This window comes from Sphingomonas sp. (assembly GCF_026460985.1).
Classification (GTDB): domain Bacteria; phylum Pseudomonadota; class Alphaproteobacteria; order Sphingomonadales; family Sphingomonadaceae; genus Sphingomonas.
The window spans coordinates 54,983-108,804 of record NZ_JAPKNM010000019.1 but is presented as its reverse complement, the minus strand read 5'-3'; the positions used below and the strand labels follow the sequence as shown (position 1 = coordinate 108,804).

General features: G+C 67.8%; 57 protein-coding genes and 1 tRNA gene (1 of these 58 cut by a window edge). 34 read left to right on the top strand and 24 right to left on the bottom strand.

All coding sequences use genetic code 11. From position 1 onward, the window contains the following. Positions 1 to 167 precede the first annotated feature (167 nt). Complete coding sequence (locus MT490_RS04305; protein WP_297384587.1) at positions 168 to 914, bottom strand: methyltransferase; 747 nt, start codon at positions 912 to 914, stop codon at positions 168 to 170. 95 nt (positions 915 to 1,009) lie between these two features. Between MT490_RS04305 and uvrC the strand changes: the two genes are divergently transcribed. From uvrC to MT490_RS04270, 7 genes are all read left to right on the top strand, one after another. After that, the gene (uvrC, locus tag MT490_RS04300) at positions 1,010 to 2,932 is read left to right on the top strand and encodes an excinuclease ABC subunit UvrC (RefSeq protein ID WP_297384585.1); all 1,923 of its coding nucleotides are present in this window, start codon (positions 1,010 to 1,012) and stop codon (positions 2,930 to 2,932) included. 134 nt (positions 2,933 to 3,066) lie between these two features. Then, on the top strand, positions 3,067 to 5,841 hold the full coding sequence (locus MT490_RS04295) for a DUF3857 domain-containing protein (protein WP_297384583.1): 2,775 nt from the start codon (positions 3,067 to 3,069) through the stop codon (positions 5,839 to 5,841). Positions 5,842 to 5,885: 44 nt separating this feature from the next. Further along, positions 5,886 to 6,842, top strand: a complete 957-nt coding sequence (locus MT490_RS04290; protein ID WP_297384581.1) for a polysaccharide deacetylase — start codon at positions 5,886 to 5,888, stop codon at positions 6,840 to 6,842. 5 nt (positions 6,843 to 6,847) lie between these two features. Then, the gene (locus MT490_RS04285; protein ID WP_297384599.1) at positions 6,848 to 7,777 is read left to right on the top strand and encodes a GNAT family N-acetyltransferase; all 930 of its coding nucleotides are present in this window, start codon (positions 6,848 to 6,850) and stop codon (positions 7,775 to 7,777) included. A gap of 164 nt (positions 7,778 to 7,941) precedes the next feature. Further along, positions 7,942 to 8,673 carry a DNA repair protein RecO gene (recO, locus tag MT490_RS04280; RefSeq protein ID WP_297384580.1) on the top strand — a complete coding sequence of 244 codons (732 nt, stop codon included), beginning with the start codon at positions 7,942 to 7,944 and terminating at the stop codon, positions 8,671 to 8,673. A gap of 73 nt (positions 8,674 to 8,746) precedes the next feature. Beyond that, positions 8,747 to 9,799: a 3-isopropylmalate dehydrogenase gene (leuB, locus tag MT490_RS04275; protein WP_297384578.1), complete on the top strand. Its 1,053-nt coding sequence runs from the start codon at positions 8,747 to 8,749 to the stop codon at positions 9,797 to 9,799. After that, positions 9,796 to 10,899 carry a glycosyltransferase family 2 protein gene (locus MT490_RS04270; protein ID WP_297384577.1) on the top strand — a complete coding sequence of 368 codons (1,104 nt, stop codon included), beginning with the start codon at positions 9,796 to 9,798 and terminating at the stop codon, positions 10,897 to 10,899. Before leuB ends, MT490_RS04270 begins: the two co-directional genes overlap by 4 nt. A gap of 150 nt (positions 10,900 to 11,049) precedes the next feature. Here MT490_RS04270 and MT490_RS04265 read toward each other — a convergent pair whose 3' ends face one another. Next, a complete protein-coding gene (locus tag MT490_RS04265) occupies positions 11,050 to 12,348 on the bottom strand; it encodes a phospholipid carrier-dependent glycosyltransferase (protein ID WP_297384575.1) in 1,299 nt (432 codons plus the stop codon). Positions 12,349 to 12,432: 84 nt separating this feature from the next. Here MT490_RS04265 and MT490_RS04260 point away from each other — a divergent pair, with 84 nt between their 5' ends. The 5 genes from MT490_RS04260 to MT490_RS04240 all read left to right on the top strand — a co-directional run bounded on the left by MT490_RS04260 (position 12,433) and on the right by MT490_RS04240 (position 15,717). Continuing rightward, entirely contained in the window at positions 12,433 to 13,638 is a 1,206-nt protein-coding gene (locus tag MT490_RS04260) for an aminotransferase class I/II-fold pyridoxal phosphate-dependent enzyme (protein WP_297384574.1), read from the top strand. Next, entirely contained in the window at positions 13,638 to 14,036 is a 399-nt protein-coding gene (apaG, locus tag MT490_RS04255) for a Co2+/Mg2+ efflux protein ApaG (RefSeq protein WP_297384595.1), read from the top strand. Before MT490_RS04260 ends, apaG begins: the two co-directional genes overlap by 1 nt. A gap of 115 nt (positions 14,037 to 14,151) precedes the next feature. Beyond that, positions 14,152 to 14,943, top strand: a complete 792-nt coding sequence (locus tag MT490_RS04250; protein ID WP_297384572.1) for a LysR family transcriptional regulator — start codon at positions 14,152 to 14,154, stop codon at positions 14,941 to 14,943. Continuing rightward, the gene (locus MT490_RS04245; RefSeq protein ID WP_297384570.1) at positions 14,940 to 15,476 is read left to right on the top strand and encodes a GNAT family protein; all 537 of its coding nucleotides are present in this window, start codon (positions 14,940 to 14,942) and stop codon (positions 15,474 to 15,476) included. Before MT490_RS04250 ends, MT490_RS04245 begins: the two co-directional genes overlap by 4 nt. Then, entirely contained in the window at positions 15,463 to 15,717 is a 255-nt protein-coding gene (locus MT490_RS04240; protein ID WP_297384569.1) for a hypothetical protein, read from the top strand. Before MT490_RS04245 ends, MT490_RS04240 begins: the two co-directional genes overlap by 14 nt. Before the next feature lie 248 nt (positions 15,718 to 15,965). Here MT490_RS04240 and MT490_RS04235 read toward each other — a convergent pair whose 3' ends face one another. The 5 genes from MT490_RS04235 to MT490_RS04215 all read right to left on the bottom strand — a co-directional run bounded on the left by MT490_RS04235 (position 15,966) and on the right by MT490_RS04215 (position 20,785). Continuing rightward, the gene (locus MT490_RS04235) at positions 15,966 to 17,288 is read right to left on the bottom strand and encodes a serine hydrolase (RefSeq protein ID WP_297384568.1); all 1,323 of its coding nucleotides are present in this window, start codon (positions 17,286 to 17,288) and stop codon (positions 15,966 to 15,968) included. 32 nt (positions 17,289 to 17,320) lie between these two features. Continuing rightward, positions 17,321 to 17,893 (bottom strand): hypothetical protein, encoded by a 573-nt coding sequence (locus tag MT490_RS04230; protein WP_297384566.1) that lies wholly within the window; start codon positions 17,891 to 17,893, stop codon positions 17,321 to 17,323. Next, complete coding sequence (locus tag MT490_RS04225) at positions 17,890 to 18,408, bottom strand: sigma-70 family RNA polymerase sigma factor (RefSeq protein ID WP_297384564.1); 519 nt, start codon at positions 18,406 to 18,408, stop codon at positions 17,890 to 17,892. Before MT490_RS04225 ends, MT490_RS04230 begins: the two co-directional genes overlap by 4 nt. A gap of 220 nt (positions 18,409 to 18,628) precedes the next feature. Further along, on the bottom strand, positions 18,629 to 20,608 hold the full coding sequence (parE, locus tag MT490_RS04220; RefSeq protein WP_297384563.1) for a DNA topoisomerase IV subunit B: 1,980 nt from the start codon (positions 20,606 to 20,608) through the stop codon (positions 18,629 to 18,631). 15 nt (positions 20,609 to 20,623) lie between these two features. Further along, the gene (locus MT490_RS04215) at positions 20,624 to 20,785 is read right to left on the bottom strand and encodes a hypothetical protein (RefSeq protein ID WP_297384560.1); all 162 of its coding nucleotides are present in this window, start codon (positions 20,783 to 20,785) and stop codon (positions 20,624 to 20,626) included. Between the two features lie 335 nt (positions 20,786 to 21,120). Between MT490_RS04215 and MT490_RS04210 the strand changes: the two genes are divergently transcribed. Further along, positions 21,121 to 21,552: a CBS domain-containing protein gene (locus MT490_RS04210; RefSeq protein WP_297384559.1), complete on the top strand. Its 432-nt coding sequence runs from the start codon at positions 21,121 to 21,123 to the stop codon at positions 21,550 to 21,552. Between the two features lie 197 nt (positions 21,553 to 21,749). On the opposite strand, the gene MT490_RS04205 is transcribed toward MT490_RS04210, so the two are convergent. Beyond that, a complete protein-coding gene (locus tag MT490_RS04205; RefSeq protein ID WP_297384556.1) occupies positions 21,750 to 22,403 on the bottom strand; it encodes a GcrA family cell cycle regulator in 654 nt (217 codons plus the stop codon). Positions 22,404 to 22,455: 52 nt separating this feature from the next. Between MT490_RS04205 and MT490_RS04200 the strand changes: the two genes are divergently transcribed. The 7 genes from MT490_RS04200 (at position 22,456) to queE (ending at position 28,732) form a co-directional block, all read left to right on the top strand. Then, positions 22,456 to 23,298 carry an ABC transporter permease gene (locus tag MT490_RS04200; RefSeq protein ID WP_297384554.1) on the top strand — a complete coding sequence of 281 codons (843 nt, stop codon included), beginning with the start codon at positions 22,456 to 22,458 and terminating at the stop codon, positions 23,296 to 23,298. Between the two features lie 153 nt (positions 23,299 to 23,451). After that, positions 23,452 to 24,648, top strand: a complete 1,197-nt coding sequence (locus MT490_RS04195; RefSeq protein ID WP_297384552.1) for an aspartate aminotransferase family protein — start codon at positions 23,452 to 23,454, stop codon at positions 24,646 to 24,648. A 143-nt stretch (positions 24,649 to 24,791) separates the two neighbouring features. Continuing rightward, positions 24,792 to 25,709: an ornithine carbamoyltransferase gene (gene argF, locus MT490_RS04190; RefSeq protein WP_297384550.1), complete on the top strand. Its 918-nt coding sequence runs from the start codon at positions 24,792 to 24,794 to the stop codon at positions 25,707 to 25,709. Between the two features lie 153 nt (positions 25,710 to 25,862). After that, positions 25,863 to 26,786, top strand: coding sequence for an Hsp33 family molecular chaperone HslO (locus MT490_RS04185; RefSeq protein WP_297384548.1), 924 nt, complete (start codon positions 25,863 to 25,865; stop codon positions 26,784 to 26,786). 90 nt (positions 26,787 to 26,876) lie between these two features. Then, on the top strand, positions 26,877 to 27,278 hold the full coding sequence (locus MT490_RS04180) for a hypothetical protein (RefSeq protein ID WP_297384546.1): 402 nt from the start codon (positions 26,877 to 26,879) through the stop codon (positions 27,276 to 27,278). A 141-nt stretch (positions 27,279 to 27,419) separates the two neighbouring features. Next, positions 27,420 to 28,103, top strand: coding sequence for a 7-cyano-7-deazaguanine synthase QueC (queC, locus tag MT490_RS04175; protein WP_297384544.1), 684 nt, complete (start codon positions 27,420 to 27,422; stop codon positions 28,101 to 28,103). Beyond that, on the top strand, positions 28,100 to 28,732 hold the full coding sequence (gene queE / locus MT490_RS04170; protein WP_297384542.1) for a 7-carboxy-7-deazaguanine synthase: 633 nt from the start codon (positions 28,100 to 28,102) through the stop codon (positions 28,730 to 28,732). Before queC ends, queE begins: the two co-directional genes overlap by 4 nt. Positions 28,733 to 28,911: 179 nt before the next feature. On the opposite strand, the gene MT490_RS04165 is transcribed toward queE, so the two are convergent. The 3 genes from MT490_RS04165 to lipB all read right to left on the bottom strand — a co-directional run bounded on the left by MT490_RS04165 (position 28,912) and on the right by lipB (position 30,745). Beyond that, positions 28,912 to 29,652, bottom strand: a complete 741-nt coding sequence (locus MT490_RS04165; protein ID WP_363321724.1) for a hypothetical protein — start codon at positions 29,650 to 29,652, stop codon at positions 28,912 to 28,914. A gap of 91 nt (positions 29,653 to 29,743) precedes the next feature. After that, a complete protein-coding gene (locus MT490_RS04160) occupies positions 29,744 to 29,992 on the bottom strand; it encodes a hypothetical protein (RefSeq protein ID WP_297384540.1) in 249 nt (82 codons plus the stop codon). Positions 29,993 to 30,100: 108 nt separating this feature from the next. Beyond that, positions 30,101 to 30,745, bottom strand: coding sequence for a lipoyl(octanoyl) transferase LipB (lipB, locus tag MT490_RS04155; RefSeq protein WP_297384538.1), 645 nt, complete (start codon positions 30,743 to 30,745; stop codon positions 30,101 to 30,103). Between the two features lie 101 nt (positions 30,746 to 30,846). Between lipB and MT490_RS04150 the strand changes: the two genes are divergently transcribed. Both MT490_RS04150 and MT490_RS04145 read left to right on the top strand, forming a co-directional pair. After that, positions 30,847 to 31,677: a hypothetical protein gene (locus tag MT490_RS04150; protein ID WP_297384536.1), complete on the top strand. Its 831-nt coding sequence runs from the start codon at positions 30,847 to 30,849 to the stop codon at positions 31,675 to 31,677. Beyond that, positions 31,674 to 32,408: a hypothetical protein gene (locus MT490_RS04145; protein WP_297384534.1), complete on the top strand. Its 735-nt coding sequence runs from the start codon at positions 31,674 to 31,676 to the stop codon at positions 32,406 to 32,408. The genes MT490_RS04150 and MT490_RS04145 overlap by 4 nt, the downstream gene beginning before the upstream one ends. Here the strand turns inward: MT490_RS04145 and MT490_RS04140 are convergent. From MT490_RS04140 to MT490_RS04130, 3 genes are all read right to left on the bottom strand, one after another. Continuing rightward, positions 32,375 to 32,971 carry a GNAT family N-acetyltransferase gene (locus MT490_RS04140; protein WP_297384532.1) on the bottom strand — a complete coding sequence of 199 codons (597 nt, stop codon included), beginning with the start codon at positions 32,969 to 32,971 and terminating at the stop codon, positions 32,375 to 32,377. The two genes, MT490_RS04145 and MT490_RS04140, sit on opposite strands and share 34 nt — an antisense overlap. Before the next feature lie 130 nt (positions 32,972 to 33,101). Further along, on the bottom strand, positions 33,102 to 33,944 hold the full coding sequence (hemF, locus tag MT490_RS04135; RefSeq protein WP_297384530.1) for an oxygen-dependent coproporphyrinogen oxidase: 843 nt from the start codon (positions 33,942 to 33,944) through the stop codon (positions 33,102 to 33,104). Positions 33,945 to 34,000: 56 nt separating this feature from the next. Next, complete coding sequence (locus MT490_RS04130) at positions 34,001 to 34,450, bottom strand: tRNA (cytidine(34)-2'-O)-methyltransferase (RefSeq protein ID WP_297384592.1); 450 nt, start codon at positions 34,448 to 34,450, stop codon at positions 34,001 to 34,003. A 309-nt stretch (positions 34,451 to 34,759) separates the two neighbouring features. Here MT490_RS04130 and petA point away from each other — a divergent pair, with 309 nt between their 5' ends. The 5 genes from petA (at position 34,760) to MT490_RS04105 (ending at position 38,585) form a co-directional block, all read left to right on the top strand. After that, entirely contained in the window at positions 34,760 to 35,344 is a 585-nt protein-coding gene (gene petA, locus MT490_RS04125; protein ID WP_297384528.1) for a ubiquinol-cytochrome c reductase iron-sulfur subunit, read from the top strand. A gap of 12 nt (positions 35,345 to 35,356) precedes the next feature. Next, complete coding sequence (locus tag MT490_RS04120; protein ID WP_297384526.1) at positions 35,357 to 36,646, top strand: cytochrome b/b6; 1,290 nt, start codon at positions 35,357 to 35,359, stop codon at positions 36,644 to 36,646. 15 nt (positions 36,647 to 36,661) lie between these two features. Next, positions 36,662 to 37,498, top strand: a complete 837-nt coding sequence (locus tag MT490_RS04115) for a cytochrome c1 (protein ID WP_297384524.1) — start codon at positions 36,662 to 36,664, stop codon at positions 37,496 to 37,498. An 86-nt stretch (positions 37,499 to 37,584) separates the two neighbouring features. After that, on the top strand, positions 37,585 to 38,124 hold the full coding sequence (locus MT490_RS04110) for an adenine phosphoribosyltransferase (RefSeq protein ID WP_297384522.1): 540 nt from the start codon (positions 37,585 to 37,587) through the stop codon (positions 38,122 to 38,124). Positions 38,125 to 38,210: 86 nt separating this feature from the next. Next, positions 38,211 to 38,585, top strand: a complete 375-nt coding sequence (locus MT490_RS04105) for a hypothetical protein (RefSeq protein WP_297384520.1) — start codon at positions 38,211 to 38,213, stop codon at positions 38,583 to 38,585. On the opposite strand, the gene MT490_RS04100 is transcribed toward MT490_RS04105, so the two are convergent. Together MT490_RS04100 and MT490_RS04095 are read right to left on the bottom strand one after the other, a co-directional pair. After that, complete coding sequence (locus MT490_RS04100) at positions 38,582 to 39,034, bottom strand: MaoC family dehydratase (protein ID WP_297384518.1); 453 nt, start codon at positions 39,032 to 39,034, stop codon at positions 38,582 to 38,584. The two genes, MT490_RS04105 and MT490_RS04100, sit on opposite strands and share 4 nt — an antisense overlap. Positions 39,035 to 39,072: 38 nt before the next feature. Further along, positions 39,073 to 40,332, bottom strand: coding sequence for an ectonucleotide pyrophosphatase/phosphodiesterase (locus MT490_RS04095; RefSeq protein WP_297384517.1), 1,260 nt, complete (start codon positions 40,330 to 40,332; stop codon positions 39,073 to 39,075). A 106-nt stretch (positions 40,333 to 40,438) separates the two neighbouring features. Here MT490_RS04095 and MT490_RS04090 point away from each other — a divergent pair, with 106 nt between their 5' ends. After that, positions 40,439 to 41,527 carry a glycoside hydrolase family 88 protein gene (locus MT490_RS04090; RefSeq protein WP_297384515.1) on the top strand — a complete coding sequence of 363 codons (1,089 nt, stop codon included), beginning with the start codon at positions 40,439 to 40,441 and terminating at the stop codon, positions 41,525 to 41,527. 3 nt (positions 41,528 to 41,530) lie between these two features. On the opposite strand, the gene MT490_RS04085 is transcribed toward MT490_RS04090, so the two are convergent. The 3 genes from MT490_RS04085 to MT490_RS04075 form a co-directional block, all read right to left on the bottom strand. Beyond that, positions 41,531 to 42,955, bottom strand: a complete 1,425-nt coding sequence (locus MT490_RS04085) for an aldehyde dehydrogenase family protein (RefSeq protein ID WP_297384513.1) — start codon at positions 42,953 to 42,955, stop codon at positions 41,531 to 41,533. Between the two features lie 84 nt (positions 42,956 to 43,039). Further along, on the bottom strand, positions 43,040 to 44,335 hold the full coding sequence (locus MT490_RS04080) for a M20/M25/M40 family metallo-hydrolase (RefSeq protein ID WP_297384510.1): 1,296 nt from the start codon (positions 44,333 to 44,335) through the stop codon (positions 43,040 to 43,042). Between the two features lie 38 nt (positions 44,336 to 44,373). Further along, positions 44,374 to 44,772: a helix-turn-helix domain-containing protein gene (locus MT490_RS04075; RefSeq protein ID WP_297384508.1), complete on the bottom strand. Its 399-nt coding sequence runs from the start codon at positions 44,770 to 44,772 to the stop codon at positions 44,374 to 44,376. Between the two features lie 106 nt (positions 44,773 to 44,878). Here MT490_RS04075 and MT490_RS04070 point away from each other — a divergent pair, with 106 nt between their 5' ends. Further along, on the top strand, positions 44,879 to 45,745 hold the full coding sequence (locus MT490_RS04070; protein WP_297384506.1) for an NAD(P)H-binding protein: 867 nt from the start codon (positions 44,879 to 44,881) through the stop codon (positions 45,743 to 45,745). 75 nt (positions 45,746 to 45,820) lie between these two features. On the opposite strand, the gene glnA is transcribed toward MT490_RS04070, so the two are convergent. Together glnA and MT490_RS04060 are read right to left on the bottom strand one after the other, a co-directional pair. Then, on the bottom strand, positions 45,821 to 47,233 hold the full coding sequence (gene glnA / locus MT490_RS04065) for a type I glutamate--ammonia ligase (protein WP_297384503.1): 1,413 nt from the start codon (positions 47,231 to 47,233) through the stop codon (positions 45,821 to 45,823). 92 nt (positions 47,234 to 47,325) lie between these two features. Next, complete coding sequence (locus MT490_RS04060) at positions 47,326 to 47,664, bottom strand: P-II family nitrogen regulator (RefSeq protein WP_297384501.1); 339 nt, start codon at positions 47,662 to 47,664, stop codon at positions 47,326 to 47,328. A gap of 253 nt (positions 47,665 to 47,917) precedes the next feature. Here MT490_RS04060 and MT490_RS04055 point away from each other — a divergent pair, with 253 nt between their 5' ends. Together MT490_RS04055 and MT490_RS04050 are read left to right on the top strand one after the other, a co-directional pair. Continuing rightward, a complete protein-coding gene (locus MT490_RS04055) occupies positions 47,918 to 48,151 on the top strand; it encodes a hypothetical protein (RefSeq protein WP_297384500.1) in 234 nt (77 codons plus the stop codon). Positions 48,152 to 48,358: 207 nt separating this feature from the next. Continuing rightward, complete coding sequence (locus MT490_RS04050) at positions 48,359 to 49,306, top strand: hypothetical protein (RefSeq protein ID WP_297384498.1); 948 nt, start codon at positions 48,359 to 48,361, stop codon at positions 49,304 to 49,306. A 160-nt stretch (positions 49,307 to 49,466) separates the two neighbouring features. Here the strand turns inward: MT490_RS04050 and map are convergent, their stop codons facing one another. Continuing rightward, positions 49,467 to 50,291, bottom strand: coding sequence for a type I methionyl aminopeptidase (gene map, locus MT490_RS04045; RefSeq protein ID WP_297384496.1), 825 nt, complete (start codon positions 50,289 to 50,291; stop codon positions 49,467 to 49,469). 53 nt (positions 50,292 to 50,344) lie between these two features. Here map and MT490_RS04040 point away from each other — a divergent pair, with 53 nt between their 5' ends. Next, on the top strand, positions 50,345 to 51,100 hold the full coding sequence (locus MT490_RS04040; protein WP_297384494.1) for a molybdopterin-binding protein: 756 nt from the start codon (positions 50,345 to 50,347) through the stop codon (positions 51,098 to 51,100). A 52-nt stretch (positions 51,101 to 51,152) separates the two neighbouring features. Here the strand turns inward: MT490_RS04040 and MT490_RS04035 are convergent, their stop codons facing one another. After that, the gene (locus tag MT490_RS04035; protein ID WP_297384492.1) at positions 51,153 to 52,538 is read right to left on the bottom strand and encodes a M20/M25/M40 family metallo-hydrolase; all 1,386 of its coding nucleotides are present in this window, start codon (positions 52,536 to 52,538) and stop codon (positions 51,153 to 51,155) included. A 24-nt stretch (positions 52,539 to 52,562) separates the two neighbouring features. Beyond that, positions 52,563 to 52,636 (bottom strand) — tRNA-Gly (locus MT490_RS04030). A 110-nt stretch (positions 52,637 to 52,746) separates the two neighbouring features. Here MT490_RS04030 and MT490_RS04025 point away from each other — a divergent pair. Next, positions 52,747 to 53,592, top strand: a complete 846-nt coding sequence (locus MT490_RS04025; RefSeq protein ID WP_297384490.1) for a diacylglycerol kinase family protein — start codon at positions 52,747 to 52,749, stop codon at positions 53,590 to 53,592. Beyond that, on the top strand, positions 53,589 to 53,822 hold the 5' portion of the coding sequence (locus tag MT490_RS04020; protein WP_297384488.1) for a metallophosphoesterase. 513 nt of this gene lie beyond the right edge of the window; 234 of the gene's 747 nt are visible here — the first part of the coding sequence; it begins with the start codon at positions 53,589 to 53,591; its stop codon lies off the right edge, out of view. The genes MT490_RS04025 and MT490_RS04020 overlap by 4 nt, the downstream gene beginning before the upstream one ends.

Here is a 53,822-nt window from a genome sequence, read left to right as displayed (position 1 = left end):
GAGGGGTAGAGCGGAGCGCAGCTCCGCGCGGCTGCTGCGCAGCCGCACCCCCTCACCCAGCTCCGACTAAGACCTTGCTTCGCAAGGCCTAAGTCTGCGCAACCCTCTCCCCCTTGCAGGGGGCGAGGGAGAATAGAAGCTGAATGTCGATACGTCCTAGACCCTCATCAGCGCGGCTTGCGGAAGCGGTAGACGAACTGGTCGGTCTTGCCCTGGATCGACGGATCGAACACGATCGCGGTGTGCGGATCGGCGGGGTTGGCGAGCAGCGGCAGGCTCCCGTCGAACTTGAAGCCGGCGCTCTCGATCTCCGCGCGGGCGGCGGCAGGATCGATGCGGTGGAGCTTGTCGGGCACCGCGAAGCCGGGATCCGTCGCGGCGACGTGGTCGACCACCAGCAGCACGCCGCCGGGCTTGAGATCGTCGTAGAGGCGCTTGGCCATCGACGCGGCGAAGCCGGGGGGCGACTGCTTCAGGTGGAGATCGTGCCAGTTCTGCACGGTGACGATCGCGTCGAGCGGTTCGGCGAATTTCACGGTGCCGAGCGAATCGCTGAGCGGCGTGACATTGGCATAGCCGGCCACGGCGGCCTTCTGCTCGTCGGCATAGGCTGCGCGGAAGGCGATGAACTCGGCGGGCTGATAGGCGTAGACGCGCCCCTTGTCGCCGACGGTCTTGGCGAGGATGCGCGTGAAATAGCCGCCGCCCATGATGAAGTCGGCGACCTTGTCGCCCGGCTTGATGCCGGCAAAGGCGAGCAGTTCGCCGGGATGGCGCGCGGCGTCGCGCTCCTTGTCGGCGGCGGGACGGCCGGGATCGGCGAGCGCGGCCTGGATGGAGGCGGGGACGGTCTGCGCCGAAGCGGCGAGGGGCGCGGCGAGCGCGAGCAGCGCGGTGGCGACGAGCAGTTTCATGGCGACTCTCCCACGGTGTTTGAGCCTACTATGACACGTTAATGTGACCGTTCAAGTTGCCCGGAGTCGCGGGCGCGCCTAAATCGAGGCCGCGCATGTCCGACCCCAATTCCCCCAACCGGTTCAACGAGGAAAAGGCCACCTATGCCGTGCGCGGCGAAGGGGCTCCCGATCTCGACGCGGGTGTCGCGGCGATCCGCAACGTGCTCAAGACGCTGCCCGCGCGCCCCGGCGTGTACCGGATGCAGGATGCGCGCGGCGACGTGCTCTATGTCGGCAAGGCCCGCGCGCTCAAGAATCGGGTGACCAACTATACCCAGGTCATGCGGCTGTCGAAGCGGCTCCAGCGGATGGTGGCGCAGACGCGGTCGATGACGATCGTCACCACCAACAACGAGGCCGAGGCGCTGCTGCTCGAGGCGCAGCTGATCAAGCGCTACCGGCCGCCCTACAACGTGCTGCTGCGCGACGATAAGAGCTTCCCCTTCATCCTGCTGCGCCAGGATCATGAATTCGCGCGCGTCCAGCTCCATCGCGGGGCGCGGCGCTACAAGGGCGATTATTTCGGGCCGTTCGCGGGGGCGGGGCAGGTGCGCAAGACGCTCAACGCCTTGCAGAAACTGTTCCTGCTGCGCAGCTGCACCGACGGCTTTTTTGCCACTCGGGATCGCCCGTGCCTGCTCTACCAGATCCGCCGCTGCTCGGCGCCGTGCGTGGGGCGGATCGACGAAGCGGGCTATGCCGAACTGGTCGGCGACGCGCGCGACTTCCTCCAGGGCAAGTCGACCAAGGTGCAGGCCAAGCTCGGCGAGCAGATGCAGGCGGCGGCGGCCAATCTCGATTTCGAGCTGGCGGCGATCCTGCGCGACCGGCTGAAGGCGCTCACCTTCATCCAGGGCAGCCAGGCGATCAACGCCGAGGGGGTGGGCGACGCCGACATCTTCGCGCTGGCGTGCAAGCAGGGGGTGATGGGCATCCAGGCCTTCTTCATCCGCGGCGGGCAGAATTGGGGGCATCGCAGCTTCTTCCCCGCGCACACCGCCGAGGTGCCCGAGGACGAAGTGCTCAGCCAGTTCCTGATGCAGTTCTACGAGGAAGTGCCGCCGCCCAAGACGATCTTCGTCGACCGCAATCTCGAGGAGGCAAAATTGCTCTCGGAGGCGCTGGCCGAGCGTGCGGGGCACAAGGTAGCGCTGGGCGTGCCGCAGCGCGGGCCGCGCCGCCGGCTGCTCGAACAGGCGCAGCGCAACGCAGTGGAGGCGCTCGACCGGCGGATGGCGGAGAGCACGACCCAGGCACGGCTGCTCGCCGAGGTCGCCGACATCTTCGAATTGCCCGAGCCGCCCGAGCGGATCGAGATCTACGACAACAGCCATATCCAGGGCACCAATGCGCTGGGCGCGATGGTCGTCGCGGGGCCCGAGGGGTTCCGCAAGAACCAGTATCGGAAATTCAACATCAAGCGCGCCGAGACCGTACCGGGCGACGATTTCGCGATGATGCGCGAAGTGTTCGGTCGCCGCTTCGCGCGTGCGCAGGACGAGGATCCCGATCGCCAGGGCGGCACCTGGCCCGATCTGGTGCTGATCGACGGCGGGCGCGGGCAGCTCAACGCGGCCAGGGGCGTGCTCGAGGACCTGGGCATCGAGGACGTCTGCCTGGTCGGCGTGGCCAAGGGCCCGCACCATGGCCGCGACGGGCGCGAGGTCTTCCACCTGATGGACGGGCGCGAGCTGACCTTGCCGGTCAATTCGCCGGTGCTCTTCTACCTCCAGCGGTTGCGTGACGAAGTGCACCGCTTCGCGATCGGCGCACATCGCGAGAAGCGCGCCAAGGCGATCGGCGCTAGCCCGCTCGACGAAGTCCCCGGCATCGGCCCGGCGCGCAAGAAGGCGCTGCTGATGCACTTCGGCACCGCGCGGGCGGTGCGCGGGGCGAGCCTGGAGGACCTGCGCAAGGCGCCGGGCGTGTCGGCGGCGGTGGCGCAGCAGGTCTACGACTTCTATCATTCGCGCTGAGGGCGGCCTCGGCGCTTTCTGCACTGGATTTGCACCGAAATCTCGCCTGAACCACTCTTGAGTGGCTCGGGAAACGCGTTAGGGTCGTCCGCAATCAAGCGGGGGCTTTCATGTTGCGGGAAATGAGTGTTGCGGTGGCGTTGGCGTGCGTCCCGGCTTTGGCATGGGCCGGCGACAAGCCGCTTTACCAGCCGGCGCCCGCCTGGGTGAAGCCCGCGCCGCCGATCGACGTCTCGAAGCTCGGCGACGCGGATCCCATCCTGCTGGTGATGGACCAGCAGCAGCGCTTCGAGAAGGGGCAGGTCTGGGTCTATGCCGACATGGCGATGCGCATCGCCTCGCCCCAGGTCCTGACGCAGGCCGGCACGATCCCGCTGCCCTGGGATCCCGCCAAGGGCGACCTGACGATCCACCGCATCGAGATCATCCGCGGCGCCGAGCGTATCGACGCGCTGGCCGGCGGCAAGGGCCTGAACGTCCTCCAGCGCGAGCAGCAGCTCGAACGGGCGACGTTGAACGGGATGCTCACCGCCACCTTGCCCGTCGAAGGGCTGCGCGTGGGCGACGTGCTGCGCGTCAGCTTCTCGGTGACGCGCAAGGATCCGGCGCTGCACGGCCATGTGCAATCGGCGGCAGGGCTGCTGCCCGCGCCGATGCGGCTGCAGTTCGGCCGGGCGCGGCTGCTCTGGCCCAAGGGGATGGACCTGCGCTGGCGCGCCTATAGCAAGCTCCCCGACGTCCGGCCGGTGACGACTCCGGACGGCTATAACGAACTGCTGATCGAGATGCCGATCGCCAAGCCGGCCGAGCTGCCGGGCGATGCCCCGCTGCGCTTCCGTCCGGTGACGATGCTCGACGCGACCGACTATGCCGACTGGGCCGATCTGTCGCGCGACATGGCGGCGCATTATCGCACCGAGGGCAGCATCGCGCCCGACGGGCCGATCGCGGCCGAAGTCGCGCGGATCGCGGCGGCCACCACCGACCCGCGCCGGCGCGCGGCGATGGCGCTCCAGACCGTGCAGGACAAGATCCGCTATCTCTTCAAGGGCATGGATAACGGCGACTATGTGCCGCAATCGCCCGCGCAGACCTGGTCGGCGCGCTATGGCGACTGCAAGGCCAAGACGCTGCTGCTGCTCGCGATGCTCCGTGCGCTGGGGGTCGAGGCCGAGGCGGTGGTGGTCAGCACCGATCTGGGCGACCTGCTCCCGCAGCGCCTGCCCATGCCCGGCGCCTTCAACCATGTGATCGTCCACGCCAGGATCGCCGGCGAATCGCTGTGGCTGGACGGTACCGGCGGCGGCGCGCGTCTCGAGGACCTCGGCGACGTGCCGCCCTTCCGCCATGCACTTCCGCTTCGGGAAGCAGGCGCGGGGCTGATCGACATGCCGATGCGGCCCAATGCCCGGCCGATGACCGACGCCGAGATCGAGCTGGACGGCCGCGCCGGCATCCATTTCCCGATGCCCTATACCGTGCGCGTGACGGTGCGGGGGGCAGGCGCCGAGGCGCTCCGCGTCGTGAGCGCCCAGACGGGCAAGGACGAACTCGACGAAGGCATCGACAATATCGTCAACGGATTCCTGAACGCGCCCGAGACCGTCGAGCGCAGCTTCAAATATGACGAGGCCAGCGCCACCGCGGTGGTGACCGCTTCGGGCATCACCTATCCGGAATGGTCGAAGGAGAATGGCCGCTACCGGGTCGGGCTGGACAATGCCGTTTCCAATATCGAGTTCTCGCCCGATCGGGCGCGCCCGGCATGGCGCGAGATCCCGGTCAGCAGCGGCGGCTATGCCGATACGCGCGTGCGCACGCGGATCCGCCTGCCCGACGGCGGCGCGGGCTTCGAGGTCGAGGGCGATCGCACGCTGCCGGCCATGCTGGCGGGGGTGGCGCTCAAGCGCGAGGTGAAGCTGGAAGGGGGCTGGCTGACGGCGGATGACCGCACCACCACCGGCATCGCCGAAGTCCTGCCGGCCGATATCCCCGCGACGCGCGCGCAGGTGACGCAGGCCAAGGGGCGGCTGCTCAAGGCGCTCGCGCCCAAGGATCATCCGCCGCTCTTCCGGCATTTGGAGGCGGCGCGGCGCGGCAAGACGCTCGATCCGATCCTGGCGGTCTATGCGAAGCAGATCGCGCTGAAGCCCGACGAGGCGGAGAGCTATTCCGATCGGGCCTGGTTCCTCGACCGCATCTACGATCGCAAGGGCGCCATCGCGGACCTGACCAAGGCGATCGAGCTCGAGCCGACCGCCGATCGCTATCTGTGGCGCTCGCGGCTCTATTCGGCGCTGAAGGACGACAGCCGCGCCATGGCCGATGCGCGCGCGGCGCTGGAGATCGATCCGGGTTCGGCTTCGGCGGTCGGAAGCGTGGCGAGCCTGCTCGCCGAGCAGGGCAAGCGCGACGAGGGGCTGGCGATGCTCGCCGAGCGCGCCGACCAGGGCGGCGACGACAGGAACAGCTATCTGAACGGGCAGGCGACATTGCTCGCTGACGACGGACGCGTGGACGAGGGCATCGCGCTGCTCGACAAGGTGATCGCCGCCACGCCGGGCAAGTCCGATCTGCTCAATTCGCGGTGCTGGCTGAAGGCGACCGGCAATCTCGCGCTCGACAGCGCGCTGAAGGACTGCACCAAGGCGATCGAGCTGAGCGAGCAGCCGGCGTCGATCCTCGACAGCCGCGGCCTCGTCTATTTCCGGCTCGGCCGCATGGAGGATGCCCTGGCGGATTTCGACGCGGCGCTGGAGCAGGTGCCCGACATGGCCGCCAGCCTCTACATGCGCGGCCTCATCCGCAAGCGGACCGGCGCCGAGGGCGGTGATGCCGATCTCGCCGCCGCGCGGATGATCGCGCCGCGGATCGACGAGGACTATAAGCGCTATGGGATCAAGCCGTAGCGCGGTTGGGAGTTTCTTCACTCCGCGCCGCTAGGGGAGGGAGCATGCCGACCCGCGTCTTCCTGACCGTCGATACCGAGCTGATGTGGCGCCACCACACCGCCGGGCACGACGCCGAGACCATTGTCCAGCGCTCGTTGGAGCCGGCGGGCGTGGGGATAGGCTGGCAGCTGGCGCAGCTGGCGGCGCACGGGCTGAAGGCGTGCTTCTTCGTCGATCCGATGCCGGCGCTCGTCTATGGGCTCGATCCGATCCGGCGCGTGGTGGGATCGATCCTCGAGGCGGGGCAGGAAGTGCAGCTGCACCTCCATCCCAACTGGACAGGCGCGCATGCCGGCGACAGGGGGGCGACCTACGGGCCCTTCGAGCTGATCGACTATAGCCTGGCCGAACAGGTCGAGCTGATCGCGGGCGCCGCGGACATGCTGACGGCGGCGGGCGCGCCCGATCCGATCGCGTTCCGATCGGGATCCTATTCGGCGAGCGACGACACGCTCGCGGCGCTCGCGCAGCTCGAATTCACCTATGATTCGAGCCATAACGGCTCCGAGCATCCCTGGCCGAGCGCGATCAGCCTCGCGCCGCGCCAGATCGCGCCGATCGCGCATCGCGGCGTGATCGAAGTGCCGGTGACTTTGATCGAGGACCAGAGGGGGCATCTGCGCCACTTCCAGATCTGCGCGCTCTCGGCTGCCGAGATGAAGGCGGCGCTCGATCACGCCGTGCGCGCGGAGCACGCCGCGGTGACGGTGGTGAGCCACGGCTTCGAGCTCGCCAACCGCGCGGGCACCCGCGCCAATGCCGTGCATGTCCGCCGCTTCGAGGCGCTTTGCCGGATGCTCGCGGAACGGCGGGAAGTGCTGGAGACCGCGCATTTCGGCGACCGGCCGGCACTGGCGCTGGGGCGGGACGATGCGCCGCTCGGGCCCAGCATGCTGCGCACGCGGCTGCGCCAGGCCGAGCAGCTCTGGTCGAACTGGGTCGAGGAGCGCGCGGCGTGAACGCGATGCGTGACGTGGCGGCCGAGGCGCAGCCGGTGCGGCTCAAGTTCGAGATCGGCGCGCGGACGCTGCTGGCGGTGCGGCGGTCGCTGGTCCGCGTGCCGCTGACGCTCGCCGAGGCGCGGCGCGGCGCGGTGCCCGCGCTGCCGCCGCTCGATCGCGCCGCGGACGGCTATTCGGTGACGTCGCTGCCCGAGGACCGGATGGCTGCGCTCGCCGCCGCGGCGGGGGGCATGCTGCCCTTCGTGCGCCAGCGCTACACGCGCTATCATCTCGATTTCGTCGGGGGCTTCGATGCGTGGCTCGCCGGCCTGTCGTCGAACGCGCGGCAGGGGCTCAAGCGCAAGGCGAAGAGGATCGCGGGCGCCTCGGGCGGGCAGCTCGACGTGCGGCGCTTCCGGACGGCTGAGGAACTGGCGGCGTTCCACTCGGAGGCGCGGGCGATCTCGGCAACGACCTATCAGGAGCGGCTGCTGGGGTCGGGACTTCCCAACGGCGCCGAGTTCCTCGAAGTGATGCGGGCGCTCGCCGCGGCCGACCAGGTGCGTGCCTGGCTGCTCTACATCGCGGGGGAGCCGGCGGCCTATCTCTATTGCCCGATCCAGGGCGAGACGGTGATCTACGCCCATGTCGGGCACGATCCCCGGTTCAACGACTGGTCGCCCGGCGCGGTGCTCCAACTCGAGGCGATGCAGGACCTGTTCGGGGAAGGGCGCTTCGCCGCGTTCGACTTCACCGAGGGAGAGGGCCAGCACAAGCGCCAGTTCGCCACCGGCGGGGTGGCGTGCGTCGACCTGCTGCTGCTGCGGCCGACGCTGGGGAATCGGGCGGTGATGGCGGCGCTGGGCGGGTTCAACGGCGCGGTGGCTGTGGTGAAGCGGGCCGTGCAGGGTGCGGGGCTTTCGGGTTTCGCGAAGCGGCTGCGGCGGGGGTGAACTAAATCCTCCCCGGAACGGGGAGGGGGACCGCGCCATGCAGTGGCGTGGTGGAGGGGGGCCCCGCTCTCCTCATAGCAATGCGCTCGCGGATGGCGGGCCCCCTCCACCAGCCTGCGGCTGGTCCCCCTCCCCGTTCCGGGGAGGATTTGGTAGGACTCCCCATGCATCTGCGCGCCGAAGCCATTCTCCTCAGCGTCCGTGCGCATGGCGAGCATGGGGCGGTAGTGCGCGCGCTGACCGAAAGCGACGGGCTCCAGCCGGGCTATGTCCGCGGCGGGCGTTCGCGGGCGCTGCGGCCGGTGCTGCAGCCGTCCAACCTCATCCTCGGCGAATGGCGGTCGCGCACCGAGGAGCAGCTCGCGAGCCTCACCGTCGAATTGATCCACAGCCACGCGCCCCTGTTCGGCGAGCCGCTGCCCGCGGCGGCGCTGCAATGGGCGACGGCGCTCACCGCCGCAGCGTTGCCCGACGCCCAGCCCTATCCGCGGCTCTATTCGGCGCTGGACGGCGTGCTCTCGGCGATCGAGGCGGCGCCGGCCGCGCGGGGCTGGTCGGTGGCGCTGGTGCGCTACGAGCTGCTGCTGCTCGCCGAGCTCGGCTTCGGGCTCGACCTGGGGCGCTGCGCGGCGACGGGGCGCAACGACGATCTCGCGTTCGTGAGCCCGAAGAGCGGCGTCGCGGTGAGCCGCGTGGGCGCGGAGGGCTATGAGCGCCAGTTGCTGCGGCTGCCGCCCTTCCTGATCGCGGGCGGCGCGGCGGAATGGGACGACATCGTCGACGGGCTGCGGCTCACCGGCCATTTCCTCCAGCGCGACCTGCTGATCGGCAAGGGCGCCGAGATCGTCGCGGCGCGCGCGCGGCTGGTCGACCGGTTGATGCGGGCGGTTGCGTAACGGGGAAGGTGTGGGCAAAGCGGCGCCGAACTCCCCTCCCTGCGAGCAGGGAGGGGAAATATAGGGAAACTCAATGCCGCTGATTGCTGTACTGCCCGGCGACGGGATCGGGCCCGAAGTCACCACCCAGGCGCGCCGCGTGCTCGAGGCGCTCGATCTCGGGCTGCAGTTCGAGGAGGCGCCGGTCGGCGGCGCGGCCTATCTCGTATCGGGGCGGCCGCTTCCGCCTGAAACGCTGGCGCTGGCCAAGCGCGCCAATGCGGTGCTGTTCGGCGCGATCGGCGATCCGCGCTTCGAGGCGCTCGAACGGCAATTGCGCCCCGAGGCGGCGTTGCTCGGCATCCGGCGCGAGCTGGGGCTGTTCGCCAATCTCCGCCCGGCGACGCTGTTTCCCGGACTGGAGGACGCATCGCCGCTCAAGCCCGAGGTGGTCGCCAACCTAGACATCGTCATCGTCCGCGAGCTCACCGGCGACGTCTATTTCGGCGAGAAGGGCCGGCGCACCAACGTCGAAGGCCTGCGCCAGGGCTTCGACGTGATGAGCTATGACGAGGCCGAGGTCGAGCGCATCGCCCGGGTCGGCTTCGAGATGGCCAAGCGGCGCAAGAAGAAGCTCTGCTCGGTCGACAAGGCGAACGTGCTCGAGACCTCGCAGCTGTGGCGCGACGTGGTCAATGAAATGAGCACGCAATATCCTGAAATCGAATTGACGCACATGTATGTCGATAACGCCGCGATGCAGCTCGTCCGGCGCCCCAGTGAATTCGACGTGATCGTCACCGGCAACCTGTTCGGCGACATCCTCTCCGACCAGGCGAGCATGTGCGCGGGCTCGATCGGGATGCTCCCCTCCGCGTCGCTGCGCGCATGGAGCGGCGATAACGGCATGTACGAGCCGATCCACGGCAGCGCGCCCGACATCGCTGGGCAGGGCAAGGCCAATCCGTGCGCGGCGATCCTCTCGGCGGCGCTGCTGCTGCGGCACAGTCTGAGCGACGAGGCCTCGGCGCAGCGGATCGAGAAGGCCGTCGCGGGCGCGCTCGCCAAGGGTGCGCGGACCGCCGACCTGGGCGGCAGCCTGAGCACGACCGAGATGGGCGACGCGGTGCTGCGGGAGCTCGCGTGACGCCCGACCTGCTCGAGCTCGCGGTCGTCATCCCGACGTTCAACGAGCGGGCGAACGTGCCCGTTCTGATCGCGAAGCTCGACCAGGCGCTCGAAGGGCGCAACTGGGAAGCGATCTTCGTCGACGATGACAGCCCGGACGGCACCGCGCAGGCGGCGCGCGAGTTGGCGCGGCTCGACAAGCGCGTGCGGGTGATCCAGCGGATCGGGCGGCGCGGGCTCTCCTCGGCGTGCATCGAGGGCATGTGCGCGACCGCGGCGCCGTTCGTCGCGGTGATCGACGGCGACCTCCAGCATGACGAGACGATCCTGCCCGCGATGCTCGACGCGCTGGAAGGCGACGACAGCCTCGAGGTGGTGGTCGGCTCGCGTTTCGTCGCGGGCGGCGGCACCGGCGAATGGGACCGCGACCGCGTCGCCAAGTCCGCCTTCGCGACCAGGCTCTCGCGGCAGGTGCTCAAGGCCGATCTGAGCGATCCGATGAGTGGCTTCTTCATGATCCGCACCGAGATCGTGCGCGGCCTCGTCCCGACGCTGTCGGGGATCGGCTTCAAGATCCTGCTCGACATCATGACCGCGGCGCCGCACCCGCTCAAGTTCCGCGAGCTGCCCTATACCTTCCGCATCCGCACCGAGGGCGAGAGCAAGCTCGATCACGTCGTCGCGATGGAATATCTGATCGCGCTCTACGACCGGATGTTCGGCAAGGTCGTGCCGGTGCGGTTCGCGATGTTCTCGGCGATCGGCGCGCTGGGGGCGGCGATCCACTTCCTCGTGCTCGGCGTGCTGTTCCGGCTGTTGGGCCTGCCCTTCGTCACCGGCACGATCATCGCGACGATCGTGGCGATGACCTTCAACTTCTTCCTCAACAACGCGCTCACCTATCGCGGGCAGCGATTGAAGGGCGCGCGCGAACTGATCGGCGGCTGGGTGAGCTTCTGCCTGGTCTGCGCGGTGGGCGCGGCGGCGAATGTCGGCGTCTCGGCCTTCCTCCACAACGTCCAGCACGGCGACTGGCGCGCTTCGGCGCTGGCCGGGATCGCGGTGGCGGCGGTGTGGAACTTCGCGCTGTCGTCGCGCTTCACCTGGGGGCGGTATTAGAAAGGTCCCTCTCCCCTTGTGGGAGAGGGAGGGAGCCGACTTTAGTCGGCGGAAGGGTGAGGGGGAGTGAGACTCAATCCCCCTCATCCTTCCCACTCGCTTCGCGAGCGGGCCCCTTCCTTCTCCCACAGGGGGAGAAGGAGATTCGGCTCAAGGCCAGGTCGGGAACCACATCCATTTGCGGAAGCCCTGCGCGTCGACGAGCGGCGAGGCGGCGAGGATCGGGTAGAAATAGAGGAAGGCGACGATCGCGGCCGCGACGAACCATTCCTCGCGGCCCTTGTTGCGGCCTCGGTCGAAGTGATGGAAGGCGACGGCGAGCGCGAGGCACAGGAAGATCGCCGAGAGGTGGTAGTAATAATAGAAACCGAGCGACTTGGGGATGACGACGTAGATCGCCAGGCTGGCGATCCATAGCAGGGCCACCGCCAGCGGCCCGATCGCCCTTTCGCGAAGCCAGGCCCAGAGGCAGGCGAGCACCGCGACCAGCCCACCCCACATGATCACCGGGTTGCCGATCAGCAGCACGCCGCGCTGGGCGCCTTGGTCCCACTCATAGAAATACCAGATCGGCCGGATCATCAGCGGCCAGGTCCACCAGTCGGACTGGTAGGTGTGCTTGGCCAGCACCTGGGTCTGGAGCGCGTACATCTCCTTCTGGAGCGGGATCAGCCCGGCGAGGGTGAGCGGATCGCGTTCGTAGAAGAAGGCGGGGAAGAAGGTCGCGAAATAGGTGGCCATGCTCACCGCGCCGAGGATCAGCAGGCCGGGGATCGTCGCGAGGCCGGGCCAGTGCGGCTGGTCCGTGCCCGGGAAGGCGGATCTGAGCGGGCGCTTGGCCCGCCGCGCATCGCGGAGGCGGATGACGAGGAAGGCGCAGCCGGCGAGCGCGACATAGGGGATCGCCGCCCATTTGGTGCCGACCGCGAGGCCAAGCAGCACGCTCGCGCCGATCCAGCGGCGGCGGACCTGGACGGGGCTGCCCTTCATCGCCCAGAGCATCACCACCATCGCCCAGAGGAGGAAGGCGCCGAGGAAGATGTCGAGCATCGACGTGCGCGCCTGGACGTAGACGCTCTGGTTCACCGCGGTGAGCACCGCGCCAACGAGCGCGGCGCGCATCGAGCCGAGCAGTAGCCAGAGGAAGGCGAAGGCGCCGAGCACCGTCGCGGTGCCCGCGAGCGTGGTGAAGGCGCGCCATCCGAACGGATTGTCGCCGAACAATACGATCCCCGCCCCGATCAGCTCCTTGCCCACCAGGGGATGCTCGACGTTGCGCGGTCCTTCCAGGTCGAGCAGCGCATGCGCGGCGGGAACGTAATGGACCTCGTCGAACATGATCCGGCTCGGCCGGTCGAGATGGATCGTGAAGAGCAACTGGGCGGCGAGCCCCAGCAGTAGCGCGACGAGATACGGACGGGTCTGGAGAGCCTTGAGGCGATCGAGCATGGCGGGCTGGATAGCCTGTTGCTTCCCGGCCCGAAAGGGAGGGGGAGGTTGACGACAGCCGCTTCCCCCTTGCAAAGCGAAACCATGAAGCGTCGTACAGGTCAGGACCGTAGCGTCACCCGCAACTGGAAGCCCGCAACCCAGGCGATCCGCGGCGGCACGATGCGATCGGAATTCGGCGAGACCAGCGAGGCGCTCTTCCTCACCTCCGGCTATGCCTATGATTGCGCGGGCGACGCCGCGGCGCGGTTCGCGGGCGAGCAGCAGGGCATGACCTATTCGCGCCTCCAGAACCCGACGGTGCAGATGCTCGAGGAGCGGATCGCATTGCTCGAAGGCGCCGAGGCGTGCCGGACGATGGCGTCGGGCATGGCGGCGATGACCGCGGCTTTGCTCTGCCAGCTCGAAGCGGGCGACCATCTGGTCGGCGGGCGTGCCGCCTTCGGCTCGTGCCGCTGGCTGACCGACACCTTGCTGCCCAAGTTCGGGATCGAGACCACGATCGTCGACGCGCGCGATCCGCAGCAATTCGCGGACGCGGTCCGGCCGAACACCAAGGTCTTCTTCTTCGAGACCCCCGCCAACCCGACGATGGACGTGGTCGATCTCGAGGCGGTGTGCGGCATCGCGAAGGCGCGCGGGATCACGACGGTGGTCGACAATGCCTTCGCCACCCCCGCGCTCCAGCGGCCGATGGACTATGGCGCCGACGTCGTGGCCTATTCGGCGACCAAGATGATGGACGGGCAGGGACGCGTGCTCGCGGGCGCGGTCGCCGGCAGCGAGGATTTCATCAACAACACGCTGCTGCCCTTCACGCGCAACACCGGGCCGACGCTGAGCCCGTTCAACGCCTGGGTGGTGTTGAAGGGGCTCGAGACGCTCGACCTGCGCATCCGCCGGCAGAGCGCGAACGCGCTCAAGGTGGGGCGCTTCCTCGAAGGCCGCGTGCCCAGGATCAACTTCCCGGCGTTGCCCAGCCATCCGCAGCACAATCTGTTCACCCGGCAGATGGACGATGCCGGCCCGATCTTCTCGTTCGAGGTCGAGGGCCGCAGCCAGGCGCATGCGCTGCTCGACGCGCTCGAACTGATCGACATCTCGAACAATATCGGCGACTCGCGCTCGCTGATGACGCATCCTTCGTCGACGACGCATTCGGGCGTCGCCGAGGAGAAGAGGATCGAGATGGGCGTCACCGAAGGCATGCTGCGCCTCAATGTCGGGCTCGAGGATCCCGAGGACCTGATCGCCGATCTCGACCAGGCCCTGGGACGCGCCGGCCTGTGATGAAGGCGCTGTTCACCGACGAGGCCGAGACCCGCGGCATCGTGGTGCGCGTCTCCGTCTCCTATCTGCCCGAACAGTCCGAGCCGCAGCGCGGCCGCTGGTTCTGGGCCTATCATATCCGCATCGAGAACAATGGGCCGTTCACCGTCCAACTGCTCACCCGCCACTGGGTGATCACCGACGGGCGCGGCGCGCGGCATTCGGTGGAAGGCGAGGGCGTGGTGGGCGAGCAACCGATGATCGAGCCGGGCGCGAGCTTCGACTATGTCTCGGGCTGCCCGCTCTCGACGCCGACGGGATATATGCAGGGCAGCTATCACATGATCGGCGAGGACGGCGCGGCGTTCGACGTGGCGATCCCAAAATTCGCGCTGGTTGCGCCGGCGGTGACGGGATGATCAGGATGGACCGTCATCCCGGCGAAAGCCGGGACCGCGTGCCTCGGGCGTCGCGCTTGTGGCCTGAGGCCCCGGCTTTCGCCGGGGTGACGGCTTTTGAAAAGGGAGCGCGGGCATGAAGCGGACCCATCTCCCCCTCAACGGCCTGCGCGTGCTCGACGCTGCCGCGCGGCACCTTTCCTTCACCCGCGCCGCCGACGAGCTGGCGGTGACGCCCGCCGCGGTGGGCCAGCAGATCCGCGCGCTGGAGGACACTCTGGGCGTGGTGCTCTTCCGCCGCACGACCAAGGGGCTCGAGCTGACCCCCGAGGCCGAGGCGGGGCTCGCGGCGCTGCGCGCGGGGTTCCTCCAGTTCGAGGAATCGGTGCGCGCGATGCAGGCGGGGCAGTCGTCCAAGTCGCTGACCATCGCGGCGCCGCGCGACCTGACCGCCAAATGGCTGATGCCGCGGCTCGCCGAGATCGCGCGCGCCGACGGCGAATTGCGCTTCATGCTCGTGCCCGCCGACGAGGCGCTCGACTTCACCGAGGCCAATCTCGACCTCGCCATCCGCTGGGGCGAGGGCCCCGGCGAGCATGAGGGCGAGGCGCTGGAGAGCGACGGCATGGTCACCGTCGAGCGGCCGGGCGGCGGCGCCGACACGCCGATCGCCTGGGCCGGCTGCCTGGCCGAGGATGCGGGATCGCTGGTCCGCGTTGCCGATGCGGGGCTCGCGCTCGACGCGGCGGCCGAGGGGCTGGGCCGCGCGACGGTGCCCGAGCTCATCGCCCGCGCCGACATCGCCGCCGGGCGGGTGGTGACGCTGGGCGAGCCCAAATCGTCGCGGCTCGGCTATTGGCTGGTCGCGCCGCTGCCGCAATGGCGGCAGAAGAAGGTCAAGGCGCTGGTCGACGCGCTGGCATCGTGACGCCGCGCGATATCCCCGTGCTGGAGACCGCGCGACTGCGGCTGCGTCCGCGCAGCCCGGACGATGCCGAGGCGCTTCACCCGGCCTTCGCCGATCACGAGCTGATGCGCTGGTGGTCGAGCGGGCCGCACGATTCGATCGAGCAGACGCGTGCGGACCTGGCGAAGGAGGCGCCTGAATGGCGTACCTGGGCGATCACGCTGAAGGGCGACGACTTGGCGATCGGCTTCGTCGCGGCGGGCGAGAAGCGCCAGGGCAATGTCAGCGAGATCGGCTATATGCTGGCCCGGCCGCATTGGGGAGCCGGGATCGCCGCCGAAGCGGTCAGCTGCGTGATCGATCGGATCTTCGCCGAGGGGCAGCGCCGCGTCTTCGCCGATACCGATCCGGACAATGCGGCATCGCGCGGACTGCTCGAGAAGCTGGGCTTCAAGCTCGAAGGCGTGCTCCGCGCCGAATGGGAAACGCATATCGGCGTGCGCGACACGACGCTCTACGGCCTGCTGCGCGAGGATTGGCATGGCACCGCCTGACCTGAAGGACCCCGCCCAGTGCGCCGCCTACCGGCAGGAACTGCGCGGCGTGGCGCTGGGGTTGCGGCGGGCGGGCATCGGCCTGTCGCTGGCGGGCGCGCTGCTCGTGCTGGCACAGCGCAAGGGAATCGACGCCGTGCCGTTGTGGCTGGGCGTGGGCGTGCTCGGGATCGGCGTGCTGATCGTGATCGCCGCGATCTCGACGCGGACGGCGTACCATCGGCTGCGGATGCGGAGTTAGCGGACAAACTCCTTCTCCCCTTGTGGGAGAAGGAAGGGGCCCGTTCGATGAAATCGAGTGGGAAGGGTGAGGGGGACTGAGTCTCACTCCCCAGCATCAGGTCGCCCATGCCCCCGGCATGGGCTAAACAGCGCGGGGCGCTGTTTACCCGATGCTCCTTCCGCCGACTTCGTCGGCTCCCTCCCTCTCCCACAAGGGGAGAGGGAGAAGAGGCAATCGAGAACGGCCTCGCTGTTTGCGTGTTCGAGCTACGGCCCGGGCGCCGCCAGCTCCGCGGCACGCGTGATCAGGCTGGCGAAGCGCGCGTCCGTCACGGCCTGCGCCGGATCGTTCCAGCTGGCGGTGAGCACGTACCAATCCCCGGTCTTCGCCTCGAGCAGCAGCGTCATGTTGATCACGCCGGGCTCCGAGCCGCCCTTGTAGCCGACCCATTGCCACTTGCCGGCGGCGGCCGGCGGGATGCCGGAGCTCTTCGACAAGACCGCGCGCGCATCGGCGCCCTTGGGTCCTTCGGTGTTGCGCCGCAGCCAGTCCATCACGCGCACGAGATCGGCAGGCGACAGGAACCATTCGAGCTGCTCGATGAGCACCGGCTTGCCGTCGCGGAACAGACTCGGCTTGATCAGCAACATCGGCACGTTCGCGACTTCGCCTTCGAGCATGCGGCGGCGGCCGGCCTCGCCCTGCGCGAGATAGCGGCCGGCGAGGTCGTTCGCCTCGATCCCCTTCAGCTTGAACAGCTCGAGCGTGGCGAGGAAGGGGCGATTGCGCGCCGGATCCCTGACGCCGACCACCGGCAGCATCGCCTCGACCTTCTCGCGGCCCAGCGTCCTCAGCAGGATGTCGGTGGCGCTGTTGTCGCTGATCGAGATCATCTGCGTCGCGAGCTCGCGCAGGCTCACCTGCGTGCCCTTGGGCTTCCTCGTATAGCCGCCGCCGGGCAACTCGGATCCGTCGAGCGTGACCAGATCGTCCCATTTGCGCTCGCCGGCGTTGGTCGCGCGGACGAGCTCGGCGAGGATGACCAGCTTGAAGGCGGAGCCGATCGCGAAGGGGCGGTCCTCCTGGTGACGGAGGAGCAATTGGGGAGCGCCGCTGCCGAGCTTCGCGAAGGCGAGGCCAGTGTTGCCGTGGAGCGCGCGGAGCGCGGCGGCCACTTCGTCCAGGCTCTTCTCACGCCTGCTGATATTGGTGACGCGCAGACCCGAGACCTGGTGCGGCGCGGCGGCGTCGACCGCCATCGTCATGGTCACGACTGCATCGCGGTAATCGACTTCGAGCGTGCCGGCCCAGGGTGTGGCCATCGCCTCGATGCGCACGCCCGAGATCGGCCCGTTCGCGTCGCGCAGGCTGGCGGTGATCGGCTCGAACTTCTCGCGCGGGACGGCGGCGCGGAAGCCGGGCGAGAAGAAGCCGTCATAGCCGGCGGTGTCGGCAAGGAGCGTGGCAAGCTCCTTCGCGCGCGCTTCGAAGGCGGGCGCCGGCGCCACCGGCCCGGCCTGTACGGAGGGCGGCGTCTGCGCATGCGCGGTGGGCACGAGGGCGAGGAGGCAGGGCAGCAGGATGCGCATCGCGATATCTCCCTTGGAGGCGAGTGTAGCCGTCAGACTTCGCCGCGGTCGAGTGCGTCGATCATGCCCTGGAGGCGGTGCGCGGCGGCAAGGTTGAGGCGATGGATGCCCCAGAAGACCACCACGACCGGCAATGCCGTGAGGACCATCGCCAGAATCGCGGTCCAGAGCGGCCTGTGCTCGGCCGAGACGCGCAGGATCGCGAGCAGGAGCAGCAATATGCCGGGAACGGGCGGCGCGATGTACCAGCGCCACACGCTGGCGACCGCATCGCGCTGGGCGACGAGAGTCGCGCGGTAGAAGGCGAGGCTGGGGGCGCCGAGCGCGGCGTCGGGCGCCCTGGGACGGCGGCGCCACAGATTGCGCAGCACGACCAGCATGCCGAGGATGATCGCGGCGCAGCCGAGGCGGACGCCCCAATCGGGGATCTGGATCGCCGCAACGACGAACACGCTCGCGCCGAGCAGCCCGGCGACATATTCGATCGCGTCGCGCCGCCGGATGCGGCGGCGGAAGCGCGCATCGGCCCGGGCGAGCGCTTCCGCGTCGGGCGGCACGGCGTCGCGATGCTGCTGCGTCCAGAGGTCGGCAATGGGATCGGTCATGCCTTTTCTCCGGAATGGAAACGCTGCGCGAGCAACGCCTTGATGCGGTGGACCTTCACCGCGACGGTGCCCGCGGCGAGGCCGGTGACCTCGGCGATCACGCGCGCCTCGAGCCCTTCGAGATAGAGGAGGATCACTTCGCGGTCGGGTGGCTGGAGGCGGCGGATCAGCGCGTGGAGACGCTCGATCGTGCGGGCGTGGCCCACTTCGGCTTCGGGATCGTCCTCGGCCAGCAATTGTTCGTCGTCGAGCGCGACCAACCGCGCCTGGCGGGTGCCGCGCGCGACGTGGCTGGCCGCGACATTGTGCGCGACGCGATAGACCCAGGTCGCGAGCGCGCAGCGGCCGTCGAAGCCGGCGAGGCTGCGCCAGAGCGCGAGATGGATTTCCTGCTCGAGATCGCGAGCATGATCGGGATCGGCCTCGATCGAGCGGGCGAGGCGGGCGATCGCCGGCGCGTGCCGGGCGCCGGCTTCGGCATAGAGCGCGCCTTGGCTGTTCCGATCGCCCTGCATCGCGTGACACTTCCTCCCGTTCGCCTGTTTAGTCGGGCGCGAGGGAAGTTTCTTACAGCGCGATCGAAAGAAGGCTGACTTATCCTCCCCCGCCAGGGGGAGGTGTCGCCGAAGGCGACGGAGGGGGCGGTAAGCGACCCACTGGCCGTCGTGCTTCCTCCCCCTCCGTCATACTTCGCATGCCACCTCCCCCTGCCGGGGGAGGATTAGACTTGCCGGGTCAGGCGTCGATGACTTCCTCGTCGAGCCGCGCGGCATTTTCCTGGATGAAGGCGAAGCGGTGCGCCGGGTTGTTGCCCATCAGCCGGTCGACCAGGTCCTTCACGCCGGCGCGCTCCTCATATTCCTGCGGCAGCGTGACGCGCAGCAGCCCGCGCGTCGCCGGATCCATCGTGGTTTCCTTGAGCTGGTTGGGGTTCATCTCGCCCAGCCCCTTGAAGCGGCTGACCTCGACCTTCTTGCCCTTGAACGCGGTCTCCTCGATCTCGAGCCGGTGCGCGTCGTCGCGGGCGTAGAGGCTCTTCGAGCCCACGGTGAGGCGATAGAGCGGCGGCTGGGCGAGATAGAGGTGCCCGCGACGGACGAGATCGGGCATCTCCTGGAAGAAGAAGGTCATCAGCAGGGTAGCGATGTGCGCGCCGTCGACATCGGCGTCGGTCATGATGATGATGCGTTCGTAGCGCAGATTGGCGGGGTCGCAGTCCTTGCGCGTGCCGCAGCCCATCGCGAGGATCAGGTCGGCGATCTCCTGGTTGGCGAGGATCTTGGCCGAGGTCGCCGAGGCGACGTTGAGGATCTTGCCGCGGATGGGGAGGATCGCCTGCGTCTTGCGGTCGCGCGCCTGCTTGGCCGAGCCGCCGGCCGAATCGCCCTCGACGATGAACAATTCGGTGCCCTCGGGGCTGTCCGCGGCGCAATCGGTGAGCTTGCCGGGGAGGCGGAGCTTCCGCGCCGAAGTCGCGGTCTTGCGCTTGACCTCGCGTTCCTGCTTGCGGCGGAGGCGCTCGTCCATGCGATCGAGGACGTAGGAGAGCAGCGCCTTGCCGCGGTCCATATGGTCGGAGAGGAAATGGTCGAAATGGTCGCGTACCGCGCGCTCGACCAAAGCGGTCGCCTCGGGCGAGGTCAGCCGGTCCTTGGTCTGGGACTGGAATTGCGGCTCGCGGATGAACACCGAGAGCATCAGCTCGGAGCCGACCATCACGTCGTCGGCGGTGATGTCCTTGGCCTTTTTCTGGCCGACCAGCTCGCCGAAGGCGCGGATGCCGCGGGTGAGCGCCTGGCGGAGGCCTTGCTCGTGGCTGCCGCCATCGGGGGTCGGGATGGTGTTGCAATACCAGCTATAGCTGCCGTCGCTCCACAAGGGCCAGGCGACCGCCCATTCTACGCGGCCCTGATTCTCGCCGGGAAAGTCCTGCTGCCCGACGAAGAATTCGGCCGTGGCGCATTCGCGGGTGGCGATCTGCTCCTTCAAATGGTCGGCAAGGCCGCCGGGGAACTGGAACACCGCCTCGGGCGGCGTCTCGTCGGTGAGGAGCGAGGGATCGCACTTCCAGCGGATCTCGACGCCCGCGAAGAGATAGGCCTTGGAGCGCGCCAGCTTGTAGAGCCGGGCGGGCTTGAACTGCATCTCCCCGAAAATCTCGGTGTCGGGCGTGAACGCCACCGAGGTGCCGCGCCGGTTGGGAGTGCCGCCGAGATGCTCGAGCGGGCCGAGCGTCTGCCCCTGGCTGAATCGCTGGCGATAGAGCTGCTTGTCCCGCGCCACTTCGATGACGGTATCGACCGAGAGCGCGTTGACGACGCTGATGCCCACGCCGTGCAGGCCCCCGCTCGTCGCATAGGCCTTGCCCGAGAACTTGCCGCCCGAGTGGAGCATCGAGAGGATCACTTCGAGCGCGGACTTGTCCGGGAATTTCGGATGCGGATCGATCGGCATGCCGCGGCCGTTGTCGACGATCGTCAGCCGGTTGCCCGCCTCGAGCACGATCTCGATGCGGTTGGCGTGCCCCGCCACCGCTTCGTCCATCGCATTGTCGAGCACCTCGGCGGCGAGGTGATGGAGCGCGCGCTCGTCGGTGCCGCCGATATACATGCCCGGCCGCCGCCGGACGGGCTCGAGCCCTTCCAGCACTTCGATCGAGGAGGCGTCATAGGTGCCGGAGGGAACGCCCGGCGCGGCAAACAGGTCTTCAGACATGCAAGGGGTATAGGGTCACGCCGATTTGCGGCGCAAGGCATTGCGCGGGGCGGAGGCACGCCCTCTCGCCCGCAACAGGGCGATCTCACGCATCCCGCCGAGGATGCTGCCGATGCTCTGGGCATCGGAAGCGCGCGGTTCGCCAAGGTTCGACCATTCGCCGGGCTGTACGTACATGGCTGACGTCCTCCTTGCCTCGACCTCTAGCAGAAGGGAGGGAGGCGGAAAAGAACAAAAATGGAACACCAATGCTGCGCCGCCCGAAGGCGAGACGGCGGCAGCGGCACGGAACGCAGCAAAAGGGTGATGCATACCAACCCAGGTTAACGAATTGCCGGAGCCGGAAGCGTAAACTCCGTCAGAGCGGGGCCAGGAAGCAGCGATGGCCCCTTGGAGAGCAACGGCCCGAGTGTGCGCGCCTTCGCGGATGTTCCTCCGCCTCCGGCGCGCCGGAACCATGGGCTGCGTCGACGAGGTACGACCTTCCGCTTCCCAATCAGATGGAGGTCGACATGCAGATACGCGATTGCATGACGCGCGAGGTGCGCGTCGTGGGAACGGATACGACGCTGGCGCAGGCGGCGCGCGCCATGGCGGAAATCGATGCCGGGATACTCCCGGTCGCCGATAGCGACCGGCTGATCGGCATGGTCAGCGATCGCGACATCGCCATTCGCGGGATAGGCCATGGCCTCGGTCCGGACACCAGGATCGGCGAGGTGATGAGCGAGGAAGTGCTCTATTGCAGCGAAGACGACGACGTCGAGGACGTGCTCAACAACATGGCGGAAATCCAGGTCCGCCGGCTGCCGGTCATGAGCCGGGAGAAACGGCTGGTCGGGATCGTGTCGCTCAGCGACCTGAGAGGCGACGGCGGAGCGGCGCATATGGGGGACGTGCTCTGCGAAGTCGCGCGGCCCAGCACCCATCATTCGCAAATGTGACCAGCGGTGGCAGACGGGAATGGTCCTGGCCCTGGGGGGAGGCAAGGGCGGGACAAGAGGTTTCTGCGCTGCCGGTGAGGCCAAGTGGACCCCGGAACAGGTCCGGAGTGACGAGGTAGAGAGGGGGCGGCGGCACCCCTCGAATGGCGATCGCCCCGGAAACAGGGTCCGGGGCGATGCGAGGTTCAGGAGACTGGTCAGCGCACCCGCGGGCCGCCGAAGGGCAGCGGGGGCGGGGGGCGGCGATCACGGCGGGGCAACTGCGCCTGATAGGCATGACCGCAATGCGCGACGCAATAAGGGAAGCCGGGGTTCACCTTGTCGCCGCAGAAATGGAAATCGGGCTCGCCGGGATGGCCGAGCGGCCATTTGCAGATGCGGTCGTTGAGATCGAGCAGGCTGGTCTTGCCCGCGATCGCCTCGCTCGGCTTGGCCGGGACCAGGCGGCGCGGCGGCGCGGGGGCGATCGGCGCGGCCTGCTCGCCGGGATTCTGGCGGAGGAAGCCGCCAGGGCCGACCGAGCGGAGGACCGGTGCGCTCGGCTCGGGCCGGGGCTCGGGAGCGGCGGTCGGCGCGCTCGCGGGTTCGGCGGGCGCCCGCGGCGCGGCCGCTACCGGTGCCTTGGGCGCCGGTGCAGCAACTGGGGCCGGCTTGGGTGCGGGGGCCGCAGCCTCTACCTTGGGCTCGTTGGGCTTGACCGGCGACGGGCGCGACTGGAGGCCCAGCCGGTGCGCCTTGCCGATCACGGCGTTGCGCGACACGCCGCCGAGCTCCTCGGCGATCTGGGTGGCGGTCATGCCGCTGTCCCACATCTTCTTCAGCGTATCGATACGCTCTTCGGTCCAGCTCACGTCTCTTCCTTCAACTTGCGGGCGGCGCGGCCAGCGTTTACGCGAACACGCGATGAGCAGCCACTCCGAAACCGGTCATAGCCTCCCCGAGCCCGGCGTTCCGGTGATTCGCAACGTGAACTGGGGAGGATTGCGGACCCTCTATATCAAGGAGGTGCGCCGTTTCTTCAAGGTGCAGCTCCAGACGGTGTGGGCGCCGGCGGTCACGACCCTGTTGTTCCTCGTGATCTTCACCGTCGCGCTGGGCGGCGGCGGGCGCACGATCGAGCTGCAGGGGCACCCGGTCCACTTCGCCGATTTCATCGCGCCGGGGCTGATCGTGATGGGCATGCTCCAGAACGCCTTCGCCAATGCGAGCTTCTCGCTGCTCGTCGGCAAGATCCAGGGGACGATCGTCGACTATCTGATGCCGCCGCTCTCGACCGGCGAAGTGCTCGCGGCCTTGTGCGGCGGATCGGTGACGCGCGCCTTCTGCGTCGGCGCTACCGTCTGGCTGGCGATGGCGCTGTGGCCGGGCGTCGACGTGACGCCGCGGCATTTCTGGGCGATCCTGTGGTTCGGCTTCCTCGGCGCGCTGTTCCTCTCGCTGCTGGGGGTGCTCACGTCGATCTGGGCGGAGAAGTTCGATCACGCCGCGGCGGTGACCAACTTCGTGGTGGCGCCGCTGTCTTTGCTCTCGGGCACCTTCTACTCGGTCGACAAGCTCTCGCCGGTCTTCCAGACGATCAGCCACCTCAACCCGTTCTTCTACATCATCTCGGGCTTCCGCTACGGCTTCCTCGGAGTCGCGGATTCGCCGATCCTGACCGGCAGCCTCATCATCCTCGCGCTCGACGCGGTGCTGGGGCTGTTCTGCTACTGGCTGCTGCGCAAGGGCTGGAACCTCAAGAACTGAGCGGCATGGCGGCAGGGCATGACCCCCGGCCAAAGGAATATTGACGCGGGTGTGGCGCTGCTCCTAAACACCCGCTCCGGGCGGTCCGGTTGGCCGCCCTTTTGCGTTTCTGGAGTTCCACCCAGCTTTTCTCGACCGAGGAGGACCGTTCCAATGCCTATCACCCCGCTCATGCCCGTCTATCCGCGGTGCGGTGTGCGGCCGGTGCGAGGCGAGGGCGTCTACCTCTATGGGGAGCGCGGCGAGCAGTATCTCGATTTCGCCGCGGGGATCGCGGTCAACGCGCTGGGCCATGGCCACCCGCATCTGACCAAGGCGATCCAGGAGCAGGCGGCGACGCTGATGCACGTCTCCAACCTGTACGGTAGCCCGCAGGGCGAGGCGTTCGCGCAGCGGATCGTCGACAATTGCTTCGCCGATACGGTGTTCTTCACCAATTCGGGCGTCGAGGCGATCGAGTGCGCGATCAAGACCGCGCGCCGCTATCACTATGTCAACGGCAACCCGCAGCGGCACAAGCTGATCACTTTCCGCAACGCCTTTCACGGGCGCTCGCTGGGTGCGATCAGCGCGACCGACCAGCCCAAGATGCGCGACGGCTTCGAGCCGCTGCTGCCGGGCTTCGACTATGCGAAGTTCAACGATCTCGAAGGCGCACTCGCGCTGATCGACGACGAGACCGCGGGCTTCCTGGTGGAAACGGTGCAGGGTGAAGGCGGGATGACCGCCGGCACGATGGAGTTCATCCAGGGCCTGCGCAAGGCATGCGACGCGCACGGCCTGCTGCTGATCCTCGACGAGATCCAGTGCGGTTACGGGCGCACCGGCAAGTTCTTCGCCTATGAGCATTACGGGATCACCCCGGACATCATGACGGTGGCCAAGGGCATCGGCGGCGGCTTCCCGCTCGGCGCCTGTCTCGCGACCGAGGAAGCGGCCAAGGGCATGGTGATCGGCACTCACGGCACCACTTATGGCGGCAATCCGCTGGCGATGGCGGCGGGGCAGGCGGTGCTCGACGTGATGCTCGAGCCCGGCTTCTTCGAACATGTCGCCAAGATGGGCGATCGGCTGCGCCAGGCGTTCGAGCAGATGATTCCCAATCACGATCACCTGTTCGAGGAGATCCGCGGCAAGGGGCTGATGCTCGGCATCAAGCTCAAGGAGCCCGCGGCGGCGCGCGATTTCGTGGCCCATCTGCGCGACAATCACGGGCTGCTGACCGTGGCGGCGGGCGAGAACGTGTTCCGCGTGCTGCCGCCCTTGGTGATCGACGAGAACCATATCGCCGAATGCGTCGAGCGGCTGAGCGCGGGCGCGCGCAGCTATGCGCCGCCGAGCGATGATTGAGATGATCCTCCCCGGAACGGGGAGGTGGCAACGCGCAGCGTTGACGGAGGGGGCTCTCCACCGGGTCAATCGCGTGGGGAGGGCCCCCTCCACCACGCCACTTCGTGGCGCGGTCCCCCTCCCCGTGCCGGGGAGGATTTAAGATGCGCCATTTCCTTGATCTTTCGGACGCCGGCGCCACCGGCGTGCAAGCGATGCTCGACGACGCCGTCGCCCGCAAGGCCGCGCGCCATGGCTGGCCCAAAGGCAAGGCCGATGCCGACGCGCCGCTTGCCGGCCATGTCCTCGCGATGATCTTCGAGAAGAACTCGACGCGCACCCGCGTCTCGTTCGACATGGCGATCCGCCAGCTGGGCGGCACGAGCATCGTGATGGACGCAGGCAGCATGCAACTCGGCCGCGGCGAGAGCATCGCCGACACCGCGCGCGTGCTCTCGGGCTATTGCGACGCGATCATGATCCGCACCGACGATCACGCGAAGGTGGTCGAGATGGCCGAATATGCCAGCGTGCCGGTGATCAACGGACTCACCGACGCCTCGCATCCCTGCCAGATCATGGCCGACCTGCTGACGATCCTCGAGAGCGGGCGCGCGCTGCCCGGGCTCAAGGTCGCCTGGCTGGGCGACGGCAACAACGTTCTTGCCTCGATCATGGAAGCGGGCGGGCTGATGGACTTCGACGTGGTCGCCGCCTGCCCCCAGGGTTTCCAACCCAGCGACGCGGACGTCGCGCGCGGGCGGGGCCGGGCGCGCGTCGTCGGCACCGCGAAGGAAGCGGCGGAGGGCGCCGACGTGATCGTCACCGATACCTGGATCTCGATGGGCCAGGCGCATGCCGAGACCAAGCTCGCGGCGATGATGCCCTTCCAGGTGACCGAGGAACTGATGACCGCGGCCAGGCCGGGCGCCGCCTTCCTCCACTGCCTGCCCGCGCATCGCGGCGAGGAAGTGGTCGACGCGGTGATCGACGGCCCGCAGTCGCTGATCTGGCCCGAGGCCGAGAACCGGCTGCACGCGCAGAAGTCGATCCTGCGCTGGTGCTTCGGGCAGATCGGCTGAGTTGAAGCCGCGGCACCGGCCACTATCTTAGCGTCATCCCCGCGAAAGCGGGGACCCATCTCCTCAGCCCTCCTCTTGCATCACCGCCGACGTAATTCGCGGCGTCTGCACGAGATGGGTTCCCGCTTTCGCGGGAATGACGAAGGAAAGACCGTGACTGCTACCGCCCCCACCACCGACCTCGATCGCGTCGTCGGCTTCACCATTCCCGACCGCCATGCCCGCGGCCGCGTTGCGCGGCTGGGGCCGGTGCTCGACGAGATCCTGTCGGCGCACGCCTATCCGCCGGTGATCGAGAAGCTCCTCGCCGAGGCGCTGACGCTGACCGCGCTACTCGGGGCGACGCTGAAGGATGCCGAAGGGCAGATGACGCTCCAGGCGCAGACCCAGGGCGGGATCGTCGGCCTGCTGGTCTGCGACTATCAGGGCGGCAAGTTGCGCGGCTATGTCCAGTTCGACGCCGAGCGGCTCGCCACGCTGGGTGCGAACCCGTCGCTCTACGCGCTGTTCAACAAGGGCTATCTCGCGGTCACTTTCGATCAGGTACTGACCAAGGATCGCTATCAGGGCATCGTGCCGCTCGACGGCGCGTCGCTCGGTGCGGCGGCGGAGAGCTATTTCCTGCAGTCCGAGCAGATCCCCAGCCTCGTGCGGCTCGGGGTCGAGCGCGGGGCGGACGGCAAGCTGATCGCGGGAGGCCTCTTCCTCCAGCATCTGCCCGATGGCGAGGCGGGGCGCGAGCGGCTGCACGCGCGGCTCGACCATCCCGAATGGCAGCATGTCGAGGCGCTCGCCTCGACCATGGGCGCCGACGAACTCGCCGACGCCGGGATTCCGCTCGAGAACCTCGTCTGGCGGCTGTTCAACGAGGAGTCCGAGGTGCGGCTGCTGAGCGGGGTCGAACTGGCGCGGGGGTGCCGGTGCGACGCGGGGTACATCACGCAGGTGCTCGCCAAGTTCCCGGCCGAAGAGCGCGCGGCGATGGCCGACGAAAACGGCACGATCAGCGTGGATTGTTCCTTCTGTTCCAAGAAGTTCCCCGTGCAACTTGATGATTTTGTTTCGTCGCCGTTGTAATCGCCGCACGGGTTTCCATATCTTTCCCGGACCGGGGCGCACGATTCGTTGGGGCGCCGGAAAGTGCCGCCCGGCCGGGGAGTTGTTATGGTGTTGAAGCGTCTCGTGCGCCCGGCGGTTGCGGGTGCGTTGCTCTTGTTCGGTACCGCGGGCGCGACCGCCCAGCGCGGTCCCGTGCCGAATGCGCTCGGCGGGATCGAGCGCGGCCAGTGGCAATTGAAGTCCGCCGATGGCGGCGTGCGGGGGCTGTGCCTCGGCAATCCCGCCGCGATGCTCCAGATCATGCATGGCAACACGCAGTGCGAGCATTTCGTGATGGAGAACACGCCGCGATCGGCGACGATCCGCTATACCTGCCCGAGCCACGGCCATGGCCGCACCACCATCTCGGTCGATACGCCGCGCGTGGTGAATATCGAGACGCAAGGCGTGGCGAACGGCGCACCTTTCTCCGAACGCTTCGAGGCGCGGCGGGTCGGCACCTGCGGCTGAAAGCGGTGACGGTTCGTTAACCTCGATCGATTAGCTTCGTCGCTGCTCCTCATGAGCATTTCCTCTCTGGCAACATTCCCCAACTGGGCCGCCTCGGCGGCCCATTTTGATTCATGGCGCGAAAGCGGCTAGCGGCACCCAATGACCGACAGCGTAGCGATTGCCCTGATCTCGGGCGGGTTGGATTCGATGGTCTCGGCCGCGCGGGCGCGCGAGGACGGGCATCGCCTGCTCGCGCTCTCGATCGACTATAACCAGCGTCATCAGGTCGAACTCGCCGCCGCGCGCCGCATCGCGCAGAAGCTCGGTGCCGAGCGGCACGTCGTGCTCCCGCTCGATCTGCGCGCGTTCGGCGGCTCGGCGCTCACCGCCGAGATCGACGTGCCCAAGGCCGGTGTGGGCGACGACATCCCGGTCACCTATGTGCCCGCGCGCAACACGATCTTCCTGAGCCTCGCGCTCGGCTGGGCCGAGGCCGCCGGCGCGCGCGACATCTATATCGGCGTCAACGCGCTCGATTATTCGGGCTATCCCGATTGCCGGCCCGAGTTCATCGCGGGGTTCGAGAAGCTTGCCGAGCTCGCCACCAAGGCCGGAGTGGAGGGCGAGCCCTTCCATATCCGCGCGCCGCTCCAGGACATGACCAAGGCGGATATCGTGCGCGAGGGGCTTCGGCTGGGGCTCGACCTGGGGATGAGCTGGTCGTGCTACGATCCCGCGCCGGGCGGGGTGCATTGCGGGCTGTGCGACAGCTGCCGCCTGCGCGCCAAGGGTTTCGAGGAGGCCGGCGTTCCCGATCCGACGGGCTACGCGGCGGCCCCATGAGGTACGCCGTCAAGGAGATGTTCCTCACGCTCCAGGGCGAGGGCGTGAATGCCGGCGCGCGCGCGGTGTTCGTGCGCTTCGCCGGATGCAACCTCTGGTCGGGCCGCGAACAGGATCGCGCAGGCGCGGTGTGCAGCTTCTGCGACACCGATTTCGTCGGCACCGACGGGCTGGGCGGAGGCAAGTTCGCCGATGCGGGGGCGCTGGCGGACGCCGTGGTCGGGCATTGGGGTCCGGAGACCGGGCGCCGCTTCGTGGTGCTGACCGGAGGCGAGCCGATGCTGCAGGTCGACGACGCGCTGGTCGACGCGCTCCACGCACGCGGCTTCCGCATCGCGATCGAGAGCAACGGCACCTTGCCCGCGCACCCCGGCATCGACTGGGTGTGCATCAGCCCCAAGGCCGGGAGCGTGGTGGTCCAGCGTTCGGGCGACGAGCTCAAACTGGTCTGGCCGCAGCCGGGCACCGATGTCGAGGCGCTGGAAAGCTGGGATTTCCGCAATTTCCTCGTCCAGCCGATGGACAGCGCGGAGGGCGAGGCGAACATCCGCGCGGCGGTCGCGCTGGCGATGGAACGGCCGAAATGGCGGCTGTCGCTCCAGACGCACAAGTTGCTGGGATTGCGCTGAGGCGGGTTGCTGGCCTGCGTCGGCTATTGGTGGGAAACGGTCGCCTCGTTCTCTAGCCCCTCCCCTTCAGGGGAGGGGTTGGGGTGGGGCAGTGCCTCAGGCGCCGCGCTCGTGGATAGGCCCCACCCCCAACCCCTCCCCTGAAGGGGAGGGGCTTGATGGCGGCAACTGGCGCCAGCCTATCGCGTCGCGAGCACCAACGCGCCGCACTTCTTCGCCTGGTAGGTGCCCTTGCGCCAGCATTTGTCGTTGCCGAAGGGCGGCAGCGGCGCGTAGGTCAGCGAATTATAGTCGATCGTCCGGCGGAACTGCTCGCCCCATGAGGCGAGGCTGTTGCGCAGTTCGCGCATCCGCTCCTGCGCGAGGTCGCCAAAATCGCCGCGTTTCCTGAACAGCGCATCATGGCCGATTGCGGCAGCGGTCTGGCAGAAAGATAGCTGGCCAGAGACAGTCGAAAAGCCCGAATAGACGCGGGTCCCGAACTTGTCGAGTTCGGTTTGGCCGGCCTTTTTCGTGTTGTTCGAACGAATGAAATATTTCTCAAGCGTTCCATAAGATTCACGCAGTTCGACTTCGTGATCTTTGAGGAGCGCATTGTAGTTGCTGACCGTCAGAAGCGTCGGCTCGAACTGGCACTGGAGCGCCGCCACGTTGAGTGCGGCGCGAAGGTTCCACACCAGGGCGGCACGGAGCTCGGCGGGCGTGGCGCCCGGCAGGGCAGGGCCGGTCATGCCCGGCTCGGCGCCGGTCACGCGGCCGCCTGACAGGTTGGCGGGCTTCAGGAAGAACTGCGCCGATGCCGGTGCGGCGATGAACAAGCCGGCCGTCACGGCCAGCGCGGAAACGATACGCGGAACGAGCATCACGCCCTCTTTTGGCTGGTCCCACGCGTGGTTAAGGCCTTTCGACTCCGCGCCCAAGCCCTTTTTTCGCTGGTTTTCCGCGCCCCAACGGAAAAGGGCCGCCCGGTCTCCCGGACGGCCCCTATCAAAACACGCTGACGCGCGATGATTACATCGCGTTGGTCGTGGTGGTGTTCTCGGTGACCGTGGTGTTGGCCTCGGCACCGGCGTTGTCCAGCGGAGCGGCCGCGTCGATGTTGGTGACCATCGTGTCGGTGGTCGTCACGTTCTCGGTCGGGAGGACCTCGGTGGTGTTGGTGACGTTGGTCGCCGACTCGTTGCTGGTGCACGCCGAGGCCAGAAGGGCCGCACCGGCGATCATCGAACCCGCAACGATCTTGGAAAGGACTGCACGCATGTAAAAGCTCCCTAGATAGTGGATTTGGACAGCGGATACGCCGTTAATACCCAAACCGCGATGGACATTAGTCGGTTTGGAACAAGCCCTCAAGACTCGATTTGACCTTCAGGCACTCAGAGCGGCCAAAAATGGCAAAAATGTGGCGGACAGCGCTGAATCGAACCGGTCGCTTGTAATGGGAGTCCCAAGCGCGGCGGCGCTGGTGACGGGGAATTCGGCGATGCCGCAGGGAACGATCCCGGTGAAGTGACTGAGATCGGGCGACAGATTCACCGCGAAGCCGTGGAGCGTCACCCATTGCCGGATCCGCACGCCGATCGCGCCGATCTTGGCCTCGCGTCCCGCCTGGTCGAGCGTCCAGATGCCGATCCGGCCGGGTGCGCGGAACGCCTCTATCCCGCATTCGCCCAGCGCGGCGATCACCCAGCCTTCGAGTGCATGGACGTAGCAGCGCACGTCGCGGCGGCGCTGGCGCAGATCGAGCACGACATAGCCGATGCGCTGTCCGGGGCCGTGATAGGTATAGCGGCCGCCGCGGCCGGTGCGGTGCACGGGGAAGCGCGGGTCGAGCAGCTCGCCCGCGTCGGTGGCGCTGGTGCCGGCGGTGTAGACCGGCGGGTGTTCGAGCAGCCATACCAGCTCGCGCGCCTCGCCCCGCGTCACCGCGGCGGCGCGTGCTTCCATCGCGGCCAGGGCCTCGGCATAGTCGATCTGACCGGGCTCGACGCGCCATTCGATATCGGATGTCATGCCGCGCGATTGCGCCGTCGCGGGCGTTTGCGCAAGCATTGGCAATGCGTCGGGCCCCGGCTAACAGGGAGTCACGGGAGCCAATGGGGAATGCGCGTGTCATGGTGAAGATGGGGACCGTCTGGGACCGGACCGCCGAGTTCCTGAGCGACAATGTCGCCGCCGTCGTGCCCATCGCATTGCTCACCTTCTTCGTGCCGGCCTCGATCGAGGGCAATTTCGAAGCCGCGATGATCGGTGCGGGGGAAGGCCTGAAGATCGTCCTCTATGTCCTCCAGCTCCTATTCGCGTTGGTGTCGCTATGGGGGTCGCTCGCGATCACGGCGATGGCGCTCGACCTTGCCTCGGAGCGCACCGCGGCGAACATAGCGACGCGGCGCCTGATCCCGGCGCTGATCGTATCGATCGTGATGATCGCGGTCGCCTCGGTGCTGGTGCTGCCGGTGCCCGGGGCGCTGGCCGCCGGGGGGTACGACATGACCGCGATGGCGCGCGGCGAGGATGTCGACATGAGCATGCGGATGGCGGGCTTCATCCTCGTCTATCTGCTCGCCCTGGCGGTCTTCTTGTTCTGGCTGCTCGCGCGGCTGATCGTCGCGACCCCGGTTGTCGTGCGCGAGAACCGGATGCTGAGCGCGCTCGGCCAGTCCTGGTCGCTGACTCGCGGCGCAGCGCTGCGCATCATTGGCGTCATCCTGCTCTTCGCGATCGTCAGCTGGGTGGCGCAGCTTGCCGCCAAGACGGTTTTCGGCAGCGTCTTCACGCTGGTCACGGGCGGCGGGGACGGAGTGACGCTTGCGAGCGTGATGACCTCGATCGTCGTCGCGGCGGTCCAGTCCGCCTTCATGGTGATCCCGCCCGCCTTCACCGCCAAGCTCTACCTCGCGCTCACTGCCGACGCCGGCCTGCGCCACACCGAAGCCGGCGCATGACGCTCAGCCTTGCCGGCGTGCTCGCCGACGCCCGGGCGCTCTGGCGCAGCGAGCGCGAATTGCTCGCGCCGATCGCGGGTGTGTTCTTCGTCGTGCCGATGCTCGGAATCGTGCTGCTGCTAGCCTATAGCGACTTTCCCGGCGACACCGCTCCGGAGCAGATCCGCGAAGCCGTGGCAGCATTCTATGCCGCGAACCTGCTGCCCATCTTCCTCGCCAATGTGATGATCGAATTCGGCACCTTCGCCGTGCTGAACCTGCTTCTCCAGGGCAATGGCCGCACGCTGGGCGAGGTGCTGCTGCTCGCGCTGCGCCGCTTCCTGCCCTTTCTCGGCATCAGCATCATCGGGAGCGTGCTGTTCAGCATCGGCAGCTCGCTGTTCATCCTGCCCGGGCTGTTTGCCTTCGGCCGGACCTGGCTCGCGGGGCCGAGCTATGCCGCAACGCCCGAGGCGGGACCGATCCATGCCTTCCGCCAGGGCTGGCGGCGAAGCGCGGGCTTCGGCTGGCTGACGCTCCTCGCCGCGGCCGGCGCGACGATGGTCGTCACGATCCTGCTGGTGATGGTGTCGACGGCCGTCATCGGTGGCCTCGCGGCGCTCGCGGGTGCGAACTGGATGCAGCTGGTGTCGCTGCTCGTCACCGCGCTGATCGGCGGCTTCGCCTGGACCGCGCTCGCATTACTGCGCGTCGCGGCCTATCGGCGCGCGGAGCCCAGCACCGGGACGTGAGGCGCGGCGTCCGGTGAAAGGACGCCGGCGATCCGCGGATCGGCGAAGCTCTCGACGGTGCGCTTGTAGGGCACGAAGCCGTGGCGCCGGTAGAAGCCGAGCGCGGCCGGATGGTCGAGCGTGCAGGTGTGTACCCAGACGCGGTCGACGCCCTTGCGCCAGGCGAGCCCGAGGGCCTGCGCCATCAGCCAATTGCCGTTACCCTGGCCGGTGAGCTCCGGGACGAGCCCGAAATAGGAGAGCTCGCACGTCCCTTCGACGCGGAAGTCGAGCTCGAGCATGCCGAGCTCGATCCCGGCGCGGTCGGTGGCGGCATAGACCTCGACCCGCGCGTCATCGAGGATGCGGCGCAGTGCTTCCTCGGGGAGCACCAGCCGCGAGAACCACAGCCAGGGCTCCCCGACGCGGCGGAACAGCGTCCTGTATTTGTCGCTGGCCGGCGCGGGCCAGTGGGTGAGCTTCAGCGGCGAGGGCGGGGCAGGGCGCAGCGGCGGCTTCGCTCGCATCTCGAGCGAAGTGACGATCGTCGCGATCTGGTCGTCGGCGACGGGGGTCAGAGGCATACGCGCCTCCCTTCGTCATCCCCGCGAAAGCGGGGACCCATCTCCCCACGCCGGCACCAATCACCACGGTCGTGGTCCGGGCTGCCCGCAGGAGATGGGGCCCCGCTTTCGCGGGGGTGACGGTGTGGGGTCACCCCCATGTCGCCATCGGGGGCAGGCTCATCAGGATCGCGTCGACATTGCCGCCGGTCTTGAGCCCGAACAGGGTACCCCGATCGTAGATCAGGTTGAACTCGGCATAGCGGCCGCGCCATTCGAGCTGGCGGGCCTTGTCCGCCTCGGTGAAGGGCGTGTCCATCCGGCGGCGGACGATGCGCGGGAAGACGTCGAGGAACGCGCGTCCGACATCCTGGGTGAAGGCGAAGTCGGCATCCCAATCGCCTTCGAGGTGATCGTAGAAGATCCCGCCGACGCCGCGATGGACCTTGCGGTGGGGGATGTAGAAATAGTCGTCGGCCCATTGCTTGAAGCGCGGATAATGCGCCGGATCGTGCGCGTCGCAGGCGGCTTTGAATGTGGCGTGGAACTCGGCGGTGTCCTCCTCCACCGGGATCGGCGGGTTGAGGTCCGCGCCGCCGCCGAACCAGCGCTTGGTGGTGCACAGGAAGCGTGTGTTCATGTGGACCGCGGGCACATGCGGATTGGCCATGTGCGCGACGAGGCTGATCCCGGTGGCGAAGAAGCTGGGATCCTCGCCCGCGCCGTGGATCGTCTTGGCGAAATCGCCCTCGAGCGCGCCGCCCACGGTCGACACGTTGACGCCGACCTTCTCGAACACCTTGCCCTTCATCACTCCGCGGACCCCGCCGCCGCCGGGCGCGCCGGAGGGATCGGTGCGATCCCAGGCGAGATAGTCGAACCTCGCGTCCGAGCCCGCCTCGGCCTCGATCGCCTCGAATTCGGCGCAGATCGAAGTGCGCAGCGATTCGAACCAGATGCGGGCGGCGTGCTGCTGGGTGTCGAGCTCTTGCATGGCGGACCTAGTAGGGGCGGGCGGGGAGGCGTGTCGAGTGGACAGAATGTCCCGCGTCAGGCCGGCCAGCCATGGGTCTGGCGCAGCGCCTCGGCGACCGCGATCCCAGTGGCGACCGAGAGGTTGAGCGAGCGCAATCCCGCAGCGAGCGGGATGCGCACCGCCAGATCGACGCCGTGATGGACGAAATCGGGCACGCCGGCGCTTTCCGACCCGAACAGCAAAGTGTCGTCCGGCTGGAATGTCGCCTCGGGCAGCCGTACGCCGCCACGGGTGGTGAACAGGATCAGCCGGCCCGGCACACGCGCCTTGAAAGCATCGAAATCGGCGTGGCGGGTGACCTGGACCTTGTCGTCATAGTCCATCGCCGATCGCCTGCGGGCCTTGTCGTTCCACGGGAATCCCATCGGCTCGATGATGTCGATGCCGACGCTGAAGCAGGCGCCGATGCGAAGGACGGCGCCGACATTGCCGGCGATCTCGGGCTGGAACAGGGCGAGGCGCATGAGGCGCGGCTTAGCCGTGGCTTTCACCATCGTCACCCCCGCGAAAGCGGGGGCCTATCTCCGACACGATCCGCGCGCCATGGCCGGAGCGTTGTGCTGCGACCTTGGGAGATGGGCCCCCGCTTTCGCGGGGGTGACGGGGTAGGGGCGCTGCGCGCGCGAAAATCCCTGTTGGCAAAGCCGCATGCCCACGTCTATCAGGCCGCCCAAGCCACCGGGGGCACCGGGCGGCTCTGGGTGCGCATGCGCCCGCGTCCTGTTTACCCGCGCGGTCGTCGCGGATTGTTTTCGAAGTGCAAGGGCTGATGCATGGCAACGCTTGAAGACGGTGTTTCCCCGACCCAGACCGTGGTCCCTCCAGGCGAAGTGATCGAGAACCCGCGCCGCCGCGACTATCTGAAGGTAGCCGCGGTTTCCTTCGCCGGGGTGGGCGCAGGCGTCGCCCTGCTGCCGCTGATCAACTCGATGAACCCCTCGGCCGACGTGCTCGCGCTGTCGACCACCGAGCTCGACGTCTCGGCGATCGAGCCGGGCCAGGCGATCAAAGCGAGCTTCCGCAAGCAGCCGCTCTTCGTGCGCAACCTCACCCCGGCGGAGATCGCCGCGGCCGACGCGGTTCCCGTGTCGAGCCTGCGCGACCCGCAGACGCTCGAGGAGCGGACCAAGGAGGGCAAGAAGAACTGGCTGATCACGCTGGGCGTGTGCACCCATCTCGGCTGCGTGCCGCTGGGCGCGGGCGAGGGCGAGAATCGCGGACCGTTCGGCGGCTATTTCTGCCCCTGCCACGGCTCGGCCTACGACACTGCCGGCCGTATCCGCCAGGGCCCCGCGCCGACCAACCTCGCGGTCCCCGAATATGAATTCACGTCCGACACTGTTGTCGTGGTCGGTTGAGGATAGACGCAGATGAGCTTCCCCTGGGCACGCCATTACGAACCCAAGAATCCGGTGATGCAGTGGATCGACAGCCGTCTTCCGCTGCCCCGCTTCGTCTATAACGCCGTCGGCGCCGGCTATCCGGTGCCGCGCAACCTCAACTATTTCTGGAACTTCGGCGTGCTCGCCGGGGTGGCGCTGGTCGTCCAGATCGTCACCGGCATCGTGCTCGCGATGCACTTCCACTCGTCGGCTGCCGGCGCGTTCGAATCGATCAACGCGACGATCATGCGCGACGTCAACGCCGGCTGGTTCCTCCGCTTCGCGCACGCCAACGGCGCGAGCATGTTCCTGCTGGTGGTCTACATCCACATCTTCCGCGGCCTCTATTACGGATCGTACAAGGCCCCGCGCGAGATGGTCTGGCTGATCGGCGTGGTGATCTTCCTGCTGCTGATGGCCACCGCGTTCATGGGCTATGTCCTCCCCTGGGGCCAGATGAGCTTCTGGGGCGCGCAGGTGATCACCGGCTTCTTCTCGGCGATCCCGGTGGTCGGCGAATGGATCCGCGTCTGGCTGCTCGGCGGCTATGCGCCGGACGACGCCGCGCTCAACCGCTTCTTCTCGCTCCACTATCTGCTGCCCTTCGTGATCGCGGGCGCCGTGATCCTCCACATCTGGGCGCTCCACATCCCGGGTTCGTCGAACCCCACGGGCGTGGAAGTGAAGGGCGAGCAGGACACCGTTCCGTTCCACCCGTACTACACGGCGAAGGACGGCTTCGGGGTGGGCGTGTTCCTGATCGTCTTCTCGACGCTGATCTTCTTCTACCCGGACCTGCTGGGCCACCCGGACAACTACATCCCGGCCAACCCGCTCTCGACCCCGGCGCACATCGTCCCCGAATGGTATTTCTGGCCGTTCTACGCGATCCTGCGCGCCTTCACCGCGGACTTCATCATCCCGGCGAAGCTGTGGGGCGTGGTCGCGATGTTCGGCTCGATCCTGCTGCTGTTCTTCCTGCCCTGGCTCGACAAGTCGCCGGTGCGCTCGGCGAACTATCGCCCGCTGTACCGGATCGCCTTCTGGGTGCTGGTGCTCGACGTGCTGGTGCTCGGCTATTGCGGCGGCTCGGCGGCGACGCCCGGGGTCGTCATCACCAGCCAGATCACCGCTGCTTATTATTTCGCGCACTTCCTGATCATCGTGCCGATCATCTCGCGCCTCGAGCGTCCGAAGCCGCTGCCCAACTCGATCACCGAGGCGGTGCTGGGCGACAAGAGCGGCTCGCGGATGAGCGAAACGGCGCTGAGCGCGTAAAGGGGAAACGAGAAAATGCTTCCGCTGTTCATGCGCTCGATCAAGTTCCTGATCGGTCTGGGCTTCATCTTCGTTCTGTTCCTCGCTCTGATCGGCACCATCACGGGCCTGATCAAGGAACCACCGCAGCCCACCGCCGAGGAAGTGATGCACCACCATCCGCGCGAGCTCTCGCTCGCCTCGGACGGTCCCTTCGGCAAATTCGACCGCCAGCAGATCCAGCGCGGTTTCCTGGTCTATGAGAAGGTCTGCGCGAGCTGCCACTCGCTGAACCTCGTCTCGTTCCGCGATCTCCAGCAGCTCGGCTACAGCGAGGCCGAGGTGAAGAAGATCGCCAAGGACTGGCCGATCAAGCAGCCCGTGCAGGATCCCAAGGCGGGCACCTGGGGCGAGCGCGACAATCTGGCGTCGGACCGCTTCCCCAAGGTCTATTATCCGGGCACCGGCACGCCGCCGGACCTGAGCCTGATCGCCAAGGCGCGGCATGGCGGCGCGAGCTACGTCTACTCGCTGCTCACCGGCTATGACGAGAAGCCGAGCGCGGAGCACGTCAAGCAGTTCCCCGACTTCGCGAAGACGCCCGACGGCATGTACTTCAATCCCTATTTCGCGAACCTCAACATCTCGATGCCGCCGCCCCTGACCGGCGACGACCAGGTCACCTATTCGGACGGCACGCGTGCGACCAAGGACCAGATGGCGAAGGACGTCGCGGCGTTCCTCGTCTGGACCGCGGAGCCGACGATGGAGCGTCGCCACGCGGCGGGCGTTGCGGTGGTGCTCTTCCTGCTGATCGCGACGGGCCTGGCTTATGGCGCGTATCTGACGGTGTGGCGGGGCGTGAAGCACTGAGGCATACGCCGACATCGCTGAACTGACGGAATCCCGCCGCGGCCCAGCGCTTCGGCGGGATTCCTTTTTCTGGACGGGAGCGAGCCATGGCGAGCGACAACGACGATATCCGGCAACGCATCCGCACGATCCCCGATTTCCCCAAGCCGGGGATCATGTTCCGCGACATCACCACCCTGCTGCTCGACGCCGAGGGGCTGCAGCTCACGATCGAGCGCATCGCCGGGCAGGTCGAGGGCAGAGTCGACCTCGTCGCCGGGATCGAGGCGCGCGGCTTCCTGTTCGGCGCGGCGGTGGCGGTGCGGCTCGGCACCGGGCTGCTGCTCGTGCGCAAGGACGGCAAGCTGCCCGGCGCGACGATCGCCGAGGATTATGCGCTCGAATATGGCAACGACCGGATCGCGATCCACGCCGACGCCTGCGCACCCGGCGCGCGCGTGCTGCTGGTCGACGATTTGATCGCCACAGGCGGCACCGCCCGCGCCGCGGTGCGGCTGCTGCGCAAGGCGGGCGCGGAGGTGATCCAGGCGGCGTTCGTGGTCGACTTGCCCGAACTGGGCGGCGCCGACGCGCTGCGCGGCGACGGCATCGCGGTCAACGCATTGGTGGCGTTCGACGGCCACTGAGCCGGAACATCGCTTCCGCCGCCACGTTTTCAATCCGTTAGCTGTCAGCGTTGCGCCACCAGGCGCCGCTGGAGAGGATTGGAACGATGTTGATCCGCCGCATTTCCGCTGCCGCCCTGGCCGCAGCGCTGGGCTTCGCCGCAAGCGCCTGCACCGATGGCTATGGCTATTCGGGCGTCTCGCTCGGCTATTCGAGCGGCGGCTATTACGACCCCTATTACAGCTATGGGCCGCGTTCCTATTTCGGCTGGTACGGCGATTATTATTACCCGGGCACCGGCTACTACGTCTACGATCGCGACCGCCGTCCGCACCGCTGGAACCAGGGGCAGCGCCGCTACTGGTACGATCGCAGCCGCAGCTGGCGCGGCGAGCGCCGGGAGAATTGGGACGGCTTCGGAAATTATCGCGGCGAGCGACGCAACTGGAACCGCGGCGAGCGCCGGTACCGCCGCAATTAGGCGCCCGCCGGACGCCGCCGCATCAGCGCGAGCGCGGTGAAGCGCAGCACCGGCTCATCATATTGATTGAACGTGGTCATGAGGTTGCGCACGCTGCCCATCTCCGGCCGGCTCTGTGACGGCCGTACCTCGAGCACCTCGCTCTCGCAGCGCAGCACGTCGCCCGGATAGACCGGCTTGAGCCAGCGCAATTCGTCGACCCCGGCGGCGCCCAGGCTCGCCTGCGGGTGCAGCTTCATCTCGGCGACGAAGATCGACATGGTCATCGCGCAGGTGTGCCAGCCGCTTGCCGCTAGCCTGCCGAAATGCGTCTGCGCCGCCGCCTCGTCGGACAAATGGAAGGGCTGCGGATCATATTTCTCCGCAAAGGCGAGCACTTCCTCGCGCGTCACTTCATAGCGGCCGAAGCTGCGCTTCATGCCCACTTCGATATCGTCCAGATACTGCATGATATGAGTTTCGGATGAAAACCGAAATTTGGCAAGCCCTAGCGAAGCGTTCCCTTGAAGACCGTGTCCGTCCCGTCGATCCCCGTTTTGGCCGGCAGCCCGAGCAGGTCGCGGAGCAGCGGATAGACGTCGACATTGTCGAACGCCGGCAGCCTGGCCGGGCGGAAGGCGGGGCCATGGCCGATGAACAGGGCCGCCATCTCGGGCGCGAAATTGTCGTAGCCGTGATTGCCGCCCGCGAAGCGCTTGGACGGCGCCTTGTCCTGGATCAGCCAGCCCGTCTCCGCGAGGCAGAGGATCGGCGGGATGCGCGGGTTGGTGCCGTAGTGGAAGCGCGCCGGGATCTCGCTTTTGCGCCAGCATTCCATGTGCGCATGCTTGCCCAGCAGCGCCTTCTCGACCGCCGCTTCCTTGCCCGGCGCGGGGAACAGGCTGGCATAGGTGCCCGATTCGAACAGCCGGATGTCGTCCAGCGGAAGCATCTGGCCGAGCACGACGACGCGACTGCTCTGCGTGGACGCCATGCCGTGATCGGAGACGATCACCAGATTGGCCGGCTGGCCGAGTTCGGCCAGCCCCGTCACCAGTTGCCCCATCCATTTGTCGACCTGCGCCACCGCTTCGGTCGTCCGACCGTCGGCGGGTCCGAATTCGTGCCCGGCGCTGTCCACCACGTCGAAATAGAGCGTCAGGAATCGGGGACGGATCGCGCCCGGGCGGCGCAGCCAGTCGAGGATGCCATTGACGCGCTGCTCGCCGCTGATCGCCTGGCTGAACTGCGCCCAGTCCGAGGGGCGCTCGCCGCCGATCGTCTCCCAGTCCTTGGGATTTTCCTTCCGGCCGCCGATCGCGACGTTCGAGCCGGGCCAGAACAGCGTCGCGGTGCGGATCCCGGCACGCTCGGCATCGAGCCAGATCGGCGGCACCGCATTCCACCAGAAGGGGTCCTCGGTGGCCATGGTGAAGGTCTCGCCGGGCCTGGCTGGATCCTCCATCTTGTTGGCGACGATGCCGTGGCGATCGGGTCGGAGCCCGGTCACTTGGGTCCAGTGATTGGGATAGGTCTTGCTCGGGAAGCTCGGGCGCATCGGGCCGGTCGCGCCTTCGGCGGCGAGCCGCGACAGCACCGGAGTCACGCCGCGATCGAGATAATCGGGACGGAAGCCGTCGATCGAGACGAGGATGGTGACCGGCGCACGCGCCTCCGCCGCGGCGACGGTCTGCGCCGCGGCGGGGAGGAAGGTGCAGGTCTGGAGGGCGGCAAGGACGGCGAGGCCGAGCTTCAGGATTGGACGCATTGCCGATCTTTGCCACGCGCATGTTGCGGCACAAAGAAACTTGCGACGAAGGCTTACGGCTCCAACATCGGCCGCGCTATCGTTCCGAAAAATGGGAGGAGATGCCATGATTCGGAAGGCTTTGCTTGCCGCCGGCCTGTTCACGCTGGGCGCGTGCGCCGAATCGGGGCGCCCGGCCGGCCCGGGTGCGGCCGCGGTCGCACCGTCCCCGGCGGAGGTGGGAGGCAGGGCGGCGGGCGCCTATCTCGCCCGGCGCGACATCGTGCCGTTGCGCACGTCGGCGGCGCGGGGCGTCCATTATGCCGACGTCGCCTCCGGTTATGGCGCCGCGCGCCTCGCCGCCGCCACCGGGAACCGCGCGCTGCTCGATCGCGTCGTCGCGCGCGAGCGCGTGGCATCGGCGTTCCCGAACTCGGCCAATCATGTCGACGTCAGCGTCTACGGCACCTGGCCGCTCGAGATCGCGCGCCAGACCGGCGATGCCGAGGCGCTCCGCCGCGGGCTGGCGCTCGCCGACAATCAATGGGCACAGCTCGGCGAGGACCAGCTCACCGCGCAGGCGCGCTACTGGATCGACGATGTCTGGATGATCGGCTCGCTGCAGGTGCAGGCGTACCGCGCGTCGAAGGATGCCAGATATCTCGATCGTGCGGCGCTGATGGTGCGGCGCTATGTCGATCGGCTCCAGCAGCCCGACGGGCTGTTCTTCCACGGCCCCGAGGCGCATTTCTATTGGGGGCGCGGCAATGGCTGGGTCGCGGCGGGCTTTGCCGAGATTCTCACCGACCTGCCTGCCGCACACCCAGAACGCGCGGCGATCGAGGCGGGCTATCGCAAGATGATGGCGGCATTGCTTGCCAACCAGGCCGAGGACGGCATGTGGCGCCAGCTGATCGACCGTCCGGAGAGCTGGAAGGAAACCTCGGGCACCGCGATGTTCGGCTTCGCCATGGCGCGCGGGGTGCGGCTCGGCATCCTCGCCGATCCGGCTTATGCCCGGGCCTATCGGCGCGCGTGGCAGGCGCTGGCGCGCTATGTCCAGCCCGACGGGCAGGTCACCGAAGTCTGCGTCGGCACCAACAAGGCGGACAATGTCGCGCACTATCTGGATCGCCCGCGCGCCACCGGCGACCTGCACGGACAGGCGGCCTTGCTGTGGTTCGCGGCAGAGCTGGCGGGGTCCGGCCGGAGCTGAGGCTCAGGCGAAGGCCCCGACCACCGACTTGACCTCGAGGAACTCGGCGAGCCCGAACTTTCCATGCTCTCGGCCATTGCCCGATTGCTTGTAGCCGCCGAAGGGCAGGTTCGGATCGGGCTGGCCGCCGTTCACATAGACCATGCCCGCGCGCAGCCGCGGCGCGACGCGGCGGACGCCCTCGGCATCGCCGAATACCACCGCCGAGAGGCCGTAATCGGTGTCGTTGGCGATGCGGATCGCGTCTTCCTCGTCCTCATAGGGGATGATCGTCACGACCGGCCCGAAGATCTCCTCGCGCGCGATCGTCATGTCGTTGCGCACGTTCGAGAACAGGGTCGGCTTGACGAAATAGCCGGCCTCGATGCCGTCGGGCCGGCCGGGGCCGCCGGTCTCGAGCTTGGCGCCTTCCTCCAGCCCTTTGGCGATCAGCCCCTGGATCTTGTCCCACTGGGTCTTGTTGACCACGGGGCCGAGCTGGCGGCCTTCCTCGGAAGGATCGCCGCACTGCGCCGCCTTCATCGTCGCGGCGGCGATCGCGGCGACCTGCTCCTGCAGGTGCTTCGGTACGAGCAGGCGGGCGGGGGCGATGCAGCTCTGTCCCGAGTTCATCAGCACGCTGAACAAGGTGCCGGGCACCGCCTTGGCGAGGTCTGCGCTCTCCAGCACCACCGAGGGCGACTTGCCGCCGAGCTCCTGGTGCACGCGCTTGACGGTCTCGGCGGCATTCTTGGCGACCAGCACGCCCGCGCGGGTCGAGCCGGTGAAGCTCACCATGTCCACGTCGCGGTGCTTCGAAAGCGCGGTGCCGACGCCGGGGCCGTCGCCGTTGACGAGGTTGAACACACCCGCCGGCACGCCCGCCGCGTCCATCACCTCGGCGAAGATCGCGGCGCAGCTCGGCGCCTCCTCGGAGGGCTTGAGCACCATGGTGCAGCCCGCCGCCAGCGCGGGGGCGACCTTGGAGACGATCTGGTTGAGCGGCCAGTTCCACGGGGTGATCATCGCCACCACGCCGATGGGCTCGTGGAGGACGAGGCTGTTGCCGATCCGCTCCTCGAACGGGAATTCCTTGAGCGCGCGCGCGGCGGACAGCAGATGGCCGATCCCCGAGCCGACCTGTGCGCTCTTGGCCAGGCTGATCGGGGCGCCCATTTCCAGGCTGATCGCCTCGGCCATGTCGGCCGCGCGCGCCTTGTACGCTTCGAGGATCCGCTCGATCAGCGCGACACGCTCGTCGACGCTCGTCCGCGAGAAGCTCTCGAACGCGCGCTTGGCGGCGGCGACGGCCTTGTCGACGTCCGCCGCGGAGCCGAGCGTGATCTCGGTCACCGGCTCCTCGGTTGCGGGGTTGATCACTTCGTGGCGTGCGCCGCCCTCGCTCTCGACCCAGGCGCCGTCGATATAGTGCTTCAGCGTGCTGCGCATCCTCGCCTCTCCCGATTCGAACTTCCGGTATGGCTGCTTAGATGGCGGGCGCCCCGAGCCGTTGCAAGCTGCAACCGACCTGGGTCAGCGGCGCTCGCGCGCGAGCCGGCTCATCAGGATGGCACTGCGCTTGGCCTGGAGCGCGATGCTCGGAATGTCGAGCCATTCGCCCTCGGCGTGCAGCGTGCCGCCGCTCGGTCCCATGCCCGCGAGCGTATCGGCATAAGCGGCGACGAAGCTCGAATCGGCCGCGCCGCGCTTGGCAGGCGGGAATTCGGCCATCTGCGGCAGGCCGAGATCCTTGTTGGCGGCGTTGAGCCGGGCGAGCAAGGCGCGATTGCCCTCGGTCGGCGCCATCGGCGGGGTGTTGTCCTGGAAGGTGAGCGTGGCCGCGGTGCCGGGCAAATGCTGCGCGACGATCGCCTGCATCTTCGCGCGGGCCGCGGCGTCCTGCTCGGGCGTGAGGCTGCGCAGGTCGCCGCGCGCGATCGCAGTGGCGGGGACGACATTGGTCTTGCCCGACGCCTCGATCCGGACGCCGTCCTTGTCGATCGTCGCGGGGGTGCCGCCGCCGATCACGCCGACGTTGAAGGTAAGATTCTCCTCGATCAGCTGCGCGCGCCACGCGTCGAGGATGCGGGTGATCTCGTAGATCGCGCCATAGCCGGTCTCGGCGTTGAAGATGCCGCCGCCATGGCCGGTCCTGCCGGTGGTGGCGAGCGTCCAGTTGTTGGCGCTGCGCCGCGCGACGGTGCCGAAATCCTGCCCGTTCTCGCGCGCGAGATTCTCGAACTCGAGCGCGACATCGGCCCATTTGCCCGCCTCGATCAGGTCGCGGCGCGCGACCGGGATCGGATCGCCGGTCTTCTCCTCGTCGCCGGTGAGCACGACCTTGATGTCGGCCTGCTTGAGCATTCCCGCCTTCTGCATCGCGCGCAGCGCGGCGAGGATCACGGCGATCCCGCCCTTGTCGTCGACCACGCCGGGGCCGATCGCCTTGTCGCCTTCGCGGCTGAACTTCTGGAAGGGCGAGCTCGCCTCGAACACCGTGTCGATATGCGCGATCAGCAGCAGCCGCTTGCCACGGCCATTGCCCTTGTGCGTGGCGACGAAATGCCCGGCGCGCTTGGTCTCGGGCAGCTCGATCCATTCGACCGTGAAGCCGAGCGCCTCGAACTCGGGCCGCAGCATCGCGCCCATCGCGCGGACCCCGGCGAGGTTCAGCGTGCCGCTATTCTGGTTCACCATCCGCTCGAGCAGCGTCAGCGTGCCGGCGGAATCGGCGTCGATCGACGCGGCCATCGCGGCTTCCTGGCGGGAGAGCTGGGCGGCGGCGGGAGAGGCGGCGAGGAGGGCGCAGGCGGCAAGGAGGAGTCTCATGCGCCGCTTATGCCGCCAAGGCGTGTCGAAAGGGAAGGCTATGCCGCCTGTGCCGTGCGCGCTCGTGCTTCGAGCACGGCGGCGAAATTGGCCTCGGCCCATTCGACCAGCCCCAGCAGCGGCGCCGCGAAGCTCTGCCCGAGCGGCGTGAGCGAATAGGTGACGCTGGGCGGCACGGTCGGCTGGACGTCGCGATGGACGAAGCCGTCGGCCTCGAGCGTACGCAGCGTCTGGGTGAGCATCCGCTTCGAGATGTCGGGCACCGCACGCGCCAGTGCGCTGAAACGCCTGGGCCCCGCGGCGAGGGCGGACAGCAGCAGCATCGACCAGCGATCGCCGATCTGATCGAGCAGGTTGCGCACCGGGCAGCGGCGATCGTCGAACCCCATGGCGAGCCAGTCCTCGAACTTGGCGCCCAACGCCGTATGCGCGTCCATGCTGGTATCTCCCGCGTAACCTGGTGACGGGAAAGTGCCGTCTTCCGGGTCCGATTATCGGTCTCTAAATGAGACCATGTCAATATCGGAAGACTGGAGAATAGTCATGACCTCGCCTCGTTTCTTCGTCACCGGCGCGAGCGGCCAGCTCGGCCGCCTCGTCGTCGCTGCGCTCGCCGAGCGAGCCGGGCCGGCCGCGGTCGCCGCGATCGTCCGCGATCCCGCGCGCGCCGTCGGGCTCTTCCCGGAGGGCGTCGTGGTCCGCCAAGGCGATTATGATCGGCCCGAGACGCTCGCGGCGGCCTTTGCCGGGGCCGAGCGGCTCCTGCTGATCTCCTCCAACGCGATCGGCGACCGTGTCGCGCAGCATCGCAATGCGATCGAGGCGGCGAAGCGCGCGGGCGTGGCGCGGATCGCCTATACCAGCGTGCTCCATGCCGATGTCTCGAAGCTCGGCCTAGCCGAGGAGCATCGCGCCACCGAGGCGCTGGTCGAAGCGAGCGGCATCGCCTTCACGCTGCTGCGCAACGGCTGGTACACCGAGAATTATGCCGCCGCGATCCCCGCGGCGCTCGCGCATGACGCGCTGATCGGCAGTGCGGGGGAGGGCCGTATCGCCAGCGCCGCACGGCGCGACTATGCCGAGGCGGCGGCGGCGGCTTTGCTCGACGATGCCGGGGAGCGCGTCGTGCACGAACTGGCCGGTGACGGCTCCTACACGCTGGCCGAGTTCGCCGCCGAGCTCTCGCGCCAGGCGGGGAAGGCGATTCCCTATGTCGACCTACCCGAGGCGGAGTATCGCGCGACGCTCATCGGCGCGGGGCTGCCCGAGCCGATGGCGGCACTGCTCGCGGATTCGGATGCGGCCGCAGCGCAGGGCGCGCTGTTCGACGCCGCGGGCGCGCTCGCGCGGCTGATCGGGCGACCGACCACGCCCTTCGCCGCAACGATCGGCGAGACGCTGGCGCAGTGACCATGGCCCCATAAAGCGAAACGCCCGGACCTTTCGGTCCGGGCGCTCCGTCTGTCCCTTTTGCGACCCGAGGGATCAGGCGCTGTAATACATGTCGTATTCGACCGGGCTCGGAGTCATCTCCCAGCGCTCGACCTCCTGGTACTTGAGCTCGATATAGGCCTCGATCTGGTCGCGGCTGAACACGTCGCCCTTGAGCAGGAAGTCCTGATCCGCCTCGAGGCTCTCGAGCGCTTCGCGCAGCGATGCGCACACCGTGGGAACCTGCTCGAGCTCGGCCGGCGGCAGGTCGTACAGGTTCTTGTCCATCGGGTCGCCCGGATGGATCTTGTTCTGGATGCCGTCGAGGCCCGCCATCAGCAGCGCCGCATAAGCGAGGTACGGATTGGCCAGCGCGTCGGGGAAACGGAACTCGACGCGCTTCGCCTTGCTGCCCGCGCCGTAAGGGATGCGGCACGAAGCCGAGCGGTTGCGGCTCGAATAAGCGAGCAGCACCGGCGCCTCATAGCCCGGCACCAGGCGCTTGTAGCTGTTGGTGGTCGGGTTGGTGAAGGCATTGAGCGCCTTGGCGTGCTTGATCACGCCGCCGATGAAGTAGAGGCACATGTCGCTGAGGCCGGCATAGCCGTTGCCGGCGAAGAGCGGGTTGCCCTTGTCCCAGATCGAAATGTGGGTGTGCATGCCCGAGCCGTTATCTTCCTTGATCGGCTTGGGCATGAAGGTCGCGGTCTTGCCATAGGCCTGCGCGACCTGGTGCACGACATACTTGTAGATCTGCATGCGGTCGGCGGTCTGGACCAGCGTGCCGAAGGTCAGGCCGAGCTCGTGCTGCGCGGCGGCGACTTCGTGGTGGTGCTTGTCGCAGGGCAGGCCCATCTCGAGCATCGTCGCGACCATCTCGCCGCGGATGTCGACGGCCGAGTCGACCGGCGCGACGGGGAAGTAGCCGCCCTTGGCGCGCGGACGGTGGCCGAGATTGCCGGCTTCATATTCCTTGCCCGAATTGCCCGGCAGCTCGATGTCGTCGATCGCGTAATAGCTGGTCGAGTAGCTGTTCTCGAAGCGGACGTCGTCGAACATGAAGAACTCGGCCTCGGGGCCGACATAGACGGTGTCGCCGATGCCCAAGGTCTTGAGGTAGGCCTCCGAGCGCTTCGCGGTCGAGCGCGGATCGCGGGCATAGAGCTCGCCGGTCGAGGGCTCGACGATGTCGCAGACCAGGATCAGCATCGGCGTCGCCGAGAAGGGGTCGACCCAGACCGCGTCGAGGTCGGGCTTCAGGATCATGTCCGACTCGTTGATCGCCTTCCAGCCTTCGATCGACGAACCGTCGAACATCAGGCCGTCGGTCAGCTCGTCCTCGCCGATCACCTTCGCGACCATCGTGAGGTGCTGCCACTTGCCCTTGGGATCGGTGAAACGCAGATCGATCCACTCGATCTCGTTCTCCTTCACCATCTTCAGAACATCACTGGCCGAATTCGCCATCGTAGAACCCTTTCGCTCTCTTTCGTCTGCCCGCCGAATCGGGCAATAAAATTACCTGTGCGCGTGTCGCAATATTACAGTGCTGCGTCGCGTCAAATCGCGTTTTCGTTGCGCTCGCCCGTGCGGATGCGGAGCGCGGTCTCGACCGGGATCACGAAGATCTTGCCGTCGCCGATCCGGCCGGTCTGCGCCGCGGTGGCGATCGCCTCGACCACGCGCTCGGCGAGCGCATCGTCGACCACCACCTCGAGCTTCACCTTGGGGAGGAAATCCACGACATATTCCGCGCCGCGATAGAGCTCGGTATGGCCCTTCTGGCGGCCGAAGCCCTTCGCCTCGGTGACGGTGATGCCGCTGACGCCGACCTCGTGCAGCGCCTCCTTCACTTCGTCGAGCTTGAACGGCTTGATGATCGCTTCGATCTTTTTCACGTGTTCCCCCAAAGGAGTGAGGCAGTTCCCCTTAGCGCGCGTCTGGCAACATCCGTGCCAGAGGCGACGCCGAGGATGCCCCTCGGGTCGCACGCCGCGCAAGGCTTAACAAGTGCCTACCAAATGAGCAGCGCTGCCGCGCCTGCCTTATTCGGCGGCACGGCCCTTTTTGCGGTCGCGAGACTATAATACTATAAATGGGACAAGCGTTCTATATTCGAGTGTGCGTATGACCGGGTGGCCGGGGGATCCAATGCAGCTTCTGCCCATGAACCTGCCGGCCGAGATCCATCGCGTGGGCGATGGGTCCGGCGATTGCAGCAGGGTGGCGCGCGGACCGCTGATCATCATGGCGCACGGGCTGATGTCGATCGATGCCGGGCGGCGTGCCGGCTTCATGATCCGGAGCCCCTTGGGCGAACTCAACGCGGAACAGGTCGAAGAAGTGCTCCGGCGTTGGACCGTCCCGGCGACGGCGAACGACTGATCGCCGCATTTTACCCGCGACGATGAAATCATCGGCAGGGCAGGCAGTCCGCGCATGAAAATCGCGGGAGGCGACAAGTCTTCCGGATGAACCCGAGGGCATGCCCTTTGCGCGATCCGGTGCTCGCAAAGTCTAAAGATCTGTATTAGGGGCCGCGTCGCGACATCGAGGAGTCGCGGTATTTCATAAAGCGTCGGGGAGACCGCTATGAAAATCCGTATGTTTTTTATGGCGCTTGCCGCGGCCACGATGGTGGTCAGTGCGGCGCCCGCCCAGGCGCAGTTCGGCGGGCTGGGCGGCCTGGGCGACAAGTTGAAGAAGAAGATTCCCAATGTGCTCGGCGACAGGCAGCCGATCACGACCAGCCTGTCCGATGCCAAATGGGGTGACGAGAGCAGGGACGGCTTCACGCCGCGCGAGCCCGTGCGCTCGCTGATGACGCTGCAGCGCACGCCGAACGGCGGCTTCGTGCTCCAGACCGGCTTCTACGAGTTCCACGACCAGAGCTATTGCCTCAAGGCCGGCACGCACGGCCCCGGCGGCGGCGACGGCTATCTCTTCGCACCGCCCAAGGGCCCTGCCGAAGACGCGGTGATGACGATCGTCCGCAATTCGGTGAATCACCCCGAGATCCAGCAGCAGAAGATCCAGCAATTGCTCTGGGCGATCATCGCGCGCGCCAAGTTCGAGGATCTGTCGAGCGACCTCAAGGCGACGGCGGCACTGCTGCTCACGCCGCGCCAGCTCGCTTCGCTCAACCGCAATGCGCTCGACATGCTGACCACCGGGCCGCTCGCGGACAATCTGCCGGGGCCGATCCGGACCGTGCTCCAAGCCGAGGCCGATCTGCGCCGGATGCTGACGACGCCGGGTGCGAGCTTCGCCGAGATGGAGCGCGTCGCGGTGCTCGCCGGCGCGGCGCCGATGGGGCCGGGCAGCCAGGACATCCCCGAGGGCCGCTGGAGCCTCCATCCGGACGGCTATTACATCCGCTACGTGCCGCAGGGTTACAGCCACACCGTGGTCGGCATCTGGGTGCCGCAGGGCAGCCCGGCGGTGGGCAAGGAATATGATCCGGCGACGCACATCGCGGTGCCGGGCAACACCAGCCGCCAGCGCCTGATCCAGTCGGGCCGGGCGTATCAGTCGCATTGAGACATCTACTCCCCTCCCTGCAAGGGAGGGGCTGGGGGTGGGTGCGAGCGGAGCGAGCCCATCGAGATGCTCTCGACAAAAAGAAAAGGCCGGGCATCGAGCCCGACCTTTCCTTACCCACCCCTGACCCCTCCCTAAAGGGAGGGGGATGATTGCGCGCTCAATAAGGCGGGTTGTGCAGCCCCTTGGGGCTTTCGGTGAAGATCTCGCAGCCGGTTTCGGTGATGCCGATCGAATGTTCGAACTGCGCCGAGAGCGAGCGGTCGCGGGTGACCGCGGTCCAGCCGTCGTCGAGCAGCTTCACGTCGGGGCGGCCGATGTTGATCATCGGCTCGACGGTGAAGAACATGCCCGGGCGCAGCTCCGGGCCGGTGCCGGGGCGGCCGACATGGACCACTTCGGGCGCGTCGTGGAACACCTGGCCGAGCCCGTGCCCGCAGAAATCGCGGACGACGCCGTAGCGATGCTTCTCGGCATGCCGCTGGATCGCGTGGCTGATGTCGCCGAGATGGTTGCCCGGCTTCGCCTGCTCGAGCCCGAGCATCAGGCATTCATAGGTCACGTCGACCAGCCGGCGCGCCTTGATCGGCACATCGCCGACCAGGTACATGCGGCTGGTGTCGCCGTGCCAGCCGCCCAGCATCGGCGTCACGTCGATGTTGACGATGTCGCCATCCCTGAGCGTGCGATCGGACGGGATGCCGTGGCACACGACATGGTTGATCGAGATGCAGCAGCTATGCGTGTAGCCGCGATAGCCGAGCGTCGCGGGCACGCCGCCGCCGGCGATCGTCATGTTGCGGACGATGTCGTCGAGTTCCTCGGTGGAGACGCCCGGGACGACGTGCGGCACCAGCGCGTCGAGGATCTCGGCGGCGAGGCGGCCGGCCTTGCGCATGCCTTCGAAACCCGCGGGCCCGTGGAGCTTGATCGCGCCGTCGCGCGTCTGCGGCATGTCTTCGGTGACGGTGACATATTCGGTCATGCCGCGCGATATAGGCGTTTGCGCGGAAGTTTGCGAGGCTCTACGCCACTGCCATGAGCGAGCGCATCTGGACCGCGGCATGTGTGGTGATCGGCGACGAGATCCTGTCCGGCCGCACCCAGGACAAGAATGTCGCGCAGATCGCCTCCTGGCTCAACGTGCAGGGCATCCGACTCGCCGAGGTGCGGATCGTGTCCGATGTCGAGAGCGCGATCGTCGAGGCGGTCAACGCGCTCAGGGCGCGCAACGACTATCTGTTCACCACCGGCGGTATCGGGCCGACGCATGACGACATCACGGTCGACGCGATCGCTGCCGCGCTCGGCGTCCCGGTGGTGGTGCACCCCGACGCGCGCGCGGTGCTCGATCGCTACTACGAGACGCGCGGCGGGCTGACCGAGGCGCGGCTGCGCATGGCGCGCGTGCCCGAGGGCGCCGAGTTGATCGCCAACCGCATGTCGGGCGCACCGGGCATCCGCATCGGCAATCTCTTCATCCTCGCGGGCGTGCCGCACATCACCGCGGGGATGCTCGACGCGCTGACCGGCACGCTCGAAGGCGGCTTGCCCGTGCTGTCGCGCACCGTCGGCGCCTGGGTCGCCGAGAGCGAGATCGCGGACCTGCTCGGCGAGACCGAGCACGCGCATCCGGGCGTGGCGATCGGCAGCTATCCCTTTTTCCGCGAGGGGCGGGTGGGAGCGAACTTCGTCGTGCGCGCGACCGAGCAGGCACTAGTCGACCGGACGGTGGACGCGTTGATCCACGGCCTCAGGGCATCGGGCCTGGAGCCGGTGGAAGGCGGGATCTAGCAGGCTATTGCTAATCGATCGCAATTTTGTTGCGAATCGTTCGCATAAGGCCTTACTTGGCGAGGTCTCTGATGACCGCCTTGTAGAAGGTGATCGCCGGCGCGATCTCGCTCACCGGGATGCGTTCGTTCAGGCCGTGCGCGAAGCTGTCGCTCGACTTCATGAACAGCGGGCTCACACCGTAGCTCGGCACGCCCTTGCCCCGGAACCACATGCTGTCGGTCGCGCCCGACGACATCACCGGGACCACCGACACTTCGGGGAAGCGCGCGTGGACGGCCTTGGTGATCACCTTCATCAGATCGGGACGCAGCGGCGAGGCGTCGCTCGGCACCGAGCCGCTCTCGACCTTGGTCACCTGGACCGCGGGATCGCCGATCAGCTCGGCGATCTTGGCCTGCACCTGGGTGATCGGCGTACCGGGGAAGATCCGGCAATTGATGTTGGCGGTCGCGCGCTGCGGCAGCGCATTGGTCGCGTGGCCGGCATTGACCATCGTCGCGACGCAGGTCGTTCCCGTCTGCCCGACATAGCCCGGATCGGCGCGCAGCGTGGCCAGCGCCTCGGCATCGGCGGGATTGGCGGCGAAGCGGCGCATCGCATCGGCGAGCTTCGGGTCCTGCGTGCGCGCCGCGGTCGCCGCCCAGCTCGCCTTGGTGATCTCGTTGACCTGGCCGGGGAACTGATAGGCCTCGATCTTCTGGAGCGCGGCGGCGAGCTGGTAGATCGCATTCGGCTTGCGCGGCGCGCTCGAATGGCCGCCGGGATTGGTGACGCTCAGCTCGAAATCGGCATAGCTCTTCTCGGCGCCCTGCACGCCGAACATCACCGGCTTGCCCGCTTCGTCCATGTCGCCGCCGCCGCCGTCGATGTTGAGCAGCAATTCGGCATCGTGGAACTGCTCGGCGAGCGCGGCGGTGGTCTTCATCCCCGTCTCCTCGTCGCCCGAGAAGAGCAGCACAACATCGCGGCCGGGCTTGAAGCCCTCGCGCTTCAATTGGACCATCGACGCGACGAAGGTCGAGACGTCGAACTTGTTGTCGCTCGAGCCGCGCCCGAACAGGAAGCCGTTCTCGACCACCGGGGTGAACGGATCGCGCGCCCAGTCCGCGGGCTTGGCCTCGACCACGTCCATGTGCCCCGAGATCAGGATCGGCTTCGCGCCCGCCTTGCCGGTGCCGCGATAGCGCGCGATCAGGTACGCCGTGTCGCCGAGCTTCTCGACGCGGACATCGGCGTCGGCGAACCCGCCGGCGACGAGCACCGACTTGAGATAGGTCGCATAGTCGAAGGTCTGGTTGCCCGGCCCCGCGACGGTGCGGAACGCGATCCCGCGCTTGAGCAGGTCGAGCGCCTGCGCCTCGGCCTCGGCGTTGGTCTGGGCCTGCGCCGGAACGGCGGCGAGCGCCACTGCGAGGAGGACCGCGAAGTGGCGCATGGGCTGAGGCTCCGATCAGAAGGCTGGAGCGGGTGAAGGGAATCGAACCCTCGTCGTAAGCTTGGGAAGCTTCTGCTCTACCATTGAGCTACACCCGCGCGGCAGCCCGGTTGCCACAGCGCAGGGCCAGCGGTCAATCCGCGAATATCGAGCGGTGGTCGTTACGGGTGGGAAGCGACCAAAACCAGGCTCGCGCGTTGCGCGGGGCATGAAGACGCTCTGGTTCATCACCAATCCCAATTCCGGCACCGCCACCCGCGCCAAGTGCGAGGCGCTCGAGGCGGTGTTCGCCGAGAGTGGACTCGTGCTGGCGGGTAGGACCGAATTTCCCCAGCAGAAATTGCCGACCGGCGTGGAACTTGTCGCTGCCGATGTTGACACCGTGGTGCTGTTCGCAGGCGATGGGACGATCAACGCGGCGCTCTGCGCGCTGGAACATTGGGAAGGGGCGTTCCTGATCCTGCCCGGGGGCACGATGAACCTTCTCGCCAAGGGGCTGCACAGCGAGACCGATCCGCACAGGATCGTCCATGCGGCGCGCCAATGCGACCGGCGCGTCGCGCTGCCCTATGTGATCGCGGGGAACCATCGCGCCTTCGTGGGGCTGATCCTCGGGCCGGCGGCGGCGTGGTTCCGCGCCCGCGAGGCAGTGCGCAAGGGCAAGATCGGGCGACTGCTCGCCGCGGCGCGCGGGGCGTGGCGCAAGACCTTCGGCGAGCGCGGCATCCGCGTCGAGGGCGCGAAGGGGCTGGGCGATCACTATCAGGCGGTGTTCGTCACGCCCGACCTGCACGGGCTCGAGGTCGCCGCGGTCGATGTCCGCGACTGGAAGGCGATCGTCCAGCTCGGCTGGGACTGGCTGAACGGAGACTGGGTCGCCGCGCACGCGGTGAGCGAAGCCTGGACCAAGGAGTTGCGCGTACGGGGCCACAGGCCGGTACTGGCGCTGTTCGACGGCGAGCCCGTGCGGCTCGATCCGCGCGCGCCGATCAGGGCGGGCAGGAGCCTCGAGACGTTCATCGCCACCCGCGCGGACGCGGTGCCCGCGCCATGACTCGCCTGTTCCATGTCAGCGACGTCCATTTCGGCCGCGAGGATCTAGAGGCGATCGACTGGTTCGGCCGCAAGGTGCGGGAGGAGCAGCCCGACGCGGTGATCATGACCGGCGACCTCACCATGCGCGCCCGCCCGCGCGAATTCTCGGCCGCGGCGAAATGGCTCGAGAGCCTGGGTCGGCCGGTGACGGTCGAGGTGGGCAATCACGACCTGCCCTATTTCAACCTC

What these genes read in the sequence shown, in the direction of transcription:
- MT490_RS04305 (WP_297384587.1), bottom strand. Translation starts at nt 914, where the DNA reads ATGAAACTGCTCGTCGCCACCGCGCTGCTCGCGCTCGCCGCGCCCCTC.
- uvrC (WP_297384585.1), top strand. Translation starts at nt 1,010, where the DNA reads ATGTCCGACCCCAATTCCCCCAACCGGTTCAACGAGGAAAAGGCCACC.
- MT490_RS04290 (WP_297384581.1), top strand. Translation starts at nt 5,886, where the DNA reads ATGCCGACCCGCGTCTTCCTGACCGTCGATACCGAGCTGATGTGGCGC.
- MT490_RS04285 (WP_297384599.1), top strand. Translation starts at nt 6,848, where the DNA reads ATGCGTGACGTGGCGGCCGAGGCGCAGCCGGTGCGGCTCAAGTTCGAG.
- recO (WP_297384580.1), top strand. Translation starts at nt 7,942, where the DNA reads ATGCATCTGCGCGCCGAAGCCATTCTCCTCAGCGTCCGTGCGCATGGC.
- leuB (WP_297384578.1), top strand. Translation starts at nt 8,747, where the DNA reads ATGCCGCTGATTGCTGTACTGCCCGGCGACGGGATCGGGCCCGAAGTC.
- MT490_RS04265 (WP_297384575.1), bottom strand. Translation starts at nt 12,348, where the DNA reads ATGCTCGATCGCCTCAAGGCTCTCCAGACCCGTCCGTATCTCGTCGCG.
- MT490_RS04260 (WP_297384574.1), top strand. Translation starts at nt 12,433, where the DNA reads ATGAAGCGTCGTACAGGTCAGGACCGTAGCGTCACCCGCAACTGGAAG.
- apaG (WP_297384595.1), top strand. Translation starts at nt 13,638, where the DNA reads ATGAAGGCGCTGTTCACCGACGAGGCCGAGACCCGCGGCATCGTGGTG.
- MT490_RS04250 (WP_297384572.1), top strand. Translation starts at nt 14,152, where the DNA reads ATGAAGCGGACCCATCTCCCCCTCAACGGCCTGCGCGTGCTCGACGCT.
- MT490_RS04240 (WP_297384569.1), top strand. Translation starts at nt 15,463, where the DNA reads ATGGCACCGCCTGACCTGAAGGACCCCGCCCAGTGCGCCGCCTACCGG.
- MT490_RS04235 (WP_297384568.1), bottom strand. Translation starts at nt 17,288, where the DNA reads ATGCGCATCCTGCTGCCCTGCCTCCTCGCCCTCGTGCCCACCGCGCAT.
- MT490_RS04230 (WP_297384566.1), bottom strand. Translation starts at nt 17,893, where the DNA reads ATGACCGATCCCATTGCCGACCTCTGGACGCAGCAGCATCGCGACGCC.
- MT490_RS04225 (WP_297384564.1), bottom strand. Translation starts at nt 18,408, where the DNA reads ATGCAGGGCGATCGGAACAGCCAAGGCGCGCTCTATGCCGAAGCCGGC.
- parE (WP_297384563.1), bottom strand. Translation starts at nt 20,608, where the DNA reads ATGTCTGAAGACCTGTTTGCCGCGCCGGGCGTTCCCTCCGGCACCTAT.
- MT490_RS04215 (WP_297384560.1), bottom strand. Translation starts at nt 20,785, where the DNA reads ATGTACGTACAGCCCGGCGAATGGTCGAACCTTGGCGAACCGCGCGCT.
- MT490_RS04210 (WP_297384559.1), top strand. Translation starts at nt 21,121, where the DNA reads ATGCAGATACGCGATTGCATGACGCGCGAGGTGCGCGTCGTGGGAACG.
- MT490_RS04200 (WP_297384554.1), top strand. Translation starts at nt 22,456, where the DNA reads ATGAGCAGCCACTCCGAAACCGGTCATAGCCTCCCCGAGCCCGGCGTT.
- MT490_RS04195 (WP_297384552.1), top strand. Translation starts at nt 23,452, where the DNA reads ATGCCTATCACCCCGCTCATGCCCGTCTATCCGCGGTGCGGTGTGCGG.
- argF (WP_297384550.1), top strand. Translation starts at nt 24,792, where the DNA reads ATGCGCCATTTCCTTGATCTTTCGGACGCCGGCGCCACCGGCGTGCAA.
- queC (WP_297384544.1), top strand. Translation starts at nt 27,420, where the DNA reads ATGACCGACAGCGTAGCGATTGCCCTGATCTCGGGCGGGTTGGATTCG.
- queE (WP_297384542.1), top strand. Translation starts at nt 28,100, where the DNA reads ATGAGGTACGCCGTCAAGGAGATGTTCCTCACGCTCCAGGGCGAGGGC.
- MT490_RS04160 (WP_297384540.1), bottom strand. Translation starts at nt 29,992, where the DNA reads ATGCGTGCAGTCCTTTCCAAGATCGTTGCGGGTTCGATGATCGCCGGT.
- lipB (WP_297384538.1), bottom strand. Translation starts at nt 30,745, where the DNA reads ATGACATCCGATATCGAATGGCGCGTCGAGCCCGGTCAGATCGACTAT.
- MT490_RS04150 (WP_297384536.1), top strand. Translation starts at nt 30,847, where the DNA reads ATGGTGAAGATGGGGACCGTCTGGGACCGGACCGCCGAGTTCCTGAGC.
- MT490_RS04145 (WP_297384534.1), top strand. Translation starts at nt 31,674, where the DNA reads ATGACGCTCAGCCTTGCCGGCGTGCTCGCCGACGCCCGGGCGCTCTGG.
- MT490_RS04140 (WP_297384532.1), bottom strand. Translation starts at nt 32,971, where the DNA reads ATGCCTCTGACCCCCGTCGCCGACGACCAGATCGCGACGATCGTCACT.
- hemF (WP_297384530.1), bottom strand. Translation starts at nt 33,944, where the DNA reads ATGCAAGAGCTCGACACCCAGCAGCACGCCGCCCGCATCTGGTTCGAA.
- MT490_RS04130 (WP_297384592.1), bottom strand. Translation starts at nt 34,450, where the DNA reads ATGCGCCTCGCCCTGTTCCAGCCCGAGATCGCCGGCAATGTCGGCGCC.
- petA (WP_297384528.1), top strand. Translation starts at nt 34,760, where the DNA reads ATGGCAACGCTTGAAGACGGTGTTTCCCCGACCCAGACCGTGGTCCCT.
- MT490_RS04120 (WP_297384526.1), top strand. Translation starts at nt 35,357, where the DNA reads ATGAGCTTCCCCTGGGCACGCCATTACGAACCCAAGAATCCGGTGATG.
- MT490_RS04115 (WP_297384524.1), top strand. Translation starts at nt 36,662, where the DNA reads ATGCTTCCGCTGTTCATGCGCTCGATCAAGTTCCTGATCGGTCTGGGC.
- MT490_RS04110 (WP_297384522.1), top strand. Translation starts at nt 37,585, where the DNA reads ATGGCGAGCGACAACGACGATATCCGGCAACGCATCCGCACGATCCCC.
- MT490_RS04105 (WP_297384520.1), top strand. Translation starts at nt 38,211, where the DNA reads ATGTTGATCCGCCGCATTTCCGCTGCCGCCCTGGCCGCAGCGCTGGGC.
- MT490_RS04100 (WP_297384518.1), bottom strand. Translation starts at nt 39,034, where the DNA reads ATGCAGTATCTGGACGATATCGAAGTGGGCATGAAGCGCAGCTTCGGC.
- MT490_RS04095 (WP_297384517.1), bottom strand. Translation starts at nt 40,332, where the DNA reads ATGCGTCCAATCCTGAAGCTCGGCCTCGCCGTCCTTGCCGCCCTCCAG.
- MT490_RS04090 (WP_297384515.1), top strand. Translation starts at nt 40,439, where the DNA reads ATGATTCGGAAGGCTTTGCTTGCCGCCGGCCTGTTCACGCTGGGCGCG.
- MT490_RS04085 (WP_297384513.1), bottom strand. Translation starts at nt 42,955, where the DNA reads ATGCGCAGCACGCTGAAGCACTATATCGACGGCGCCTGGGTCGAGAGC.
- MT490_RS04080 (WP_297384510.1), bottom strand. Translation starts at nt 44,335, where the DNA reads ATGAGACTCCTCCTTGCCGCCTGCGCCCTCCTCGCCGCCTCTCCCGCC.
- MT490_RS04075 (WP_297384508.1), bottom strand. Translation starts at nt 44,772, where the DNA reads ATGGACGCGCATACGGCGTTGGGCGCCAAGTTCGAGGACTGGCTCGCC.
- MT490_RS04070 (WP_297384506.1), top strand. Translation starts at nt 44,879, where the DNA reads ATGACCTCGCCTCGTTTCTTCGTCACCGGCGCGAGCGGCCAGCTCGGC.
- glnA (WP_297384503.1), bottom strand. Translation starts at nt 47,233, where the DNA reads ATGGCGAATTCGGCCAGTGATGTTCTGAAGATGGTGAAGGAGAACGAG.
- MT490_RS04055 (WP_297384500.1), top strand. Translation starts at nt 47,918, where the DNA reads ATGCAGCTTCTGCCCATGAACCTGCCGGCCGAGATCCATCGCGTGGGC.
- MT490_RS04050 (WP_297384498.1), top strand. Translation starts at nt 48,359, where the DNA reads ATGAAAATCCGTATGTTTTTTATGGCGCTTGCCGCGGCCACGATGGTG.
- map (WP_297384496.1), bottom strand. Translation starts at nt 50,291, where the DNA reads ATGACCGAATATGTCACCGTCACCGAAGACATGCCGCAGACGCGCGAC.
- MT490_RS04040 (WP_297384494.1), top strand. Translation starts at nt 50,345, where the DNA reads ATGAGCGAGCGCATCTGGACCGCGGCATGTGTGGTGATCGGCGACGAG.
- MT490_RS04035 (WP_297384492.1), bottom strand. Translation starts at nt 52,538, where the DNA reads ATGCGCCACTTCGCGGTCCTCCTCGCAGTGGCGCTCGCCGCCGTTCCG.
- MT490_RS04025 (WP_297384490.1), top strand. Translation starts at nt 52,747, where the DNA reads ATGAAGACGCTCTGGTTCATCACCAATCCCAATTCCGGCACCGCCACC.